Source organism: Flavobacterium sp. RHBU_24 (genome assembly GCF_046613695.1).
GTDB lineage: Bacteria > Bacteroidota > Bacteroidia > Flavobacteriales > Flavobacteriaceae > Flavobacterium.
In genome coordinates this window covers 1-57,671 of sequence record NZ_JBKJHD010000022.1, presented here as the reverse complement: position 1 = coordinate 57,671, position 57,671 = coordinate 1, and the positions used below count along the sequence as shown (strand labels likewise).

The 57,671-nt window shown below is 43.4% G+C and carries 47 protein-coding genes (1 of these 47 running past the window's edge); 26 read left to right on the top strand and 21 right to left on the bottom strand.

The genetic code is table 11. From position 1 onward, the window contains the following. The 3 genes from ACLI09_RS16390 to ACLI09_RS16380 form a co-directional block, all read right to left on the bottom strand. A protein-coding gene (locus ACLI09_RS16390; RefSeq protein WP_411420726.1) for an HAD family hydrolase crosses the window boundary here: on the bottom strand, positions 1-398 show its 5' portion. The gene continues 295 nt to the left of window position 1, outside the view; the window shows 398 of its 693 coding nt (coding positions 1-398); it begins with the start codon at positions 396-398; its stop codon lies beyond the left edge, outside the window. 86 nt (positions 399-484) lie between these two features. Beyond that, positions 485-1,141 carry an HAD family hydrolase gene (locus ACLI09_RS16385; protein WP_411420725.1) on the bottom strand — a complete coding sequence of 219 codons (657 nt, stop codon included), beginning with the start codon at positions 1,139-1,141 and terminating at the stop codon, positions 485-487. A gap of 57 nt (positions 1,142-1,198) precedes the next feature. Continuing rightward, positions 1,199-1,855, bottom strand: coding sequence for an HAD family hydrolase (locus ACLI09_RS16380; RefSeq protein WP_411420724.1), 657 nt, complete (start codon positions 1,853-1,855; stop codon positions 1,199-1,201). Positions 1,856-2,008: 153 nt separating this feature from the next. Here ACLI09_RS16380 and ACLI09_RS16375 point away from each other — a divergent pair, with 153 nt between their 5' ends. From ACLI09_RS16375 to ACLI09_RS16365, 3 genes are read left to right on the top strand one after another with little or no spacing between them, the layout of a single operon-like run. Continuing rightward, positions 2,009-2,551, top strand: coding sequence for an RNA polymerase sigma factor (locus tag ACLI09_RS16375; protein ID WP_411420723.1), 543 nt, complete (start codon positions 2,009-2,011; stop codon positions 2,549-2,551). Between the two features lie 30 nt (positions 2,552-2,581). After that, positions 2,582-2,995 carry a hypothetical protein gene (locus ACLI09_RS16370; protein ID WP_411420722.1) on the top strand — a complete coding sequence of 138 codons (414 nt, stop codon included), beginning with the start codon at positions 2,582-2,584 and terminating at the stop codon, positions 2,993-2,995. Positions 2,996-2,998: 3 nt separating this feature from the next. Next, on the top strand, positions 2,999-3,442 hold the full coding sequence (locus ACLI09_RS16365) for a sensor of ECF-type sigma factor (protein ID WP_411420721.1): 444 nt from the start codon (positions 2,999-3,001) through the stop codon (positions 3,440-3,442). Between the two features lie 84 nt (positions 3,443-3,526). Here the strand turns inward: ACLI09_RS16365 and ACLI09_RS16360 are convergent, their stop codons facing one another. Continuing rightward, complete coding sequence (locus ACLI09_RS16360; RefSeq protein WP_411420720.1) at positions 3,527-3,880, bottom strand: hypothetical protein; 354 nt, start codon at positions 3,878-3,880, stop codon at positions 3,527-3,529. Positions 3,881-4,031: 151 nt separating this feature from the next. Beyond that, positions 4,032-5,042, bottom strand: coding sequence for a hypothetical protein (locus tag ACLI09_RS16355; RefSeq protein WP_411420719.1), 1,011 nt, complete (start codon positions 5,040-5,042; stop codon positions 4,032-4,034). A gap of 151 nt (positions 5,043-5,193) precedes the next feature. Between ACLI09_RS16355 and ACLI09_RS16350 the strand changes: the two genes are divergently transcribed. Then, on the top strand, positions 5,194-6,414 hold the full coding sequence (locus tag ACLI09_RS16350) for a DUF763 domain-containing protein (RefSeq protein ID WP_411420718.1): 1,221 nt from the start codon (positions 5,194-5,196) through the stop codon (positions 6,412-6,414). 25 nt (positions 6,415-6,439) lie between these two features. Here ACLI09_RS16350 and ACLI09_RS16345 read toward each other — a convergent pair whose 3' ends face one another. The 3 genes from ACLI09_RS16345 to ACLI09_RS16335 form a co-directional block, all read right to left on the bottom strand. Further along, a complete protein-coding gene (locus ACLI09_RS16345; protein ID WP_411420730.1) occupies positions 6,440-7,996 on the bottom strand; it encodes a DEAD/DEAH box helicase in 1,557 nt (518 codons plus the stop codon). Positions 7,997-8,169: 173 nt separating this feature from the next. Next, positions 8,170-9,063 (bottom strand): aldo/keto reductase, encoded by an 894-nt coding sequence (locus tag ACLI09_RS16340; RefSeq protein ID WP_411420717.1) that lies wholly within the window; start codon positions 9,061-9,063, stop codon positions 8,170-8,172. An 8-nt stretch (positions 9,064-9,071) separates the two neighbouring features. After that, complete coding sequence (locus ACLI09_RS16335; protein ID WP_411420716.1) at positions 9,072-11,240, bottom strand: M1 family metallopeptidase; 2,169 nt, start codon at positions 11,238-11,240, stop codon at positions 9,072-9,074. Between the two features lie 149 nt (positions 11,241-11,389). On the opposite strand from ACLI09_RS16335, the gene ACLI09_RS16330 reads away from it, so the two are divergent. Continuing rightward, a complete protein-coding gene (locus ACLI09_RS16330; RefSeq protein ID WP_411420715.1) occupies positions 11,390-13,189 on the top strand; it encodes a mechanosensitive ion channel family protein in 1,800 nt (599 codons plus the stop codon). 227 nt (positions 13,190-13,416) lie between these two features. After that, positions 13,417-14,292, top strand: coding sequence for a family 16 glycosylhydrolase (locus tag ACLI09_RS16325; protein WP_411420714.1), 876 nt, complete (start codon positions 13,417-13,419; stop codon positions 14,290-14,292). A gap of 925 nt (positions 14,293-15,217) precedes the next feature. Here the strand turns inward: ACLI09_RS16325 and ACLI09_RS16320 are convergent. Together ACLI09_RS16320 and ACLI09_RS16315 are read right to left on the bottom strand one after the other, a co-directional pair. Continuing rightward, positions 15,218-17,509: a T9SS type B sorting domain-containing protein gene (locus ACLI09_RS16320; RefSeq protein ID WP_411420713.1), complete on the bottom strand. Its 2,292-nt coding sequence runs from the start codon at positions 17,507-17,509 to the stop codon at positions 15,218-15,220. A 62-nt stretch (positions 17,510-17,571) separates the two neighbouring features. Beyond that, on the bottom strand, positions 17,572-18,420 hold the full coding sequence (locus tag ACLI09_RS16315; protein WP_411420712.1) for a helix-turn-helix domain-containing protein: 849 nt from the start codon (positions 18,418-18,420) through the stop codon (positions 17,572-17,574). 196 nt (positions 18,421-18,616) lie between these two features. On the opposite strand from ACLI09_RS16315, the gene ACLI09_RS16310 reads away from it, so the two are divergent. Continuing rightward, on the top strand, positions 18,617-18,787 hold the full coding sequence (locus ACLI09_RS16310; RefSeq protein WP_411420711.1) for a hypothetical protein: 171 nt from the start codon (positions 18,617-18,619) through the stop codon (positions 18,785-18,787). 402 nt (positions 18,788-19,189) lie between these two features. On the opposite strand, the gene ACLI09_RS16305 is transcribed toward ACLI09_RS16310, so the two are convergent. Further along, the gene (locus ACLI09_RS16305) at positions 19,190-21,679 is read right to left on the bottom strand and encodes a glycoside hydrolase family 9 protein (protein WP_411420710.1); all 2,490 of its coding nucleotides are present in this window, start codon (positions 21,677-21,679) and stop codon (positions 19,190-19,192) included. A 264-nt stretch (positions 21,680-21,943) separates the two neighbouring features. Here ACLI09_RS16305 and ACLI09_RS16300 point away from each other — a divergent pair, with 264 nt between their 5' ends. After that, positions 21,944-22,891, top strand: a complete 948-nt coding sequence (locus ACLI09_RS16300) for a phosphoribosylaminoimidazolesuccinocarboxamide synthase (protein ID WP_411420709.1) — start codon at positions 21,944-21,946, stop codon at positions 22,889-22,891. 116 nt (positions 22,892-23,007) lie between these two features. On the opposite strand, the gene mazG is transcribed toward ACLI09_RS16300, so the two are convergent. Beyond that, positions 23,008-23,781, bottom strand: coding sequence for a nucleoside triphosphate pyrophosphohydrolase (mazG, locus tag ACLI09_RS16295; protein WP_411420708.1), 774 nt, complete (start codon positions 23,779-23,781; stop codon positions 23,008-23,010). 137 nt (positions 23,782-23,918) lie between these two features. Between mazG and ACLI09_RS16290 the strand changes: the two genes are divergently transcribed. Next, a complete protein-coding gene (locus tag ACLI09_RS16290; RefSeq protein ID WP_411420707.1) occupies positions 23,919-25,265 on the top strand; it encodes a T9SS type B sorting domain-containing protein in 1,347 nt (448 codons plus the stop codon). Between the two features lie 78 nt (positions 25,266-25,343). Here the strand turns inward: ACLI09_RS16290 and ACLI09_RS16285 are convergent, their stop codons facing one another. Together ACLI09_RS16285 and def are read right to left on the bottom strand one after the other, a co-directional pair. Beyond that, on the bottom strand, positions 25,344-25,784 hold the full coding sequence (locus ACLI09_RS16285) for a DUF5606 domain-containing protein (RefSeq protein WP_411420706.1): 441 nt from the start codon (positions 25,782-25,784) through the stop codon (positions 25,344-25,346). Positions 25,785-25,851: 67 nt separating this feature from the next. Then, entirely contained in the window at positions 25,852-26,439 is a 588-nt protein-coding gene (gene def, locus ACLI09_RS16280; RefSeq protein ID WP_411420705.1) for a peptide deformylase, read from the bottom strand. A gap of 291 nt (positions 26,440-26,730) precedes the next feature. On the opposite strand from def, the gene ACLI09_RS16275 reads away from it, so the two are divergent. Beyond that, positions 26,731-28,953, top strand: coding sequence for an FUSC family membrane protein (locus tag ACLI09_RS16275; protein ID WP_411420704.1), 2,223 nt, complete (start codon positions 26,731-26,733; stop codon positions 28,951-28,953). Between the two features lie 235 nt (positions 28,954-29,188). Here the strand turns inward: ACLI09_RS16275 and ACLI09_RS16270 are convergent, their stop codons facing one another. Continuing rightward, positions 29,189-31,828, bottom strand: a complete 2,640-nt coding sequence (locus ACLI09_RS16270; protein WP_411420703.1) for a DNA gyrase/topoisomerase IV subunit A — start codon at positions 31,826-31,828, stop codon at positions 29,189-29,191. Between the two features lie 411 nt (positions 31,829-32,239). Next, the gene (gene sucC / locus ACLI09_RS16265; RefSeq protein WP_411420702.1) at positions 32,240-33,433 is read right to left on the bottom strand and encodes an ADP-forming succinate--CoA ligase subunit beta; all 1,194 of its coding nucleotides are present in this window, start codon (positions 33,431-33,433) and stop codon (positions 32,240-32,242) included. Between the two features lie 177 nt (positions 33,434-33,610). Between sucC and ACLI09_RS16260 the strand changes: the two genes are divergently transcribed. The 5 genes from ACLI09_RS16260 (at position 33,611) to ACLI09_RS16240 (ending at position 38,583) form a co-directional block, all read left to right on the top strand. Continuing rightward, positions 33,611-34,021 carry a hypothetical protein gene (locus tag ACLI09_RS16260; RefSeq protein ID WP_411420701.1) on the top strand — a complete coding sequence of 137 codons (411 nt, stop codon included), beginning with the start codon at positions 33,611-33,613 and terminating at the stop codon, positions 34,019-34,021. Between the two features lie 417 nt (positions 34,022-34,438). Further along, positions 34,439-34,957 carry a porin family protein gene (locus ACLI09_RS16255; protein ID WP_411420700.1) on the top strand — a complete coding sequence of 173 codons (519 nt, stop codon included), beginning with the start codon at positions 34,439-34,441 and terminating at the stop codon, positions 34,955-34,957. 33 nt (positions 34,958-34,990) lie between these two features. After that, complete coding sequence (locus tag ACLI09_RS16250) at positions 34,991-35,548, top strand: porin family protein (protein WP_411420699.1); 558 nt, start codon at positions 34,991-34,993, stop codon at positions 35,546-35,548. Between the two features lie 141 nt (positions 35,549-35,689). Next, positions 35,690-36,112, top strand: coding sequence for a type II 3-dehydroquinate dehydratase (gene aroQ / locus ACLI09_RS16245; RefSeq protein WP_411420698.1), 423 nt, complete (start codon positions 35,690-35,692; stop codon positions 36,110-36,112). Further along, a complete protein-coding gene (locus ACLI09_RS16240; protein WP_411420697.1) occupies positions 36,109-38,583 on the top strand; it encodes a DUF5686 and carboxypeptidase regulatory-like domain-containing protein in 2,475 nt (824 codons plus the stop codon). Before aroQ ends, ACLI09_RS16240 begins: the two co-directional genes overlap by 4 nt. A gap of 35 nt (positions 38,584-38,618) precedes the next feature. On the opposite strand, the gene ACLI09_RS16235 is transcribed toward ACLI09_RS16240, so the two are convergent. Beyond that, positions 38,619-39,086, bottom strand: a complete 468-nt coding sequence (locus tag ACLI09_RS16235) for an SRPBCC domain-containing protein (protein ID WP_411420696.1) — start codon at positions 39,084-39,086, stop codon at positions 38,619-38,621. A gap of 70 nt (positions 39,087-39,156) precedes the next feature. Here ACLI09_RS16235 and ACLI09_RS16230 point away from each other — a divergent pair, with 70 nt between their 5' ends. From ACLI09_RS16230 to ACLI09_RS16205, 6 genes are all read left to right on the top strand, one after another. Next, positions 39,157-39,729 (top strand): pseudouridine synthase, encoded by a 573-nt coding sequence (locus ACLI09_RS16230; RefSeq protein ID WP_411420695.1) that lies wholly within the window; start codon positions 39,157-39,159, stop codon positions 39,727-39,729. A gap of 122 nt (positions 39,730-39,851) precedes the next feature. After that, entirely contained in the window at positions 39,852-40,595 is a 744-nt protein-coding gene (locus tag ACLI09_RS16225) for a transporter (RefSeq protein WP_411420694.1), read from the top strand. Positions 40,596-40,661: 66 nt separating this feature from the next. Then, positions 40,662-45,818, top strand: coding sequence for a translocation/assembly module TamB domain-containing protein (locus tag ACLI09_RS16220; protein WP_411420693.1), 5,157 nt, complete (start codon positions 40,662-40,664; stop codon positions 45,816-45,818). Then, the gene (locus ACLI09_RS16215; protein ID WP_411420692.1) at positions 45,799-48,132 is read left to right on the top strand and encodes a BamA/TamA family outer membrane protein; all 2,334 of its coding nucleotides are present in this window, start codon (positions 45,799-45,801) and stop codon (positions 48,130-48,132) included. The genes ACLI09_RS16220 and ACLI09_RS16215 overlap by 20 nt, the downstream gene beginning before the upstream one ends. Positions 48,133-48,272: 140 nt before the next feature. Continuing rightward, positions 48,273-48,965, top strand: a complete 693-nt coding sequence (locus ACLI09_RS16210) for an acyloxyacyl hydrolase (protein ID WP_411420691.1) — start codon at positions 48,273-48,275, stop codon at positions 48,963-48,965. A gap of 318 nt (positions 48,966-49,283) precedes the next feature. Beyond that, positions 49,284-50,111, top strand: coding sequence for a hypothetical protein (locus tag ACLI09_RS16205; protein WP_411420690.1), 828 nt, complete (start codon positions 49,284-49,286; stop codon positions 50,109-50,111). A 36-nt stretch (positions 50,112-50,147) separates the two neighbouring features. On the opposite strand, the gene ACLI09_RS16200 is transcribed toward ACLI09_RS16205, so the two are convergent. Further along, positions 50,148-51,446, bottom strand: a complete 1,299-nt coding sequence (locus ACLI09_RS16200) for an NAD(P)/FAD-dependent oxidoreductase (protein ID WP_411420689.1) — start codon at positions 51,444-51,446, stop codon at positions 50,148-50,150. A gap of 250 nt (positions 51,447-51,696) precedes the next feature. Here ACLI09_RS16200 and ACLI09_RS16195 point away from each other — a divergent pair, with 250 nt between their 5' ends. Beyond that, on the top strand, positions 51,697-52,683 hold the full coding sequence (locus ACLI09_RS16195) for a YihY/virulence factor BrkB family protein (RefSeq protein WP_411420688.1): 987 nt from the start codon (positions 51,697-51,699) through the stop codon (positions 52,681-52,683). Between the two features lie 122 nt (positions 52,684-52,805). On the opposite strand, the gene ACLI09_RS16190 is transcribed toward ACLI09_RS16195, so the two are convergent. The 3 genes from ACLI09_RS16190 to ACLI09_RS16180 form a co-directional block, all read right to left on the bottom strand. Continuing rightward, positions 52,806-53,315, bottom strand: a complete 510-nt coding sequence (locus tag ACLI09_RS16190; RefSeq protein ID WP_411420687.1) for a pyridoxamine 5'-phosphate oxidase family protein — start codon at positions 53,313-53,315, stop codon at positions 52,806-52,808. Between the two features lie 18 nt (positions 53,316-53,333). Then, a complete protein-coding gene (locus ACLI09_RS16185; RefSeq protein ID WP_411420686.1) occupies positions 53,334-53,705 on the bottom strand; it encodes an STAS/SEC14 domain-containing protein in 372 nt (123 codons plus the stop codon). 135 nt (positions 53,706-53,840) lie between these two features. Next, complete coding sequence (locus ACLI09_RS16180; protein WP_411420685.1) at positions 53,841-54,053, bottom strand: hypothetical protein; 213 nt, start codon at positions 54,051-54,053, stop codon at positions 53,841-53,843. 134 nt (positions 54,054-54,187) lie between these two features. Between ACLI09_RS16180 and ACLI09_RS16175 the strand changes: the two genes are divergently transcribed. From ACLI09_RS16175 to ACLI09_RS16160, 4 genes are all read left to right on the top strand, one after another. After that, entirely contained in the window at positions 54,188-54,802 is a 615-nt protein-coding gene (locus tag ACLI09_RS16175) for a hypothetical protein (RefSeq protein ID WP_411420684.1), read from the top strand. 443 nt (positions 54,803-55,245) lie between these two features. After that, positions 55,246-55,479, top strand: a complete 234-nt coding sequence (locus ACLI09_RS16170; RefSeq protein ID WP_411420683.1) for a hypothetical protein — start codon at positions 55,246-55,248, stop codon at positions 55,477-55,479. Between the two features lie 99 nt (positions 55,480-55,578). Then, complete coding sequence (locus ACLI09_RS16165; protein WP_411420682.1) at positions 55,579-56,004, top strand: VOC family protein; 426 nt, start codon at positions 55,579-55,581, stop codon at positions 56,002-56,004. A gap of 93 nt (positions 56,005-56,097) precedes the next feature. After that, positions 56,098-57,642, top strand: coding sequence for a glycine--tRNA ligase (locus ACLI09_RS16160; RefSeq protein WP_411420681.1), 1,545 nt, complete (start codon positions 56,098-56,100; stop codon positions 57,640-57,642). Positions 57,643-57,671: the final 29 nt, after the last annotated feature.

The following is a 57,671-nucleotide window of genomic DNA, read 5'->3' as shown; positions in this document are numbered from 1 at the left end:
AAGCATGATGCCAGCATAGGAAATTTATCAAACACCCGCTTTATTTTTTCCCTGAAGGATGATGTGGCCAATATGGTTACGATACCATTGTCTTTTAAATAGGTAATAAAATCAATAAAGCCGGGCATTAGTTGCAAATCCTCGGCTTTATCGAATAAATCGAAATAAATTTTAGAGCGGAATTTAATAAGTTCCGGGTACTCCAGGGGTATGGTATACAACTGCTTTAGCTTACGCAGGTTATCTGTGGGTGCAGATCCCACAAAGGTAGCATATACCGATTCCGGCACATCAAGCCCCAGTTGCTTAAACAGTTCGGTATTGGCCCTTAAGCCCAAAGGCTCAGAGTTAATAACCACACCATCCATGTCGAAGATTACAGCATGAATTTTAGTCATTTGTTTGTTTGAAGTTTTAAGTTTCAGGTTAGTTTTAAAGTTGTTTGTCAAGCGGCCTGAGTGAGCCAACTTGAAACTTGAAACAATTATATTAAACTTGTAATCTTCCCGTAACTCAGTTCGCTAAAGTCTTTTATAACCATATCAGCCTGCGAAGTGTCCTGCAGGCTGTGTTCGTCGCTCTTGTAGCCAATGCAAAATATACCTGCCGCCTTTGCGGCCTTTACCCCATTTGTACTGTCTTCAATAACAATACACTCGTCAGCAGTAAAGCCCGTTTGTACTACCGCTTCTAAAAAAATGGCCGGGTGCGGTTTGCTGAATTCAAAGTCCTGCCCGCTTATTTTTGATTTGAAGTACTGGTTTAACCCAAAACGGTTAAATACCCTTTCTATCTTAACTTTAGATGATGATGACGCAAGTACAAGTGTAACTCCGTTATCATATAAATCGATAACCAGGTCCTTTAAACCGGGCATGAGCTGTAAGGTTTCGTCAGCGTCAAATTCACGGCAATAATAATCAAGGCATTGGTCAACCAACTCATCCTCTCCAGCCTTAACGCCGTATATATTTTTTATCTTCTGGATTATATTTTTATCGCTGTTCCCAATGAAGGTAGCATACACATCATCGGTAACATCAATCCCCAGGGATTCATAAAATTTTTTGTTGGCCCTGTGGCTTAGCGGTTCTGTATCCACCACTACCCCATCCATATCAAATATTACTGCCTTTATCATTTTTTTGAGTTTCTTAGTTGTTGAGGCACTTAGCCCCTTAGTTTTAAAAATTAAACACTAAACCAGGTTGCGTACCGTCTCCGCATTCAGTTCATCAAAATGGCTTATAACCCTGTCTGCTTCATCAAGGTTTTGCGGTACGGTATTGGCGCTCCTGTAGCCCACACAAAATATCCCGGCGGCTTTAGATGCTTTTATGCCGTTTGTACTGTCTTCAATAACAATACATTCGGTTACCGGCGTGCCGGATAGTTCGGCGGCCCTTAAAAATATGGCCGGGTGCGGCTTAGATTGCGGGAAATCCTCTCCACTAACTGTATGTGTAAAATACTGATGAAGCCCAAAACGGTCAAAAACCCGTTTTATAGTCTCCTTACTTGCCGATGATGCCAGCACCAGTTGAATTCCGTTAGCATGCAAATCTTGTATCAGGCTAAAAACACCCGGCAAAAGGGAAAGTTCTTCATTAGTGTCAAAAACCTCATTGAAAAAGTCGCGCTTGCTACGCACCAAGTCCTGTACTTCGTGCTCAAGTGCAAAGGCATCGATAAGGCGCTGGTAGGTATTCTTGGTGCTCAGCCCGGTAAAGGTGGCATACAACTCCGGCGTTACATCTATATTAAGGTGCTTAAAGTGCTTGTGGTAGGCAAAGTGGTGCAGTGGCTCGGTGTCTACAATAACGCCGTCCATATCAAAAATTACTGTTTTGACCATAGTTGTAGTTAAAACCCAAAAATACAATATCCCTTACAAAGAGTAAAGGATATTGCATAAAGTTTTCGTTATATCGATTTAGTGTCAGGCTTAAATATATGCCGTTTAAACCTTTTGCAGTATCTTTAGTCTAAATAATAAAGGTTTTGCACTTTGAACGACGAAAAGGCTTTTATAGCACAATTGCTTAACGACAGTACCCGCGATGTGGCCTTTCGCCAACTCGTGGCGCAGTACAGCCGCCCGTTGTATAACCACATCCGTACTATAGTGCTTAGCCATGACGATACCGATGACGTGTTGCAAAATACGTTTATAAAAGTATTCCAGAACCTGAAGAATTTTAAAGGCGAAAGCAAACTCTTTAGCTGGATGTACCGCATAGCAACTAATGAAGCGCTTACCTTTATAAGCCAGCGGGCACGCAAGGGTGGCCTTACCAGCGGTGAATTTCAGGAAAAATCGCTAAAAAACCTGACTGCAGATGAATATTTTGAAGGCGACGCCATACAGCTCAAACTACAGCAGGCCGTGGCAGCGCTGCCGGAAAAGCAGCAGTTGGTGTTTAAGATGCACTATTTTCAGGAACTGAAATATGAGGAAATTTCGGAGATATTAAATACCAGCGTAGGCGCACTTAAAGCTTCCTACCACCATGCGGTAAAAAAAATAGAGGATTATGTTAACCGCCATTAAACCATTTGGTAATACTAAAGTCTAATAACCATGAAGGAGTTTAAATTACATGAAGGAGAAAAACTAAAACCGGGGTTCAGTACGCCTGATAACTATTTTGAGGGCTTTACAGAAAGGCTAATGGCACAACTACCATTGGCTGAAGCTAAAGCAGAACCTAAAGTGGTAGCGCTGCACAGGCGCATACCGGCATGGCTTAGTGCCGCGGCGGTATTTATAGTACTGATGGCAGCAGGATGGTTCTTTTTGCTTGACACACCGCAAACTGCAAATCAGCCCGATGATGCCGCTATTGAAACCTACCTGGTATACAATACAAATGCCAGTACCTATGACATTGCCCAGCAATTGAGCCAGCAGGATATTGACAACCTGGAGGCATCATTAGCAGTGAGTGATGAAGCTATTGAAGAATACCTGCTCTACAACAACTTATACGAATAACAGATGAAAATATTTAAGACGTTATTACCCATATTACTGCTTATGTGCTGCCTTACAGGATATGCGCAAAATAAGCATGAGCAAATAAAAGCGCTCAAAGTATCGTATTTTACTACGGAGCTGAACCTGACCACCGATGAGGCAGCTAAATTCTGGCCGGTGTATAATGCTTACGACGAAAAGCAGTTTAAACTGCGCCATGATGTAATGCGCGGCCTGATTAAAAAAATTGATGAGGTAGGCTTAGACAAAATGAGCGACAAAGAAGCCGAAGGCTACCTCAATAAGCTACAGGCAGCAGATAAAGAACTCTTTAACCTTAAGGCAAAACTGGTAGAAGACCTTAAGCCCATTATTGGGTCGGCTAAAATTATGAAACTAAAAAAAGCAGAGGAAGATTTTAAGCAGAAGCTACTGGAACAATACAAAGATAAAAAGAAAGACTAACTCCTTTCTTTATTTTTTAGGTAAGAAAACCACGGGCACTACCCGTGGTTTTCTGCTATATAAAAGTGTTGTAATGTAGGGTGATTATGCTTCGATAGTTACCAACTGGAAACTATCGGTAGTATCTATAATTGTTTCACTTTTTAGAGTAGCAAGCATGGCAGCCGCTTTGTTGTATAGTACCGACTCGCTAAAATCTGCCGGATTAAGCTGCATCTGTAATAAAAGAAAAGTGGTAAACCACTTAACTTCGTCGGCATATGCCCTTATCACTTCCGAAACACCGGTATCATTACGGTTACATATTATTTTGGCGGTGCCGGAATATATTGCATTTTTCGCTTTAGGCCAAAAATTTTTTGGACTGTCGCCGTTCTCCTTAAATCTCATTTCGTTTCCCCCCGGAAGCTCCAGGACTAAAAAGTAATTCTGTGTCATTTTTATCCATTTTTTGGACATTTACGAGATCGTGAGTGTAGTGGTTTTAATTTTAAAAAAAAATTAACAAGTGTTACACCTTAAATAGTATAAAGGGTTAAATTACAATATGTAACCATAGGATTTTAATTAAATAAGTCTTTGTTAAATCTTATCTGCGCGTCGTGTTAAATGGCGATTGCGGATGCCTTATAAATATACGCGTGGTTACATCACTTGCGCCATCATCAAGTGGTAGTAGTGGCACATCTTCACCGTCCTCATTATAGGTGGCACCCCCTGCTCTGTAATATATTGACGGGTTATCAATCCGCCTGAAGTATAGCGAATCATTAAGCACCGCACGCCTGAAATACTTCTTAATGTAAGCCATGTCTCCTATTTTTTCAAGTTCCGCGTAGGCAGCATCATTACCGTTAACGCCAATATCATTCCTGCCGTTAAATTCCACCGAATGGTCTGGGTACCACTTTATGAATCTAAAGGCTTTTAGCTGTGCTTCAAGCGCGGCATTATCAGCTACATCATCGGTGGTGCCATAATCAAAATTACCAAAAAGCCCCGGAAACATACTGGCCGATGGCGTAGGCGGAAACTGCCATTCCCAGATGGGCGTGGTATAGATCTTTTCCCATTGCCCATCCGCATAGGTGTAAAAATGCGCCGAGTTGCAATTTGAAAAATCACCCCACTGGTTTACCAGCATGAGTTCGTCCTTTCCATCATCATTTACATCGCCGCAGTTTTCAATATAATGAAAGCCTAAGTGACCGCCGGGAAGCCGTAATTGTTTTTGTTTCCAATTTATAAATGACTTGTATTCAAGGTAGGAATTAAGAAACAACACATCCGAATATTCAAATGTAGTATCGGCACTCGTATAATATTTCGGGGCTTCTTTTATGTATAGCGAATCGGTATACCGCTCAATAAGGGTATCAGTAATTTTATCGCCGTCAAAATCTCCGGTAATAACAAACCGGTAGCCCATTATCGGCGTTGATTTACCCAGCAGCGAATCAGCTTTTATCTGTAGCGAGTCTTTTCCGGTAAGTGCCATAGGCACCTGCACATCCAGATGTTTTCTTGAGCAGGAAGCAATACATAACATTACCAAAAGGCTGCCGCCCAAAAGCGAAATTATTAAAAACCGCGGTTTCATAAGTGGTTGATTAGTGCAATAAAATTATGGAATATTTTATATGCTGAGGGTGAATTTTACAACATTATTTTTTGATAAAATTCTATATTTAACACTATAAGAAAATTATCTTACATTAGGTTTCCGTATCTTTATTCCCTTTATAAATTATATGAAAAAATCGGGCTCGGCTGACTTACCACTGCATGGCGGGCATGTACCGTTATGGCTTTCTGAGCGCATGGCTAAGCTGGGGCTTGCCATAGTGGAAACCATTGCCATGGAATTCGGCACCGCTGAAGTTATAGCGAAGCTGGCTAACCCGTTCTGGTTCCAGAGTTTTGGGGCGGTTATGGGTATGGACTGGCATTCTTCAGGTATTACCACATCGGTACTGGGCGCCCTTAAAAAGTCGGTTAACCCACACAGCCGCGAACTGGGTATTTATATTTGCGGCGGCAAAGGCAGGCACTCTACAAAAACCCCGCAGGAGCTTATAGCCGTGGGCAACCGAACAGGCCTTAATGGTAACGACCTGGCCAACCTGAGCCGCCTTACCGCAAAGGTAGACAACACGGCCATACAAGATGGTTTTCAGCTGTACCAGCATAATTTTATTGTAAATACCGCGGGCGACTGGTGTGTAATTCAACAGGGAATGAACAATGTTACCGGCACGGCGCGCCGCTACCACTGGCACAGCCACGATTTAAAATCGTTTATAAATGAGCCGCACACCTTTATTTATGGCGAAAACCAGGGGCAGATACTTAACCTTACCGCCGCAAATGCTGCCGGTACGCGTGATAAATCGTTGCTTATCGTAAACGAGCATCCGGATAAAATAATTAAAGAAATACAGCAGCACCTGATACTGCCCAATCACCATGATGTGCGCATGAAGGATGTAAACATGAAGCGCCTGGGCGCCATGCTATGGATGGCTCATGAAAACAAGCCTGAAGATTTTGAAGGCCTGCTGATGCTGCAGGGCATGGGGCCAAGGACAATACAATCGTTGGCGCTGGTTAGCGAAGTAATTTACGGTACCCCTACCCGTTTTGACGACCCGGCGCGCTTCTCCTTTGCGCATGGCGGTAAAGATGGGCATCCGTTTCCTGTACCTATAAAAGTTTTTGACGAAACCATTACTACGCTGCAAACCGCAATAAGCAGGGCAAAAATAGGCAATAGCGATAAAATACACGCCATTAAAAAACTGTCGGAAATTTCAATGGAAGCAGAAAAGAGTTTTACGCCAAACGATAATTTTGACGCGCTTATCATAAAAGAGCGTAACGAATCGTACCTATACGGCGGGCGCACCGTTTTTGGCGAAGCAAAGCCCCCTAAAAGAAATGGAGATGACAGCCAGTTGAGTTTTTGGCCATAAAATGCGCGTAATACACCTGTATGTGTTAATTAAGCCGTTTTAATTCATGTATTTCTTCCTCTGTTTCCGCATCATGAAATTTATGGAATATCCGGCCTATAAAAACGCTAAGCCTGTTTTTATAATCTTCAATCAGCCACTCCCTATAATTTTTGGTGGTCTTGCTTAGCAGCTTGGCATACTGTTTTACCCGAAACTCAATGTCGCCGTCCAGTTCCCGTGCCAGCTTTCGTGCTTCAGATATGTTTTCAGAATTCTCTATACACATAAAGGCATGCTGGCGAATAGATTTATCAATAACCGTTTTCGGCTTTTCCTTATTTTCTATCGAATCTTTAAATGCTTCCTCCACATCAAACGTTACATCAAGCGTTTTGCCAAACCTGGCCCGAAGGTCGTCCGGCATGGTATAAAAGTGGTAACTCTCTATCTCCTCGTCGGTACGGATGTTATTAAGGAACTGCTCCGGGTTTTTAAAGATGTACTGCCAGTCAATAGGGTCGCTCCACAGGCCAAAGCGCTGGGCATTGTTACCCAGGTCGATAACCGTAAACGTTTCCTTTTGCGGCAGCCTGCGTGATCCACGCCCTATCATCTGGAAATACAGCGTTAACGAGCGTGTAGCCCTGTTTAGTATAATCGTCTCTACCGTAGGCTCATCAAAACCCGTGGTAAGAATTGATACAGACGTAAGTATCGCATCGGGTGTTTTATTGAACCAGCTAAGTATTTTTTTACGCTCTACATCGGGCGTGCGGTTATCAAGGTGCTTTATGGGCAGCCCGGCGGCCCTGAAGGTTTCATAAACGTAGAGCGATGTATTGATACCGTTATTAAATATAAGGGTTTTTTTGCCATGGGAGCGTGAAATATATGACTGCAAAAGCAAATCCTGCATGGCACCGCGGGAATACAGCTCATCAGATGAGGCTACGGTATAGTCGCCGTTAATGCCCAGCTTTAATGAGGTAAGTTCTACATCATAGCCGTACATAATTGCCCTGGCAAGATACCCACGGTCTATCAGCGCCTTAATAGGCTCGCCCATAATAAGTTCATCGTAGGTTTCATACATCGGCAGCTCAATGTTTGAACTCAACGGCGTGGCAGTTACCCCCAGAAACAATGAGTTTTTAAAATAGGTAAACAGCTTGCGGAAACTATTGTAATGCGCCTCATCCACAATTACCAGCCCCACGTAGTCCATGTGGAACTTCTTGTCTTTAAGGCGGTTGTTAAGCGTTTCAACCATTGCTACATAGCATGAAAACTCGTTGTCATCAGGCAGTTCTTTTACGGCGCTGTCTATAACGGTATTTTTTACGCCAAAGCCGGTAAGCATTTGCGATGTTTGTTTGCTAAGTTCTATGCGGTGGGTAAGCACAAGTACCTTGCGCTGGTATTTCTCTATAAACCGGCGTGCTATTTCAGAAAAGATAACCGTTTTTCCGCCTCCGGTGGGCAGCTGGTACAATAAATGATAGTTATCGGGTTTGCCTTCAAACTTCTCAAATATAGTATCTATATCTTTTTGCTGATAATTATAAAGTTCTTTCCTGTCCCCTTCTTCTTCGTTTTGCATGGTGGTGGTGATAAACGCCAAAAATATACATTTACTTACTTTTTTCTGTTTAGAAAATCATAATTTATTTAAACGGCGTGTAAAAAAATGGTTGCCAAAATTATTTTTGAGCGTGCTGCAAAAGTAATATATTGAATACCAATTATTGATGTTTTTTTTACTTAAATCCAGCTTTACCGGTGTTCTGCATAAGTGGTGCCCTCCCATAAGTTTTTAAGTAGGGCGAGTTCCTCATTGCTTAACGGCAGCGCACGGGCAGCAGTTAGTGCGTCTTCTAGCTGTTGCGCAGTACGTACCCCTATAACAGCCGATGTTACCGAAGGATTATCTGCCACATAGCGCAAAGCCGTTTGCTGCATGCTACGCCCATGCAAAAGGCTTTTTGCAAGGTCTTGCTGTATAGTATCTACCATTTCTTCATCAATGCCGATGTACGGTGCTGCAGGCTTACCCGCCAGTAACCCCGATGCCACGGTACCGCGCGCCAGTACCCCAATTGTATTGTCTTTAAGGAGCTGCAGTGTTTCTTCTTCAGGCCTGCGGTCCAGCACGCTGTACTGCGTCATAACCGCGGCTATGTTACTACGGCTTACATATTCGCGTATCACATTAGACCGTATTGATGACAATCCGTAGCTGCGTATTTTGCCCAGTTCCACAAGGCGTTCAAAGGCTTCAATGGTTTCGTCAATAGGGTCATCTATGGTGCCGCCGTGCAGCAGGTACATGTCGATATAATCAGTCTGTAAGCGGCGCAGGCTGTCGTCAACGGCGGTAAGTATATATTCTTTTCGCGGGCACCACTCCCACCCCGATCCGTCTGCCTTCCAGCGGTTGCCTACTTTGGTTGAGATATGTATTTCTTTTCGTCTGCCTTTAAGGGCTGCACCCAGCAGTTTCTCGTTGTCGCCTTTTTCATATAGGTCCGCCGTATCAAACAGGTTGATGCCGTTATCTACAGCGTGGCCTATAAGCGTGTCGTTATCATTATATGACGCCTTAAGCGACATACATCCAAAACTGATTTCGCTGATTTTTAATCCATTTTTTAGGGTATTATATTGCATAATTTCTTCTATTTCTCATCCAGCAACTGCTGTAGTTTTACCTTTTCCGCTTCGCTAATGTTGGGTAAGATACTGGTTATCAATTCGCGGTAGCCCGGCTTTTTGAGTAGCTTACGCAGGTTGTCTTTACCAAATTTTACAAACTGCCATTTGTGGTGCAGTGTGGCGTTAACCAGGTTTTGCCACACCAGCGGGTCGGCTTTGCCTATATACAGAAGGTTTTGCAGCGCATTCTGGCGGATGCTGCTCTCATAACTGCTTCCTGCGTAGTGAATGAGCTCTGCATAATAATCATCTTTATTATCCGGGTTGTATGTTTTAGAGGCATACGCTAAAGTAAGCCACAGTATGCGTAGGTTTTTATCGTTAAACCCAATCCAGTTTTTACTGATGTCCAACAATTCTGCCTGCCGCTCCGGGAAACGCTTATACAATACATTAAGCGCTATCTCCTTAGTGATGTACGAATCGTCAAACAGCAGCGTTTTGTATTCTTCTGCAAATGCCGCAGGCACATTTGCAATAGTGCGCGCCACAGCCTGCCTCAGCTTCAGCTTACCGCTTGCCATAGCCAGCCGTATAATCTCAGCTTTCTCCTCAAACGGCACTTTAGCAATCTGGAACAACACTTCTTCCTTTACAGGATAAAACACATCCGATTTCATAATCGCCAAGTAGGTTTCTTTCGCTTCCGCGAAAGGTTTGCCTTGCAATTCGCCCAGCGAAAAATATGCCTGCATGAACTTGTTTTTGCCTAACAGGGCCAGCGCTTCCTCTACTTCAAAGGTGCCGCTTTCCAGCCATCGCCTCTTAAAGGTTTCGGTATCATAACCGGGTGCAACAGCCTTTACTTCAGATAGGAACTGGTTTGTATTTACATTTTTAAAGGCATACTTTGTCAGGTAGTTTTTCACCGCCGTGCGAAATGCCTCATGCCCCACTCCCTCACGCAATATATGCAGCGCCCATGCCCCTTTCTGGTAAAAAGACAGCGTACTGGCCTTTTCATTCATAACGGGAATGGTATCTGTTTTACTGGCTTGCTCCAGGCGTTCTGCAAGCTGGTACAGTTCATAATTAAAATGGTCTTCGCCATACAATTCCTGCTCGGCAAGCAGGGCATAATAGGTAGCAAACCCCTCCTGCAGCCAGTGGTGGGTGCCGCTTTCGGCCGTTACAAGGTCGCCAAACCACTGGTGCGCCAGTTCATGCGCATTCACATTGATGTAGGTACGGTCATTAAATCCCGTTTCATCTACCACAAAATCCTGGCTGAAAATTGTGGACGAAGTATTTTCCATACCCGCATACAAAAAATCGAGTACCGGTACCTGCCTGTATATTCCCCATGCATACGGCACCCCTATTTCCCGCTCAAAAAAATCGAATATCCGTTTACTATCGCGGTAGGTAGGCGCGTATTTAAGGCTGTCTTCCGTGCGCAGGTAATACTCCATCAGAGTGCCTGAAGTGGCTTTTTCTTCCCATTTTTTAAAATTTCCCATCGCCAGCATTACCAGGTAGCTGCTCATGGTCTTATCCATTTTATACTCCCAGAACCGTTCAGAATGCTCTGTAAACATCCCTGACATTTTACCGTTAGCCAGTACTTCATAGTTTGTATTGGCATCGCCCACGGTCAGGTTAAAAATTACTTTCTCGTTTACATCATCAAAACTGGGCAGCCAGTGGCTGGTATATTTCCCCTGGCCCTGAGTCCATAGCTGCACATCGCCGTTGGTAAAGCTTTGCCTGAAGTGTGGTATGGTATCGCCGCCTGCTGTTGCTTTAGTAACCCAGCCTGTGGTAGATGCGCTAACATCACCCACAAAGTACAGGGTTTGCTTAGGATGCGCCGTGTAATTAAATGTAACAGTGTTCTTTCCTTTTTTATAGCCTTTAAAAAGCTTCAGTGCCTTTGTAGAGGCTATCCAGCCCGTTTTCTTTCTGCCGTTAACTTTTACATCCTCAAACTGCATATTCTGCGCATCGATGTAAATGGTATCGGTTTTTTTGCCCAAAACCTCAAACGTATAACTCACAAAACCATGGACCGATTTTTCAGGTATGTTAAATGAAATCCGGGCATCCAGCGTTTTAAAATCTACCAATTTATATTGCTGGGCACCACATACCAGTGTGGCAAAAAGTGAGAGGGTATAAAAAATGGTTTTCATGCAGAGTATAGCTTTTTACAAAACTACACAATTACGCCATAATAAATCTCTAAATTATAGTGACACATTTTCCAAAGCTAACGTTAAAATGGCATCCGAACCGTTTTATATTTAGTATTTTTAACACTATAAAACGCACATAGAATATCATGCTCCACGTAAATAATATACTTATAAAAATAACCGTTTCAGCAGCATTGCTACTAGCGCTTGCGCTGCCGCAACGTGCACAGGCACAGTTACTCTCTACCCTTACCGGAACCGAAGCCACCTCCCAGGATGGTACGGAAGCCACAGCCGATTCGCTGGGCAGGCGTACGCCCCGTGGTACGGTAGATGGCTTTATACAGGCCATGGCCGACCAAAATTACCAACGCGCCAGCCAATACCTGAACATGAAACGCGTATGGCGCAGCAAAAAGCAGCGTGAGCGGATAGTAATAACCTTTCAGAAGCTGCTGGACCAAAGCGGTGAAATGGTGCCAACCGCCTTGATAAGCAACAAACCCGAAGGCCGCACGGATGACGACCTTGCCGTAAATAAAGATTATGTGGGTACCGTGAAGGCGGATGATGAAGCACTGAGCCTGTATGTGGAGAACAGCGAAAAAGAAGGCAGTCCCGCGGTTTGGAAATTTTCGCAGGAAACTGTTGACGCCCTGGCATCGATTTCTACCGAAGATACTACATTGCTGGATATTTTACTGCCCCAGCCCCTGCTGGACCGTAAAATGGGCGGTGTGCCTGTAGGCCACTGGGTAGCGGTAGTTATACTGGTATTGTTTTCCTATCTTATAGCCTGGGGAGCCGTTTCGCTGCTGGGGCTTATAATCCACGGCGTGTCTAAAAAAGCGCGTGAAGAAAACACCTGGACGATAATCAAGGCTATGGGGCTGCCACTAAGGCTCTACCTTGCGGTACTGCTGTTTGTTGCCGTTAGCCAGGAAGCAGGGGTTTCTATTATCATACGCCAGCGGTTTAGCGCCATAACGGTAACTATAGGCATTGTTGCATTTTTAATTTTACTATGGAGGCTGTCTGATATTATCAGCGATTATACCAAGAACCGCATGACGCTGCGCAAGCGTATTTCGGCCATATCGGTAATACTGTTTTTACGGCGTATGGCTAAAGTTACTATTGTAATAATAGGTATCATAGCCATACTGGGCGCTATAGGTTTTGATGTTACCACCTGGTTTGCCGCGCTGGGTATAGGTGGTATTGCACTGGCGCTGGGCGCCCAAAAAACAATGGAAAACTTTGTGGGCAGCGTAACACTCATTGCTGACCAGCCCGTTCGCGTAGGCGATTACTGCAAAGTGGGCGATATAACCGGGACCGTAGAATCTATAGGGATGCGCAGTACCCGGTTGCGTACGAATAACCGTACCGTGGTAACCATACCTAACGGTAATTTTTCCAGTACCAGCATAGAAAATTATGCCCACCGCGATCGTTTCCTTTTTAACCCAAAACTTGAATTCAGGCTGGAAAGCACACCCAACCAACTCCGTTTCCTGCTGGTAGAGATACGCGCACTCCTTTACGCCCATGCCAGCGTAAACCCCGAACCTGCAAAAGTGCGCCTCACCGGTATTACTTCCAGCGCCTATCTTATTGAAGTATTTGCTTATATTGAAGCCGTAAATTTTGATAGCTTCCAGGAAGTGCAGGAAGACCTTTACCTGCACCTGCTTGACATTGTTTCCAGGAGCGGCACCGAGTTTGCTTACCCGAGCCAGACACTTTACATAACCCGTGATAAGGGCAATAATGCTGAAAAAACAGCCCAGACGGATGATATCGTGAAAAAATGGAAGGAAAACAAAGAGATACGCCTTCCCGCTTTTGAACCGGAACATATAGAGAAAATAAAAGGCACCATTAAATACCCGCCCGAAGATAGCGTGGTGAAACCTGCTGAAGATAGTGTTCATCCGCAGTAGGCATTAGCTACACCCGGCTATATAGTGTGGACGTTGCAAACGGGAGTTGATACATTGGCATAAGTAAATGCCACTAATCATCTATAAGAATACGTATCTATTTGCAAAGAAACTATTCGTGCCAATACTTTTATTCTTTTATCAGCCTCCAGACTGCATTATTGGTAATTCTTAATTTATTATTTCAGAATAATTGTTATCTTCACACTTCCAAAACATCTTAAAATATGAAATCCAATCTGTTAAAGGTTACGGCTGTTTCTGCCGTTGCCTTACTTACCCTGTGCGCGGGCATACCCCGCAATGAAACCGCAAAACCTGAAAAAGAAACTGTTGTGTTTTTCGACGATTTTTCCGGTAAGGAAATCAACCGTGATAACTGGAATGTATCCGTTAGCGGCCATATTACTAACAACGAGCTGCAGGCCTATGTAGATTCCAGCGCTACACTACAGTTATCTGATAATGTAAGCGGCGCTAAAAATGGCGCACTGGTCATAAAGGCGCATTATTCCCCCGGCTTTAAAACTAAAGACGGCCAAACACAAGACTTTATTTCGGGCAAGCTTGAGTCGCACGGCAAAAAAGAGTTTGTAACGGGTAAAATGTCGGCGCGTATGAAACTTCCTGCCGGCAGTGGCTACTGGCCCGCCTTCTGGGCGCTGGGTATTAATAAAAAATGGCCTGATTGCGGCGAAATTGACGTTATGGAGTATGTAGGCGAACCTGAATGGATAAGCGCGGCCCTGCATGGCCCCAACTATTTTGGCGAAACGCCGCTGGTAAATAAGCTCTTTCTTAAAAAAGAAAATGATGTTACCCATTGGCATGTATATGCTGTAGACTGGCAAAAGGATGCACTGCTGTTTTATGTAGACGATGTGCTGTACTACCGCGTAACCCGACCCATGGTAGAGCATTATGGTAAATGGGCTTATGATAATCCGCATTTTTTAATTGTGAATTTTGCTCTTGGGGGCGCTTATCCTGCCAAAACGACCGGCGTTAAACAACCTTATTTGGGGTTACCACAAAGCACGCTTGATGATATAAAGGCGGGTAATGCAAAGGTATATGTAGATTGGGTAAAAGTTACAAAATAGCATATGACAGACCAGAGTTTAGTAGGTTTCTTGGGGTTCTCCACTCCGGTGCGCTCCGGTAACTAACTATATTGTCATATCTCCTTCTTCGAAATGTAGTAGCTTTTACTATATATAAATACAGCCGTACTGAATAAGTGCGGCTGTATTTATATAATTTTCATTGTCCATATCACTAACTTTCTACTGCTTAGCGTACCAAGGTCGTTATATGAGGCTTCGGGGTATCGAATTATCCCTACGGCAATGTCTGTGTAACGGCATTTATGCGGACATCAGGACTTTAAGCAAGGATTAGATAAGGCTAAGTATGGTAATTCCAGTATATGGTATCTTTGTTGTAAATATAGTAAACTACGTTATCCATCAATTGGTAATAATGGTCTACATGTGAAAAATCTACAACGGCAACGAATTAAATAGTTTGAAAATCAAATCGAAGATGGCCAGACTAAAACTTTGGCTTATGAGAAACTTACTTACATAGCTTAAAAATGAGAAGGTATCCAGCATTTGACAGCCAGGCTAATTTCAGCAATTTCATTAAAAGTAATACCGGTATGACACCCTCTGAACTGCAGGAGAACATTTTGAGAATCTATAAGTAATTAGTATAAATTCATAACTAACCCGCTAATTTTTACAGTTACATTTGACATTATATATATTTATGGTTTTAGGTTGAGTTTTGTAAAAGCAGGGAGTTACAGGCCCTGCTTTTCTTAAAAAAATCCATTAGCCAAAAACCTTTTTAGAAACCACCACCGCATTTCATGAAGCTTTTAAAATGAATAAATAAAGGCACAATCGCAAGGTGTTCAATCATAATTCCCCCGTACTCCCGGAAATAAAAACAACGCCAGATGAAGACAGCGGCGTTGTTTTATTATCTTAGATATCTCTATATCCTATAAATTTTGTCCCGTTACCGAATCATTGAAAAATGGCCTCTATATTTTCGGCCGTCTTCTCTTTCTACCGTAAACCAGTAATCTGTAGCGGGCATTGCATTGCCGTTAAATTTTCCATCCCATCCCGGGCTGTTACCAAAAAAGGATGTAATATGTTTGCCGTATCTGTCAAAGATATGAACCGTTAAGGCAGGCTCATTCCAGGAATATTTAATACGCCACATATCATTAATACCGTCTCCGTTAGGGGTAAAAAATTTTGGAAACATCATGAGCACTACTTCTTCTGTAGCACTACCACAACCATTTTTATCGCGTACAAATACAGTATACATCCCACTCCCCAGCCCCGAAAATTGTGGGCTATCCTGGTAAATAAAACCATCTAACGAATATTCATAATCACCACTGCCTGAAACCGATATATTTATTACATTGAGGCTGTCTGTCCAGTCGGTACTATATACCTCTTTGATTATTGGGGTGTCCGAAATATAGACTGTTACGGTTTTAGAATTTTCGCACAGCCTGCCGTTATAATCCCTGGTTACCGTTAGTGTATAATTACCGGGCTGGTTTACAGTTATGTCCCGGCTCGTTTCGCCGGTAGACCACAAATAGCTTTCAAAACCTTCCGGGGCAGAAATAATGATGCTGTTATCCCTGCAAGTACGGTAGCTTTCCGGCACCATTATTTGAGGCTTTGGCTCAACAAAAAGTCCAAATGAAGTAATGGCATAACAACCAGAATTTATATCTTCTATTCTTGCATAAACCGTTTGGGGATTACTGATATTAGTATAGTTTTCGGGCAGGTTGTTTGTTGCTAGGCTTACATGTTCTAAACTGTGATGGTAAGTTATAAGAAAATTATCCGGATTTTGATTGCCAAGGATTAAGGTATTTTGCGCTGTAAGGATAAAAGTAGAGTTACCGGTGCCCTCATCACACATTCGCATATCATTAGGCTGGATTATTGACGGTGGAGGAGCAATATGAATTATCACCCTGCTACTCCTTGTTACACCGTTTTGCTCTGCCGTGAGCCGTACTTCAAAACTTCCTGCTTGCTGATACGTATGCAATGGTGTTGTTTCCTGAGACGTAGAGCCATCGCCAAAATCCCAGTGAATATTACTAAACAATCCCGGGCTACCTATTGAAAATAACGATTGCTCACCTATACATACGGTATTTTCATGGCCTATCCTCAATGGAGAAAGTATAGTGTTTGGCAACCCCACCGTGCTAAAAACACCCGGGACTCCTCCTAAACTTATTCCATCTTCTTCAAAGTCACAGCCGAGACCAATAACATCCGGTTGATGGATAACCGACAGGAATCTTCTGCTATTTATGGCTACATATATTTTGTCATCAGGCCCTCTTTGAAGTGCCCCAACAGATAGTCCCATAGCAGAAAGTGTATGAGTATAAATTTCAATGCCTGACGCGGCAATATTGTTTGCCTGCAAATTATACTGATATATCTTTCTGGTAAACAAATCAATTGCAGTGCTTATGTATAAAACATCTCCGGAGGCCGAAAATTCTACATTATAATCACTCGTGGTTGTAACCGTAACAGGATTGGATACTACTCCCGTTGATGCATTAAAATCAAACAATTCTGTGCCGTTTTGCATTCTAAACCTGCTTAAAGCAAGCTTAGATCCATTTGCTGATATCTTTAAACAAGCCTGGCCTGCCTGGTCTGTAATAAAACCAACATCACTAATAACAGGGCTCGAAGCAACACCGTTTGCAGTAACTAAATAAACAGTAAACAAACTGGTGCCATAATTGTGTGCCACAACCCATATATCTTCTCCGTTACTGTGCCATGTTGCGGTAAGTGCCTCGGTTATGGGGGTATTCAGTAAGGTGTTCTTTTCGGTTACTGCACCTAACCCGCCATCGTCCTCCATGTTAACCACAGAATATCTCAAGCCGTTCGCACCGTTATTTTGATCGGTTGTAAATATAAAATATATATTTTGGCTCTGAGGTTTCGGTATTATTAGTGATGATTGAACACTTGAACGGTGGCCTGTTAAGTCGTGCCCATTTACCATTGTTTCATGGTTCTTGTTCCATACCCGTTCTCCGTTTGTATAAAACATAAGTTCACCATCAGTGTTAGCGATAGATGCAGATCCTTCTGGTGAATATAATTCTCCATCGGTAAGGGCTACAGGTGCGCCTCCGTTAAAATCCAACCCCGCATTACCACCAAAATACCAGATATTATATTCCTGAGCCTGTACACAAATAGTAAGGAACAGAAATGTTATAATCGTTTTCATTGCAGCTTATTTTAACAGGGTAAAGCTACAATCCCTAAAAAATTATGAGTTATTAATATTACTTAATAACTTTTAAATTTTTCTATAATTGACACCTGCAGTTCTGACGGCGTCATTCCCGTTTTCTTTTTTATAAAAATGCTGAAATTAGCGGGGCTGTCAAAACCAAGTTCGAAAGCTATTTCTTTTAACGAGAGTTTACCCAGTAGTAAAAGTCGCCTTATTTCTAATAAAAGTTCCTCATGCAAAAGCTCAAGTGCGGGCTTGCCAAATGCATTTTTGCAGGCCATGTTCAGCTTATCCCGAGAACAGTTAAGCATTTCGCAATAATCTGCTACATTTTTGCGGGAGTGTATGCTTTGCGACAATACTGAAAGAAACCGCGATGCAAGGTGCCCATTATCGGCAATAATCAACCCTCCCTGCATTTCGGCAAGTGATATAAGTATAATTTCCAGGTAACTATATGCCTTATATATGGATAGCGGGGTAAGATATTCTTTTTTTATTAACCCGGCAATTTGCCCGGCCATACTGTAGAGGTTATTAAAAACCTCCGGTTCCGGGATAAAGGCCGGATTAGCAAAATATAAATGGTAATGCTGTAAAGGGCGGATAAATTCAAACAGTTCTTTCCTGAACTGTATAAGCAAACCCTTTGCTGAGTCGCGGTGCATCAGGTGTACTTGGCCGGGATAAATGTTAAAAATTTGTCCCCCTTGCATTTTAAATGGTGTAAAGTCAATGTACTGGTGGCCTTCCCCTTCTTTTATCAGTATAACCTCAAAGTAATCGTGCCGGTGAGGTTGCTTATAGTCATAAGGATTAAAGTAATCCAGCGGCTCTACTACAAGTAGCTCATTAGGATGGGGAAGTTTTACCAAACTACCCGCAGAAAATTCTTCTTTCATTTTTTTCATATAAGAACAAAAATCGGTAAAAAATTTATACATACTGTATCCAAATGTCCTGAATATGTGCCTCAAAAACCATAATTAAAAACTTGCTCGCTTATTAAAGCACATTATTCCTTTTGGGCTACAACATTGCGCCTTTTGGGCACATAGGTTTTTTTAAACTGGTTGCAACTTTGCTGCAATAAAAACCATGAATTATGAAGTTAGAAAAAATCTGAACAACATTGTAACCATTACAATAATTATGTTAATGGCGGGCATACATTCATTTGCCCAGGGAACAGGCAGTTTTAAAGGAAAAATCATAGAGCAGTCTACTAAACAGCCGGTTATTGGGGCGGGCAACGAGCTTTTAATCTAAGCCGGATGGGCAGCAAAGTGTGTAAACCCAACTTCGGTAAAATAAACCAGTACGGTCCCAATATCCGCAGAGTTCTTAAAGGTTGTATAGCTGTCAATAAGCCCCCCGTGATGCCAGCTGAATAGAGCTTACTTTCAGTATTATTTCTGACTGAAGCGAGTCTTCCTTTATACTGAAAGCCGATTACTAAAACCGTACTTGGAAAAACTTTATATTCACCTGCAATAGCATTTTCAGACACTACAAAATACTTAATGTAGCGCCTTAACGGTTCAGTTGGAAAATGTTTATCAAATTTCATTTCACAGGCTTGTGGAGCCAATTTAAAAACATCTTGCTACAGCTCTTATGTTTGCGGAATTAAACTAAATACTTCGCCCCGCCGCCGAGCTGCACTATGCCTTATTTTGCTTTATTCAACACCTTATCGGCAGCAAGTACTAAGAAAAGGTAATCGGTAGTACCGCCACCCAGCACATATTCTGTTTGTTGCCAAAGGAAAGGCCATTCTAAAAGTTCAGGAAAATCAGGCCTTATAAGCGCCGTTCCTGAGCCGATTCCACCCGGTATATATGAAGCATCGCCCCTATTCATTCCGTAAGCCTGGGTCAGAGAACGTGAGCCTACCCCTGAAGCAAACGAAGAGGTATTAACGCCGGGATGCGATCCTAACACAAAATTCAGGGCACTCAGCATATATTTAGCTGGAAAAATTTCCGGGAAACTGGTATGGAAATAATATTGTTTCATACCAAAATCCTGGATTCCCCATCCCGCGCCCCAAATATCAGGCTGGTAAGGCATGCCATACGGTGTCTTTTTTCCCTGTTCTACAACAGTTTTGTAATAGTTCTTTACCGATTTCTGTACATTTACTTTAAAAGCCTTATTACTTATTAACGGCAATACAGGGCCAACAATCCATCCGGTACCGTCAATATTAGAAACAATATCACTTTCGACAGAAGTTATATAACGCGAATACTCCTCTTTTTTGGTGGTTGATAATAACTCGGCAGCCAGTAATAATTTATCCAATGGCTTTGCTGCCTTCGTGCTTTTCCAGATGTCCTCCGAAATTTTAAGGCAATCGGCTGCCAACTCCGGATTAAATTTTGAAAGTGTCCTTGCAGCAGCTGCTAACGTCGCCGCTGTATTTAATTCCCTACCCGGATTTTCTTCAGTAAAAACCCAACGGTCATCGGGTGCACCGGGTTCGCCTACTGGTATAGCTTCATCTTCTTTATTGTTGGAGAAAACCTCACCATCCGTATGGTTTACAGCATCACCCAGCAATACATATTGGCGCTTGGTAGCCTCAATAATTCCCCTGTAAAAGCGCCCCATAGATTTGTAACCACCAACAATAGAAAGTGCACCATGTTCAATTTGTTGCAATACATCCGGTTTACCATCCGGTTGCATAATTTCAACAGTCCTTGAAGCCTGGTTAATGCTGGTATTATCATATTCAACCCCAAAAAGTTCATAAATATGTGAAAGCCCCCGAACTGTTTCTGCCTGCGACTCTACACGAAGGTCAAAATCGCCGGCATCGTGCCAGCCGCCAATATTTATACCGGGAACATGTTCGCCGCTCTTATATTTGGTAAGCGTAGAAGGGCCTTGTAGATAGCCATCAAAATGGTTCCAGTCCGTTGGTGCCATTCTTGCATCATCCATGTGGCACCGCCCATGCCATACTTTATATCTGTCGTTTATGCGCATATGGCACATTTGAACGGGCAGGAAATACTCTAAAGTGGGCTGCCAAACGTTACGCTTATAAACATTCTCGTCTATTTGAAAGGGCTCTGTGGTATAGTTGCCGTATTTAACTACGTACATCCCCGGCTGCTTTACCGACGAAAAATCCAGTTGATAATATCTGTACCTGAGGAAATCTCCCCAAAGTTTAGGTTTTGTAGAAATTACTTCGGCATAGCCCCCTTCATTTTTTATGCGATACAATTTTGCTTCCTGCAGGTTTTTGTCGTTTTTATCGGTTTCAATAACGGCAATCTTTTCCTGCGCAGGATGGTACCCTACCTGTGAAATTTGCACAACAGGGCTATATAAAAAGTCCTCCATTACATTTGGCGTTACAAGCCATTCAATGGCATTTTTTGTCGCGCCTGCAGCTACCAATGACCGTACTACAAACCAGCCATTATTATGTTGGGCGCGCCCGTCTAAAAGCTGAAGATTATCATTCCTGAGATTGGTAATCGTCAAAGTTTGTTCAGGTGTTTCCGGGGCAACCACAAGTACTTTGCCCGAAGCCATAGGTTCTATCTTGTATTCTCCCTCATTATTATTCACTCCCGGGCCATTAACCTGCCTGTTAAAAATACCGGAATGATTATCCACATAATATGATTTCCCGAAAAGGATGCCGGGGAAAAATTCAATATTCATTCCTATTTTCCCTACCCACTCCTGAGGTATTGGCTGATCAAGATCAACAACAATTTTAAAAGATTTTCCCTGGGGAATTACTTTTAATGTGTAAGAAATATTAAGGTCAGGATAAATTATGGGGTTAAAACCCTTCCTGTCTTTGGATGCGTCAGGATAGCTCATCTTAACGCTTATTTCGTTTTTTGTACGGTCTGCCACCCGCTGGCCAACCTTTGGAACAGGTTGCCATTGCCCAGGGGTAGGTTCCAGCCTTAAATCTCCATTAGTTGCCACCCGGATTCCGTTTTGGATAATACCCACCCCTCCCTGGTGGCTTTCGGGATAAAAGTCATGGGCAAGCATTACGTTAGCGCCACGCCGTTCCAGGTATTCAAGGCTGTTTATATGAAAATTATCGGTAGCATCATTCTTACTTTGGGCAAAAGATGATAACTTAAAAAAAACAAATAATACAATAAGTAAGCGTTTCATATATAGTATGTTTTTAGCAAAGTAACAAAAAAATCATAATAGTTTTTTTATTTTCTTAAAATATCAGGTAACACTCTTAGCGTTGGCGTTTATTTTTTTGCATATACAATATGGCATACAGCGGATGTTTTTAGGTTCCTCTCCATACTCAAGACATGGCTTATAAACAGCATCTTTTCTAAATCTGTGCATTCTGAAAGAAATAAACGGTACATTAAATAACTTTCTTATTTTTGCACTTTCAACATAAACAACAACACAACAATGAATACCATAACGGAAACTGACTTTAATTTCCCCGGACAAAAATCAGTATATCGCGGCAAGGTGCGCGAAGTATATAACATAAACGATAACCTGCTGGTTATGGTGGCTACCGACAGGCTGTCGGCATTTGATGTTGTGATGCCAAAGGGCATACCCTATAAAGGGCAGATATTAAACCAGATAGCAACAAAATTTATGCGGCTTACCGAAGATATAGTACCTAACTGGCTGATAGACACCCCAGACCCCAATGTTGCCGTAGGCCAGCTATGTGAGCCCTTTAAGGTTGAAATGGTTATACGCGGGTACCTTAGCGGACACTCCGCGCGTGAGTATGCCGCGGGCAAGCGGGTGCTGTGTGGTGTAGAACTTGCAGAAGGGCTAAAGGAGAACGATAAATTTCCGGCGCCGATTATTACCCCTACTACAAAGGCCGATAACGGCGAACATGATATGGACATAAGCCGTGAGGCGATACTTACCCAGGGCATTGTGAGCGAGGAAGATTACCTGGTACTTGAAAAATATACGCGTGCCCTGTACCAGCGTGGTACTGAGATAGCCGCATCGCGGGGGCTTATACTTGTGGATACCAAGTATGAATTTGGTAAAACCAAAGACGGCCAGATTGTGCTTATTGATGAAATACATACACCTGATTCTTCGCGCTACTTTTATGCCGAAGGCTACCAGGAACGCCAGAATAAAGGCGAAGAGCAAAAGCAGCTTAGTAAAGAGTTTGTGCGCCGCTGGCTGATAGAAAACGGTTTTCAGGGTAAAGAGGGGCAGCAGATACCTGAAATGACAGATGAATACATCCAGAGTGTTTCTGAGCGCTACATAGAGCTGTATGAAAACATCATAGGAGAAAAATTCAGCAAGGCAGATATATCAGATATTAATACCCGTATCGAAAAAAACGTAGTGGCCTTTTTAGGAAAATAGTGTTAAGCAGCTAATCAACAATATTATATACTTAGTATTTTCGGCAAACCCCGGATAATAGCAATCCGGCAGGAGTACCGTTGCATTCAGTTATAATCCCTGAATTGAGCAATTGGCTATAACTTTTTTGCTTCGTTCCAAAACACATCCATCTCGGCAAGGGTCATATCCGCAAGCGGTTTGCCCAGTTCGCCCGCCTTGCTTTCCAGGTAGGTAAAGCGTTTGATGAACTTTTTATTGGTGCGTTCCAGGGCATCTTCGGGGTTTATGTTTAGAAAGCGGGCGTAGTTAATCAGCGAAAACAGCACATCGCCAAATTCGCCTTCCATCTTTTCATGGTCGCCGGCCTGCACCTCGTCGTGAAACTCTGCTATCTCTTCCTGCACCTTTTCCCACACCTGCCCGGGCTCTTCCCAGTCGAAGCCTACGCCCCTCGCCTTTTCTTGTATGCGGCTGGCCTTAACCAGCGCGGGCAGGCTTTTAGGCACGCCCTCTAAAACCGATTTTTTGCCCTCTTTAAGTTTTAGTTTTTCCCAGTTTTGCTTTACCTGCTCTTCATCTTCTACAACCACATCGCCATAAATGTGCGGGTGGCGGTGTATGAGCTTTTCGCAAATGCCGTTAGCTACGTCGGCAATGTCAAAGTTGCCGGTTTCGCTGCCTATCTTGGCATAAAACACAATATGCAGCAGTATGTCGCCCAGCTCTTTTTTAACCTCCTGCAGGTCGTTATCCAGTATGGCATCGCCCAGTTCGTAGGTTTCCTCTATGGTAAGGTGGCGCAGGGTTTGCAGGGTTTGTTTTTTATCCCACGGGCACTTGGCACGGAGGTCGTCCATAATATCTAAAAGGCGGCCAAAGGCATCAAGCTGTTGCTGGCGTGTATTCATGATGGGGAAATTTTGTGTAAAAATAAAGATACTGCCGCACCAAACCACAGAAAATTAAGTATTTTTATCGGATTATCTAAACCGGTACCGTTTTTTTAAACTTTTAGCAGGCCGGCTATTAAAAGCGTAACTTTAAAATGAAAAAGTATTTTTTATTGTTTTGCCTCTGTTTGCAGGTACTTTATGTGTTTGGGCAGGGCATTAACTGCGCTTCTATGGAGCCTCTGTGCGCGGGGGGCAGCTCATTTACATTTCCCAGCGCTACTAACGCATCGGTAAGAGCTGCAGACGCAGCCGGCTTTGGGTGCCTGGAAACGCAGCCTAATCCATCGTGGTTTTATATTAAAATAGACCAGCCGGGCAGCCTTACAATCAACCTGAGCCAGGTAACCAACAACGGTACGCCAATAGACACCGACTTTATATGCTGGGGGCCTTTTACCGACCCGCCGCCAATCTGCGGGCCTGGCAATTTAAATTCAGGAACAGCAATAGATTGCAGCTATTCTGCCGATGCCTCAGAGCAAATTAACATTTTAAATACACAGTCAGGCGAATATTATGTACTGCTGATCACAAATTTTGAGGGCAGTGCCGGGCGTATTAGCCTTACCCAGACCAATACCAGCCAGGGCAATGCCGGTTCTACCGATTGTACTATAGCCTGCCCTCTTACGCTGGGTGATGATATAGCGCTGTGCAACGGCGGGGTAGCAACGCTTACTGCAAACTTTGCCCCATCAGGAAATTATAATACCAGCCTTACCACTATAGAATGGCTGCGTAATGGTGTTGTATTGCCACAAACAACAAAATCTATTACTATTAACGAAACGGGTAGCTATAGCGTTAACATATATAACCCCGCTTGCGGGGCTGATGTAATTACCGATGATGTGGAGGTAGTTGCAGGAACCGCGGTTTTTACTACAGCGGAACCCGAAACGTTAACTATTTTAGCACCGGCAACGGGAAATTATATATTTAACCTTACCGAAAATAATGCGGTAATACTTGATGGCGAAGACCCGGCAGGCTACAGCATTGCTTATTATGAATCGGAAATCGCCGCTGAAGAAGGCTCAAACCCGCTACCCTATGCTGTAGCGTATAATGGCTATAACGGTCAAACCATCTGGGCAAGGGTGGTAAACCTGCTTACCAGCTGCCCTATTGTATATTCTTTTACGCTTAATGTTATTTCGTATGCTACCTATATTACCCCAAATGGCGACGGCTACCACGACACCTGGGGAATAAGCGGGCTACGTGGATTTAAGGATGTTACCATTACTATTTTTGACCGCTACGGCAAACTTATCAAAAACATGAGCCCTAACAGCAACTCGTTACAAGGCAGAACCTGGGACGGCACTTTTAACGGGCGTATGCTACCTTCAGATGATTACTGGTTTACCCTTGTATATATCAATAAGCAGGGCCGTAAAATAGAACTTCGCTCGCACATTGCCATGAAACGGTAGAAAAAAGCCAATAAAAAAATCCTGCCGCATTTTACCGCAACAGGATTAATTATTATAAAACTAAGATCGTAATTATTCTTATTCTTCAGCCTTCACCTCTTCGGTCGTGGCTTCGGCAGTTGCTGTAGCTTCCGCTTCTTTACTTACAAGGCCTTTTGCCTGCAGCATGTTGTACCAGTTAAGTATCTTTTTAATGTCCGATGCATATACCCTGTCTTCATCAAACTCAGGCACGGCTTCCCTAAAGTAGCTTTCCAGCTTTGCATTATCTTCTTTGTGCGATAAGGCCGGGCCGTTGTCTTCTTTTTCCGCAATGGCGCGGAGCACTTCGCTCAGGCGGATTTCACCGTCATACGTATATACCGATATTTCAGACAGCAGGCTTACATTACTCCTAAGGCCTACGGTTATTTTTTTACCGTCAATAAGCGATTCCGCTACAAATCCGGTACGTGTTTGCAACTTTAACTCAAATAGCCCCGGCTTGCCCGATATGGCTAATATTTTTTCAATTCCCATTATGCAGTGTATTTAGTCTGGTTTTTAAGGATGGCAAATATGCAATGATTGTTTTTAAAATCAAAAATTATCTGCCTTTTTTGGCAACAAATTTCATTTTATAATCAGGCCTTGTCTTGCCCTCCATTATATTCTGGAGTTTCTTTGTTATTAAACGTTTTTTAAGCTGCGATAGTTTATCGGTAAATAAAATTCCCTCCAGGTGGTCATACTCATGCTGTATTACCCTGGCTATCAAACCATCATATTCCTCGGTATGTTTATTAAACTCCTGGTCGTAGTATTCTATCGTTATTTTTTCGTGGCGGTACACATCCTCGCGCACTTCGGGTATACTCAGGCAGCCCTCATTAAAGCACCATTCTTCACCCTCCTCTTTTATCATGGTAGGGTTAATAAATACCTTTTTAAAGGCAGATAGCTTCTCCTGCTCCTCTTTACTTAGGTCTTCGTCTTCGCTAAACGGGCGCGTATCAATAGTAAATATCCGTATCGCAAGCCCCACCTGCGGCGCCGCAAGGCCCACACCATAAGCGTTATACATGGTTTCAAACATGTCGGCTATTATCTGGTTCAGGTTAGGGTACTCCCGCGGAATCTCAACAGCTTTTTTTCTCAGTACCGGATCGCCGTATCCTACTATGGGTAAAATCATATTGCACTTTTTTTGCCTGGCATGCACCGCTGCCACATATTAAGCAGCAAAAATAATAAATAAAACGCGATAAATGGCTTTTTTAGTAACGCGCCACGAATTACACCAATTTCGCAAATTTTAAAATCATCGGTTTGCAACTTTAATAATATGTGCCGTTATGTGGCACAAGGTTAATTTGTACAATTAGTGGCTAACTTTCATCGGCCAAATGCTAATTTTTTGTGAGAATTAACGCCTGCCTGCCACAACAAATACCCAATGCGTATCTTTGCCAAATAAAGCCATGGCATGATACAACGCATACGGGAATTTACAGACAGCGCTAACTTTAGCCGTGCCGTTATATTAACCGTGGCCGCAGTATCGCCTGTATTGCTTTTTAATTATTTAGGTGCCTTTGAAACCGGGCTTGCCATAGCCCTGGGCGCGTTCCTTGCCTACCCCGCCGATATTCCGAGCAACTTACCGCACCGCGCTAAGGGCCTGCTGATAACGGTATTTATAATAAGCGGCACCACACTGTTTATAAACCTTACACACCCCATTGCCTGGCTGTTTTACCCTGCCACGCTGGCACTTTGTTTTTTCCTTTCCATGTTATCCGTTTACGGGCAGCGCGCTACTATGGTGGCTTTTTCAGGATTGCTGGCTGTAACGCTGGGTACGGGCCATATACATACCGGTACCGAAATTTTTATCTATACGGGTATGATGTTTGCAGGCGGCCTGTATTACACCCTGCTGTCGCTGATTTTTAACTACCTTAACCCGCACCGCTATACCGAGCTGCTGATGGCCGACTGCCTGAAGCTTACCGCTAAATACATGAAGCTGCGCGGTGACCTGTGGAATGCCGATGCCGACCGCAACGCCATTATAAGCCGCCAGCTGGAACTGCAGGTGCAGATTAACGAAACCCACGAAAGCCTCCGCGAAATACTCATCCGCAACCGCAGCAATGCCGGCAGCAGCAAGCGCAGCCGCAAAATGCTTATGGTATTTATAGCTCTTATGGAAATTTTAGAGTTGGCACTCGCCACTTCTTTTGACCATAGCACGCTTCACGAAAAGTTTGGGGCACATTCTAAACTACTTGCTACGTACCAAAACCTAGCGTATAACCTGGCTTCTGCCTTAAAGAAAATTGGTAAAAGCCTGAATAACCGCACGGAGTACCTGCCCAAACATAGCCTAAAGGCAGATGTAGCTGCGCTTGAAAAAGCAATAGCCGAATATGAGTCCCAACTGGGTAAGGATGTAACCAAGGATGGTGTTTGGCTGCTGATGAATATGCTTCACTACGGTGAAAAACAGGCTGAAAAAATATACCTCATAGAGCGTACATTTAGCCAGAAAGCACCTTTAAAGGAAATAGGAGGCAATCGTGACCGCGACCTCGAAAAGTTTTTAACCCCGGAGGATTACCCGCTTAGTACACTGCGTGAAAACCTCAGCTTAAGCAGCACCATCTTCAGGCACTCGTTGCGGCTTACCATTACCATAGCCTTAGGGTTTATAGTGGGCACTATATTCCCCTTCCAGAACGTATACTGGATATTGCTTACCATAGTGGTAATAATGCGTCCGGGCTATGGGCTTACCAAGCAGCGCAGCTACCAGCGTATTATAGGCACGGTGGCCGGGGGCGCTATTGCTTTTGCATTTTTAAGCGTTGTGCACCAGCCCGTAATAACAGGCACACTGGCCATAGTATGTATGCTGCTGGGTTTTGCTTTTACCGCTACAAACTACAGTATAGGCGCCACGTTTGTTACTATATATGTGTTGTTTTTATACTCAATGCTGGTGCCCGATGTAAACCAGGTAATACAATACCGGTTTATGGATACAGGGGTTGGCGCGCTTTTGGCATTCGCCGGAAATTACTTCTTCTGGCCGTCGTGGGAGTTTATGAACCTGCCACAGTACATTAAAAAATCTATTGAGGCAAACCGGGATTACCTTGCCGAAATAAGCCGTTTTTATAACCATAAGGGCGAAGTAACCACGGGATACCGCCTTTCTCGAAAAAATGCCTTTATCGCCATAGGCAACCTTATGTCGAGTTACCAGCGTATGGCACAGGAACCAAAAAGCAAGCAAAAGCAGCAACAGCAGGTATATAAGCTTGCTGTGCTTAACCATACGCTGCTTTCATCAGTGGCATCGCTGGGCACGTATATACAGGGGCATAAAACATATAAGGCTTCTGAGGCGTTTAATGTGGTGGTACATACGGTAATCAGGAACCTTGAAACGGCAATTTTATTGCTCAACTTTGATGTGCAGGCAGACGAAGCCCAGCACTCTAAAAATGAAGACATGGCGCTTCGGTTCAGCGAACTGAAAAACATACGTGCGCGTGAACTGCGGGAAATTCATTTAGATAACGAGGATGAATTCCGGCTGAAAATGGAAGAAGCGCACCTTGTAATAGAACAACTGATATGGATGCACAGCCTTTCTGAACGGATTATTAAGGCGGTAAAGAACTTAGACGCGGCCAAATAAGTGTGATGTTCCAGGACAGGTTTTTACCCTGAAAGCGACCCGGTTATACCCTCCGAATATTCGCGCCTAAGCGTACAAAACTTATGGATAACACTAAAATTTCACTATAAGATTATTTTCTAAAATTTACCTTATAAATTTACACACCAATTATTTAAGTAAAATTATATAAATAATTACTTCATGGTCTATCAATAAAAAAAAGCACCAGGTACGAGGTGCTTTTTGCTTTTAATTACTCGAGGCTTAGTGTTATCTGGCCGTCGTCATTAAGGGTAATGGTTGTGTTTTCATCCGTAAGGCGCACTTCATCTTTTACGTCCATTTCCTCCGGAATTTCTTCCACAGGTTCTTCATACGGCAGCGGGTCGAGCAGGTTTACCTGCCTCACCTTGTCAGCGGTAAGCTGGTTGCCTAACGCCTTAATGCCTTTCACGGCAATAAAGCTCTCCATATCTACGGTAATGGTTTCCTTTTGTACCCCTTTTATCTTAGGGAAAATTATCTCTGCCACCGGCCTGTAATCAGTACTCACTATTTCAAGCTGCGACTTTTCGTGTTCGGTAATAAACAATTCTTCCTTATTTTCATTTTCAACCAGGAAACGTTTTATATAATAACGCTCTTTTTCGCCATCATAATAAATGGCCGAAATAGGCTTGTTAGGCTTCCATTTCTCCAACACTATCATGCCCTCGTCAAAATGCGTGGTAAGTTCCGGCACTATGGTTTTTAGCTTACCGTTCTGGTTAATGATGAGCAGCCTGTCGTTCGGGCGGAATTCACCCAGCAGCTCACCCCTGCCGTCAACATTAAGCCTGTGCACGGTATCGTCAAACCAAATCCTGCGTGGCTTAAGCGTAGAAATACCTTTCTCTTTAAGCTCGATTTTCTTGATAGGGTATTTAGTAACCGTATTACCACGTGATGCCCTGCCTTTAATGGCTATGGTTGCAAAATCAAGGTCGAATTTCAGCTTCTTAACGCTGCCTACCTGGCGCAGCAATACGCTTATTACTTCAGCCTCGCCATTAGGGTTGTCTGAAAAATACAGCACCATAGAATCTTTGGTCCCGGCAGTAAGGTCATACGGTTTATCGCGCGTAACACCCGATACATTAAAACGCTTGATGTATGATGGGCCGGACTTGCCGTCGCGGTAAATCATGTTATATATGGTGCGCTTGTCGTTCTTGTCAAATACGGCAACATGGATGATATCTTTACCCACAAAGGTTTTTACATCAACCTTAGTTATTACCATACTTCCGTTACGCAAAAATACGATTACATCGTCTATATCGCTGCAATCTGCTACATACTCATCTTTTTTAAGGCCCGTACCCACAAAGCCCTCTTCACGGTTTACGTAAAGCTTGGTATTGCGCAGCACCACTTTAGTCGCCTCTATGTTATCAAAGTTGCGAATCTCTGTCTTGCGTTCGCGGCCCTTGCCGTAGCGCTCCTTAAGGCTTGTAAAATAGTTTACGGCAAACTCTACAATATTGGCCAGGTTGTATTTTACCTGTTCTATCTCCCCTTCCAGGGCTTCTATTTTTTCCTGTGCTTTGTCAATATCAAATTTAGAAATGCGCTTGATGCGGATTTCCGTCAGGCGCACAATATCCTCCTCGGTAACGGCGCGGCGCAGGTGGGTGGTAAACGGCTTAAGGCCTTCGTCTATAGCCTTTATAACGCCCTCCCAGGTTTCTTCTTCCTCAATGGCGCGGTACACCCTGTTTTCGATGAAGATACGCTCCAGTGACTGGAAGTGCCAGCTTTCCTCAAGTTCGCTAAGCTGTATTTCGAGTTCGCGCTTCAGCAAATCTACCGTGCGGTGCGTACTGATGCGCAGCATTTCGCTTACGCCCACAAAGTACGGCTTGTGGGCCTCGATAACGCAGCCCAGCGGTGCCACCGAAGTTTCGCAGGCGGTAAAGGCAAACAGCGCATCAATAGTTTTATCGGGCGATACACCCGGCGGCAAGTGGATGAGTATCTCTACATCCGCAGCCGTGTTATCTTCTATCTTCTTAATTTTTATCTTACCCTTTTCATTCGCCTTAAGTATACTGTCTATCAGCGTAGAGGTATTGGTACTGAACGGTATTTGGGTAATAACCAGCGTGCTCTTGTCGAGTTGGCCTATACGCGCACGTACCCGAACGCGGCCGCCCCGCATGCCGTCGTTATAATTAGACATATCGGCAATACCGGCGGTAGGGAAATCGGGGTATAATGTAAACGGCTTATTTTTAAGCACTTTTATGGAGGCATCGATAAGCTCGATAAAGTTATGCGGCAGCACTTTTGTAGACAGGCCCACCGCAATTCCCTCGGCCCCTTGTGCTAAAAGTAACGGAAACTTAACCGGAAGGTTTACCGGTTCGTTTCGCCTGCCGTCGTAAGACGATTGCCACGGGGTAATCTTAGGGCTGTACAGTACCTCAAGCGCAAACTTGCTCAGGCGTGCCTCTATATAACGTGAAGCCGCCGCGCCATCGCCGGTAAGGATGTTACCCCAGTTACCCTGGGTGTCAATCAACAGTTCTTTCTGGCCTATCTGCACCATGGCATCGCCTATACTGGCGTCGCCGTGCGGGTGGTACTGCATGGTATGCCCCACCACGTTTGCCACTTTGTTGTAACGGCCGTCGTCAAGCTCCTTAAGCGAGTGCATAATACGGCGCTGCACGGGCTTAAAGCCGTCTTCAATAGCAGGTACGGCACGCTCCAGGATAACGTAAGACGCGTAATCCAGGAACCAGTCCTTATACATACCGGTAACCTTGGTTATGGTATCCAGCGGATCGGCATTACCATTCCTTTCGTAAAAATGTTCTCCTTTTAAAGGCTCTAAATTTTCTTCGTCCATGTATGGCCTCCAATTTATTTTGGGTAGTTAAAGTGCTATTTTACGCCTAAAATACGCATTTCTACAAATCTATTAAAAAAAGCTTAAAAAAGTAAATGCAAGTGTTGACAAGCGCGGTTTAGTTGTTAACATAAATCCTCTCCCCAGCCCTCTCCAAAGGAGAGGAAGCAGCTACACTCAGATGTTTTGAGTACAGGTTAACCTCAATATTATAGGATTTTTTTACCAAACTGTACCCGTTCGTTGGCTCCCCTCTCCTTCGGAGAGGGGCTGGGGGGTGAGGACAAAAAAATCCCGAACATTACTGTCCGGGATTTGATATTTAGGTTTTCCATGTCGACGAAGGAGACACCTCAGAGATTCCTCCACTACGCTGCGCTCGGTCAGAATGGAAAAGCAGTATTATATTAACTAACTAAGCGCTTTCTGAACCTGGTCAGCCGCTTCCTGGAACAATGTAGCAGAAAGGATAGGCATACCTGAGTTATCGATAAGTTCTTTAGCAATCTCAGCATTAGTACCTTGTAAACGTACAATGATAGGCACTTTTATTGAGTCGCCCATGTTTTTATAAGCGTCTACAACACCCTGTGCTACGCGGTCGCAACGCACGATACCACCAAAGATATTGATAAGGATAGCCTTAACGTTAGGGTCTTTAAGGATGATACGGAACGCGGTCTCAACACGCTTAGCATCGGCAGTACCGCCCACGTCAAGGAAGTTAGCCGGCTCAAAGCCTGCATATTTTATAAGGTCCATGGTTGCCATAGCAAGGCCTGCGCCGTTTACCATGCAGCCTACAGTACCGTCAAGGTCTACATAGTTAAGGCCTACTTCTTTAGCTTCAACTTCAATAGGGTTCTCTTCCAGTACGTCGCGCATTTCTGCATATTTCTTCTGGCGGTAAAGTGCGTTGTCATCAAGAACAACCTTAGCATCTACTGCAAGTATTTTATTATCCGATGTTTTAAGCACCGGGTTAATCTCAAACATAGAGGCATCGCTGTCTATATATGCTTTGTAAAGCGACGCGATAAACACGGTCATTTCTTTAAAGGCGTTGCCGCTAAGGCCTAAGTTAAACGCTATCCTGCGCGCCTGGAATCCCTGAAGGCCTACAGCCGGGTCTATTTCTTCTGTAAAGATGCGCTCCGGCGTGTGCTCAGCAACTTCTTCGATATCCATACCGCCTTCGGTAGAATACATAATCATGTTACGGCCTTTGCCCCTGTTTAACAGTACAGACACATAAAATTCTGAAGTTTCACTTTCTCCCGGGTAGTATACATCCTCGGCAATAAGTACTTTGTGTACCCTTTTACCTGTAGGAGGTGTTTGCGGTGTAATAAGGTCCATACCGATAATCTGGCCGGCAAGTTCCTCTACCTGCTGAAGGTTTTTAGCAAGTTTTACGCCTCCGCCTTTACCGCGGCCACCGGCATGCACCTGTGCCTTAACAACATACCAACCTGTACCTGTTTCGGCAGTAAGCTCTTTAGCGGCAGCAACAGCTTCCGTAGGGCTGTTAGCTACTATACCGCGTTGTACACGTACGCCGTGGCTTGCCAGTATTTCTTTTCCCTGATATTCGTGTAAATTCATATAAAATGCGTTTATCTTATTTAAAGTGCAACAAAAATAGTAAATAACATTAAACCGCCGAAAGGTTTTTAAACTTTTTCCTGCTAAAAAAGCATACTTACTATTACACTTTAACATTTGGTTACGCAACCCTTGCACCAACTTTGCCTCTTATAATAAACCACATAAAACAATACCATGAAAAAAGCAACAACAATATTCTTAGCCCTTATCGTTTTACTTGTGGGCTGCAACAATGACGACGACACTTCACCCGCCTTGAGCATTGAAGGCAACTGGAAACTGGTGCAGATATCGGGAGGCTTTAGCGGAACTATATATAATTTTACTCCGGGTACTGTAGTATGGGACTTTAATGAAAGCGACACTAATATTACTGTTACCAGTACCGTTGAGACCGATACATATTACGGGCTTTCTGCAGGCTCACATGAATATGAATTGTCATCCAATGATAATTGCAATAACAGCATAAATATACTGCTGGATGATTATTACGCAAACTTTGGCTGCAGTACAATAGAGGGCAATACCCTAACACTTAATAATGGCTATGCCGATGGCGAGATATATACATTTGTACGCTAAAGCATCTCTTATTGTAGCTGTTAAAAATAACAGCATTATTTAAACAATATTTATAAAACCCTTAACGTTTAAAACAATTATATTAATTAATTTAATATCCGCTTATATCTACAATCTAACCCGAATAAAACCAATTTGTTATGAAAAACATTACCCGACTTTGTTGTGCCATTCTCGCTGTGCTTATAGTGGGATGCGGTGATGGAGATGAATGACATCCCTGCAATAGGTGGTCATAAAAATGTTTTTGCACGTTTACTTACTGTATAAAGATACCCCCCTGATTTTTGCGGGGGATTTTTTTGCCTTAAACTGCCGTCGTCATAATTGTAAAGATAAAAGGTTAAAAGCATTTTAAAATTCATTTTTTTAACACACCTTTTCTTTATTTTTGTTTTACGAAACCAATAGTAAAACATGAAAAAAATAGTAACCATAGCCGCATTGGCTTTTGTGTGCGGCATGCAGGCGCAATTTGGGGTAAAAGCCGGTTTTAACTTCGCTAATTTCAGGGGCGATGCCGCTGATGATTTTAATGTACTGACCACCTGGCACGCCGGGGTTGTTTATGAAAATGAAATTACAAGCCATTTTAGCTTCCAACCGGAATTGCTGTATTCGGTATCTGGGGCAAAGAAGGACGATACAGAGTATAAGCTGGGTTATTTCAGCGTACCGCTCATGCTAAAGGTATACCCTACCGGTGGGTTTAATATACAGGCCGGGCCGCAGCTGGGCATGCTTATTAACGAGAGTGATAATTTTGACGGCCTTGATAGCGAAACGTTTGATTTTGGGCTTGCGGCGGGACTGGAGTTTTTCCTTACCAATAACCTCTTTATACAGGCGAGGTATTACAGTGGTACCAAAAAAGTTTCAGCGGATGCCGACCTTAAAAACACGGTAGTTTCCGCATCGCTCGGGCTAATGTTTTAAAAATGAACTATTAATCTAAAACTAATATAATTTATGAAAAAGATTCTTTTAGTAGCAGCAATGCTGTTAGGCGCCGTAACCGTGCAGGCACAGGGCGTTGATTTTGGTATTAAAGCAGGTGCAAACTTTGCTAAGTTTAACGGCGACCTTGATAGCGACGGTATTACGAGCTTTCACGCTGGTGCCGTATTAGAACTTAACATTGTACCTACCTTTTCGGTTCAGGCAGAAGGGCTTTTCTCTTCTGTAGGTGGTAAGGCAACGTACGATGCCGGCGGATTAGGCGCCGTATCCCAGGATTTTAACCTTGATTATATCTCGGTTCCTGTATTAGCCAAATTTTATGTGCTACCCGAAAAAGTAAGCCTTGTTGCCGGGCCGCAGTTTTCATTTCTTATAAACGATGCCGACGATATTGACGCTAAAAGCACCGATATAGGTGTGGCAGGTGGCCTTGAAGCCAAAATAATAGCAGGCCTTTTTGCCCAGGCGCGCTATGTAATTGGCGTAACAAACGTAACTGACGATTCGGCTACTGCAGATTTTAAAAATGCTGTATTCCAGTTATCTGTTGGCTACAACTTTTTATAAAATTTTTAAATAATATTTAAAAACCGGTAGGCCATTTACGGTACAACCGGTTTTTTTATTTTTATACCTGTTAAATTTTTCATTATATAACATACAGGCATAACTGCTAATACTTACATTTACTCCCTATTACAGCACACAATGGACATTATTATAATTAACGGGCCTAACCTGAACCTTTTAGGCAAACGCGAACCCGAAATATACGGCGGGCGCACCTTTGAAGACTATTTTGCCGAATTGCAGCAAAAATTCCCCGGCGTAACGCTATCGTATTACCAAAGCAATATTGAGGGGGAAATTATTACTAAAATACAGGATAAAGGCTTTACCTGCGACGGCATTATACTTAATGCCGGGGCATACACACACACCTCTGTGGGCATAGCCGATGCTGTAAAGGCCATAACTGCCCCCGTTGTAGAGGTACACATATCAAACACTTTTTCGCGCGAAAGCTTTCGCCACCAGTCTTACCTCTCACCCGTGGCGGCGGGAGTTATCATTGGCTTTGGCCTTAAAAGCTACGAGCTGGCTTTACACTCATTTATATACCAGTCATGAAAAAAATAGCCGTTATACTGTTGCTGGCCTTTGGCCTTACCGCAATGGCACAGGTACAGGGAACCATAACCGGTAAAAATGGTACAGCAATACCATTTACATCTGTAGCGGTGCAGGGCACGTATAATGGCACTTCGGCAAATGAAAGTGGTTATTACTCACTGGCTGTGAGCCAGAAAGGCAGCTACACCTTTGTGTTCCGCAGCATCGGTTACAAAACTAAGGAAGTAACCCAAACCATAAACCGGTTTCCGCATGTGCTTAATGTAACGCTTGAGGAAGAAACCTACCAGCTTAACGAAGTGGTGGTGGCCAGCAAGCAAAAAATGGCCGATAGTATTATAGCCTTTGCCATTGCAAACCGCACCAGGAATGCCGCCCGTACAGCGCAGTTTGAAGCCGACTTTTACAGCCGTGGCACGGTGCGCCTTACCGATGTACCTAAAAAAATACTGGGACAGGGGCTGGGCGATCTGGGTGGCTCGCTTGATACTACAGGAAGCGGTATAATATACCTGAGCGAAACAGTAAGTAAAATAAAATTCAGTGCACCTGATAAGCTGAACGAAAGGGTAATAGCAAGCAGGGTGAGCGGCGAAGACAGCGGCTTTAGCTTTAACAATGCCGATGCGGCGCAATTTGATTTTTACCAAAATACCCTGCCTTTTGAGGTTAGTGTGGTATCGCCCATTGCAGACCGGGCTTTTAGTTATTATTCCTATGAACTGGAAAGCGCTTTTTATGCAGAGAACGGGCAGCTGATTAACAAAATAAAAGTTACGCCTAAAACCGATACCGAAGCTACCATGGCCGGCTATATTTACCTGGCCGAGACAACAGGCGAAATTTATGCTACCGACCTCTCCGTAAAAGGCAGCGCCATAAGGCAGCCACTACTAAACATTCTTACCATAACGCAAAACTTCGGCTATAATAATAAAGAAAACGTGTGGAGCAAAAACGTGCAGCTTGTTACCTTTGATATGAGCCTGCTTAACGTGCACGCCGCCGGGGTGTTTAGTTATGTATACAGCAATTATAACTTTAACCCCGCATTTACAGATAAAAGCTTTACGCCGGAGATACAATATTTTGAACCCGGTAGCAACGGGCAAACGGTAAAGTACTGGAACGGCATTCGCCCCATACCGCTTACCGCCGCCGAACGTAATGATTATATAAAAAAAAGCCGGCTTGAAGACCTGCGGCAAACGAAAGCCTACCAGGACAGTACGGATAGCGAAATGAACCGCTTTAAATGGACATCAATCCCATTAGGCTACACCTACCATAATACCCCGGAGAACTATGAGATACGGTATACAGGTATTGCCACACGGCTGGCGTTTAATACCGTGCAGGCCTACTGGCTGGGGCCGGGATTTGAGTTTACCAAGTACCATGACAACAACACCTATACTAAAATAGGAACCGACCTTAACTACGGTTTCGCCGAACAGCGTTTCAGGGCTACGGGACATGTGGAACACATGTTTAACAATTTCAGCAAGCGGAAAATTACCTTTAGCGGGGGCAGCAGCATAGAACAATACAACCCCGAAAAGCCCATTAATAAAATAGTAAACAGTGTCAGTACCCTGTTTTTCAGGGATAACTATATGAAGCTGTATGATAATGCATTTGCAAGGCTAAAGTATGAGGAAGAAGTACTTAACGGGCTCTACCTGTATGGCAGTGTAGAATATACCCGCCGCCATGCTTTGCGCAACAATACCAATTTCAGCACGCTTAAAGACATTTATCACCCGTACACCTCAAACAACCCACGGCTGCCGTGGGATTTTGACACCCCTGCGTTTGAAAGGCACAACATGGTCAAGGCATCGCTCATGGCAAAGGTTAGCTTTGGGCAAACCTACCGCACCCGTCCCGACGGGCGCGAAACCATAACGAATGACAAATATCCGCTGCTGTTCTTAAAATATGAAAAAGGATTTGCCAGCAGCATTAAAGACTACGAGTTTAATCATGTTTCGGCTAAGGTGCTGTATGACCTGTCGTTTGGCAGCGGGGGCACGCTTGGCACGGCCTTTAGGGCAGGTAGTTTTTTTAATAGTGGTACTGTAGCTTTTCCTGACTGGAGGCATTTTAACGGTAACGAAACCCACGTGGGACGCTCTGAGCGTTACCTTAATGTGTTTAACCTGCTTCCCTACTATACACACAGCACCAACGACCGGTATTTTGAAGCCCACCTGGAGCATCATTTTAATGGGTATATTACAAATTCGGTTCCGTTATTTAATAAGCTGGAGTATTACCTGGTTGCCGGTGCGCACTACCTTGCCACGCCGGAAAACAAGCCTTATGCGGAGTTTACAATCGGCCTTGATAATGTAGGCTGGGGTAAATTCAGGTTATTGCGTTTTGACTATATATGCTCCTACCAGGGCGGCTTCCGTGGCGACGGCGTGGTGTTTGGGTTGACCTTTATCGACTTTTTAGAGTAATCGCTTAGCCCCAAAATTTCGCTAATTTCTGATAATTAAATTTTAGCACCGGCATCAAAGCGCCAGTCGTAACTGCCGGTACGCAATCTCACACCGTATTCTAACCAGGCTTTCATGCACAGCAAAAAGCTGCTCCAGCCTTCGGTGTTCCCTACTACCCAGTCAATTCCCGCGTCGGTTATGGGTTCGCCGCTTTCGGTAATTTTTACCACAGTAGTATCTTTATAATGCTTAAAAACGATACGCACTTCATGCTCCTTACCCTGTACTTCCCAGTAAAAGACCACGAGCGCATCCTTTAACACCTCCCCTATCCTCACAGGAAATTTCCCTTCAAATTCCGGGAAACTCCATTGCACGGTTGTACCTTCTTCCATCCTGCCATTGCTTTGTGAGATAAAATAATTACTCATTATGTGGTGGTCTACCACGGCTTCAAAAACTTCGCTAACCGGTTTGCTTAACTGCAAGGCGGCTTTGGCTATCAAAATTTTGGTATCCATACACTGAATTTTTTATAAAGTTATAAAAAATTTTAAATCGCTATCTTGCACTGCTTTTACAAAAACATCCATGAGCCTGCACCACCATTACCTCATCTATAAACCCTGGGGCTACCTGAGCCAGTTTACCTACAACCTCAAGCGTAACAAGAAACTACTGGGCGAACTCCATGATTTTGCCGAAGGCACAATGGCTATAGGCCGCCTCGACGAGGACAGCGAAGGCCTGCTCCTCCTCACTACCGATGGCATGATGAGTGAAGTGGTGCGTAGTAAAAAGGTAGAGAAAGAATACTATGCCCAGGTAGACGGGCATATAACCGCGGCAGCCATAGCGCAACTGCAAACAGGTGTAGAAATAGGCTTTAAAGGCACGAAATATACCACCCTGCCCTGCACCGCATTCAAACTCGAAACCCCTCCTGCCCTGCCTGAACGCTCCCGTAAAATTCGCGATGAGCGCCACGGGCCTACAAGTTGGGTGAGCATTACGGTAACAGAGGGTAAATTCCGGCAGGTGCGTAAGATGACCAGCGCGGTAGGCTTTCCTACACTGCGGTTGGTGCGTGTGCGTGTGGGTAACATTTATTTGGGAGATTTACAGCCGGGGGAAGTGAGGGAAGTTGACGGGTTTGATGTGTAAACAGTGGTCAGTTGATTTGTCAGGCGGCAACTGTCTACTGATCACTGAACACCGGAACTTTCACATAACTTTAAATAAAAACTGTTTTGATAATGGTAGCTTTAACTTCTTAACCATGAGCTATGAAACACTATCTCTATCTATTACTTGCCGTAAGCCTCCCCGCGTTTGCCCAGGATAATGAAATTAAAACCGACCGGCCGGACCAGACCGAGTGTGCTGATATTGTACCTGCCGGGCGCTTCCAGATGGAGAACGGCTTTATGCACACCAAAACAGAAAAAGGTGCATACGAAATGATGTTGCCCACGGCACTGTCTAAATTTGGCATTAATGAAAAACTTGAGGTGCGCCTGACAACCAACCTGGTGTATACCAAAACTCCGGACAGCACCGCTACAGGGTTTGAACCTGTGGGAGTAGGCTGTAAAGTAAGCCTTTGGGAAGAAAAAGGCATCCTGCCCAAAGCTTCTGTTATAGGGGAGATGACATTGCCTGATGTAGCCTCAAAACAATATAAGCAAAAGTACCTTGCGCCGCAGATACAGCTGCTCTTTCAGAATACGGTTTCGGATGCTTTTGGCATAGGGTATAACTTTGATATGCAATGGGATGGCGAGCATACTGAACCGGGTTATGAATATACCATTTCGCCCGAATATAGCCTAACTGAAAAATTAAGCACATTTATAGAATTGTATGGCTTTATGGCCGGACACGCCCGCACCGACAACTGGGCAGACGGCGGATTTAAAATACTCATCGGTAAAGACATGCAGCTTGACCTGGCGGGCGGCTACGAATTAACCGCACACAGCCGTTACCATCGTTTTTTTGAAACCGTTGGCTTTTCGTTCAGGATTTAAAACGCTGAAATAACTTACAATATTATAAGTTTTTTTAGCAAAACTTTAAAACTCTTCCGCCTTTAAATGGTTATTTTTAGGCAGATGAATGAGAAGAATACCAAAGTAAAAAAATACCTGAAAAAAGGCCTCAAAATACTGCTGTGGACGGTAGGCAGCATCATTGCCCTTTTATTGATAATTGTAGGGCTGCTACAAGTGCCTTACGTACAAAATATTGTAAAGGACAAGGCTGTAACCTACCTCGAAAATAAAATAGGCACCGAAGTACGTATAGGCCGTATTGAGATAGGCCTGCCCAAAAAAGTACTGCTTAAAGATGTGTATTTTGAAGACCAGAGCGGCGACACGCTGCTATCCGGCAGGCGCCTGGCGGTAGACATCAGCCTTTTTAAGCTGATGGATAATGAACTTGAAATAAACAGCGTAGACCTTGAAGGCATTACCGGCAAAATACAGCGTAATAAAGATGGTGTTTTTAACTTTGACTACATCATAAAAGCTTTTGACAGCGGTAAGCCAAAAGATACCACCGCAAGCACTCCGATGGTGATATCGGTAAACAAAATAAACCTTGACCGGGTTCGGGTTAAATATGACGACGATATAACGGGCAATTACCTTACTGCAAACATCAGGCATTTCGACACTCAATTTAAAGAATTTGACCTTGACAAGCTCAATTTTGATATTCCGAAAATTAACTTAGACGGTGTTACCGTGCGCTTTAAGCAAAGCATGGTAGATGAGATTGCACAAACCACACAAAAAGCCGCCGAAGAAGCCAGTAAGAAACCCAATCTTAGATTGAAACTTGGGGAAATAAACCTGGCCGATATTGACGTAGGCTATGATAATGAAGGCAGTAACCTTGATACCGGCCTTACCCTTAAAAAATTATATGCCAGGGTAAATGAGGTAAACCTAAAAACACAATTGATAGACCTGAAAAATCTTGAGATTGACAACCTTAAAGGCCAGCTGGCTTTTAGCAAAGCCGAAAAACAGGCACAGGAAAAACTACCGGAGCAGAGCGCCGCAGTACAAAAAGCACAGTGGAAATTTAAGTTGGCCAACACCGATATTAAAGATGTCGCCTTTAAATTTGACGACCAGAACAGCGCCCCTGTGGCTAAAGGCATAGACTACAGGCACCTTGATATTACTAATCTTAACCTTGAGGCTAAAGATTTTTCTTACGGGCAGGACACTATTTCGGGCAGCATCGATAAATTTACCGTTAAGGATAATAGCGGCGTTGATATACAGGAGTTGCGCACCACCTTCTTTTACGGGAACAAAGGCGCAAAGCTGGAAAACCTATACCTTGAAACACCTCAAACCCTGCTTAGGGATAAAATTATAGTAAGCTACCCTTCACTTGCGGCCGTTCAAAAGGATATTGCCAGCCTTACTTTGGATGCCAACCTTGATAACAGCCAGGTGGGCTTTAAAGACGTATTGCTGTTTGCACCGCAACTGGCCAATACCACCCCTTTTAAAGGCAATCCTGACGGAAGTATATTTATTGACAGTGAAGTACAGGGTACTGTGGATGACCTGCGTATTACCAACCTCGAACTGCGTGGTATAGGGCGGACGGTAATCGCCGCCAGCGGACGGATTAAGGGCCTCCCTGATGCAAAGAATGCTTACTTTGACCTCAATATACGGGAGTTTCGCTCTACGGCTAAGGACATTAACAGCCTGCTCCCACCGGGTACGCTCCCTGCGAATATACAGATACCGAATACCATAGCATTAAAAGGCAGTTTTACGGGCAGCATCAATAAGTTCCGTACTAACATGAACCTGGGCAGCAGTTATGGCAATGCCAGGATAAAAGCAACGTTTGACCAAACCCATAAAGGGCGCGAAACCTATGATGCCGATGTTGACGTGGCCAACTTTGACCTTGGCAGCCTGATAAAAAACGACTCTATAGGGCACATAACGCTAAACGCCAGGGTTAAAGGCGCCGGGCTTAACCCGCAAACCGCTACAGCTTCGCTAAAAGGTACTGTAGCTAAGGCGGAGTACAACCGTTATACCTACCGCAATTTACAAATAGACGGTAACATTAATAAGGGCGCATTTAAGGCCGTGGCCAATATGAACGACCCTAACCTTGATTTTGACCTTACTGCCGAGGGAGGCTTTAAAGGGAAACTTCCGAAAGGGAAAATCCACTTGAATATAGACATAGCCGACCTTGATAAACTGAACCTTCACGCGGGGCCGTTAAAAATGCGTGGCAATATTGACGGCGATATTGACGATGCCAACCCCGACAACCTTAACGGGAAGATTGCCATACACCACTTTATGTTTGCTAACGAAGGAGGGGAATATGCGCTGGATTCCATTAAAATAGCGGCGGTTACCACGGCAGATACCACAAACATTGGCATCAGGTCACAGTTTATAAACGGGCGCGCCAAGGGGCATTACAAAATATCGCAGCTTCCTGCAGCATTGAAATATACTATTTCCAAATACTACAACACCGGCGTACAGCCGCTTGAAAAACCGGAAGACCCGCAGCAGATAGCCTTTTACCTTAATGTAGATAATGACCCTATAATAAGCCAGATTATTTCCGAAATTACAAGGCTGGAACCTATAAGGATACTGGGCAATTACAACAGCGCTAACGACAGCCTGAAGGTAAACGCAACCATTCCGCGGGTGGTGTACGGCGCTAACACGCTATCGGGTGCAGCGGTAAACATTACCACTACAGATACTGCATTGGTTTACAATGTACGGGTAGACGGCATAGAAAGCGGGCAGTTTAAGCTGGGGGAAACAACAATCGGGGGCGATGTAAAAAACAATGTTGTGAATTACAGGCTGGAAATAGACGACCAGAAGAAAAAACAGCAATACCTGCTTGCCGGTAAGCTTCAGCAAAAAGACGGCAATACAGAGCTGGTGCTCAACCCTGACGGGCTGATGCTTAATTATGACAATTGGCAGGTGGTTGAAGATAACCTAATACGTTTTGGCAAAGGCGGCATTTATGCCAATAACTTTGAGCTGAGCAACGACGGTGGTTCGGTTAAAATACAGTCCGAATCAGAAAGCCCTAACGCACCGCTGGATGTTAGTCTGGATAATTTCCGGATAGAAACCCTTACCAATGCCATACAGAAAGAAGAAACCAAATTTAAAGGCACCATAAATGGTACGGCTAAAGTAAAAAACCTGACTACTACCCCGGTATTTGAATCGCAGTTGGACATTACCGATTTTGCCGTGGCAAAAGACACCGTGGGCAACATCAAAATAAATGTAAACAATGCCATAGCCAATACCTTTACTGCCGATGTAGCCATAACCGGGCAGGTTAATGATGTAAAGCTTAGTGGTAATTATAATACAGCAAGCAGCAGCTTTGACATGGACCTTGACATGCAAAAGCTAAACATGGCCAGCCTGCAGGCGCTTACCTTTGGCGCGCTTAAAGATGCCGACGGATTCCTGTCGGGCGATTTTAAAGTAACGGGAACGGCTACCGACCCTAATGTTAACGGCGACCTTAAATTTAATGATGTAAGCTTCCGCGTTACCCAGCTTAATGCACTTTATAAAGGTATTAACGATAACATCCGATTTACGGATGCCGGTATTGAAATGGACAACTTTAAGATTGAAGACGACAAGAACAACGTACTTACCATAAACGGCGCTATTGCTACTACCGATTATAAGGAGTTTGGGTTTAACATGACGGTTAATGCCGAAAACTTCAGGGCGGTAAACAGTAAGGCAAAAGATAATGATTTTTATTACGGAGACCTGTATTTAGATGCCGCCCTTAATATAAAAGGCACGCTGGCGGCCCCGGTGGTAGACGGCGACCTGCGTATAAACGAAGATACAAACTTTACCGTAGTACTGCCGCAGCAGGACCCCTCGATTGCAGACCGTGAAGGTGTGGTAGAGTTTGTAGATGAAGATAATATTGAGGCCATGCAGCGCCTTAAGATTGAAGAAACCGTTAATAAAACGGCAATGGCCGGTATAAATGTAGCGGTAAATATAGAAATTGTAAAGGAGGCAACACTTAATGTTATTGTAGATAAAGGTAACGGCGATTTCCTTGAGCTTAAGGGCGAAGCCCAGCTAAGTGGCGGTATAGACCCGTCTGGCAAAACAACCCTTACAGGGCGTTATGAGTTTACCGAAGGTTCGTACCAAATGAGCTTTAACTTTATTAAACGCAAATTTGACATCGAACCGGGCAGTTATATTTTATGGACGGGCGAACCTACCCAGGCCACTGTAGGCATCACTGCCATTTACAAAACCGAGACATCGCCTATAGACCTGGTTATGGACCAGCTGGGCGGCTCATCTCCATTAAAATTAAATACATATAAGCAAAAGATACCTGTAAATACGCTCCTTAAAATGAATGGCGAACTACTAAGGCCCGAAATAACATTTGACATACAAATCCCTGAAGGGAATTATAGTGTAGACCCGGCCATAATAAGTACTACAAATGCAAAGCTCGACCAGATACGCCAGCAGCCCAGCGAGCTTAACAAGCAGGTGTTGGCGCTCTTGTTACTAAACAGGTTTATCGGCGAAAACCCGTTTGCAAGCGAAGCAGGGGGCACAAGTACAGAATCGATTGCTCGGCAGAGTGTAAGCAAGATCCTTTCGCAGCAGCTTAATAACCTGGCTTCTGACCTGATTAAGGGTGTTGAGCTTAATTTTGACCTTGAAAGCACCGACGACTATACCACAGGGGTTCAGCAAAACCGTACTGACCTTAATGTGGGGGTATCTAAACAGTTGTTTGACGAACGGCTTAAAGTTACCGTGGGCAGCAGCTTTGGGCTTGAGGGCCCGCAGCAGGCTAATGCGCAAAGCACTAACATAGCAGGAGATGTATCGTTAGACTACCAGCTTACCGCCGATGGCCGTTATCTGGTGCGTGCCTACCGTAAAAACGAATACCAGGTAGCATTGCAAGGCCAGGTTATAGAAACCGGCGTGGCGTTTATTATTACAATGGACTATAACAAGTTCCGTGAGCTGTTTCACCGTAGTGAGGAAGAGAAAAAGATGAAGCAGCGCGAGCGCGCACGTAAACAGCGGGAAAGAGAAGAACGTAAAAAAGAAAAAACCGAAGAGGAACAAAAAAAAGCTGCCAAAGAAGCTTTACCGCCTAACAGCACTAACGATGAAGATGAGAAAGAAAATAAATAATTATATACTATTACTTACTGCGGCATTAGTGGCCATGGCATGCAGTAATACTAAATACCTGCCCGAGGGCGACCTGCTCTATACAGGGGGTGAGGTAACCGTTAAAGACACGCTTATGGACAAAAAAGACCGTAAGGCGCTGGAAAAGGAACTTAAGCCTTTATTACGGCCAAAGCCAAACAGCAACCTTTTTGGCCTCCGTTTTAAGCTATATATTTATAACATAGCGGGCGAGCCTAAAAAAGACCGTGGCTTTAAGCACTGGCTGCGTACCAAGGTGGGCGAACCGCCAGTGTTGTTTAGCCAGGTAGACCTTGACTATAATGCCGACATACTGCAAAACTATAGCGAGAACAAAGGCTTTTTTAAAACCAGGACTTCAGCTGACTCCACGTCGCGTAACCGTAGGGCAAAGGCATTATATACAGTCACTACCGGCAAGCAGTTTAAAATCAGGAATGTGATATTTCCTGACAGTACCGGCAGCCCGCTTGAAAAAGCCATTGGCCGGACGAAAAGGCGTACGCTGCTGAAGCCAGGTGAGCCGTATGACCTCGCTACCATAAAAGCCGAGCGCGAGCGTATAGACGACCGTATAAAAAACCGTGGCTTTTATTACTTTAAACCTGACTATATACTGGCGCGTACAGATAGTACCGTGGGTAACTACCAGGCAGACATTAAGCTTATTGTAAAAGAGGATACTCCGGAAGAAGCCAGGAATATTTATAAGATAGACACTATTATTATTTACCCTAACTATTCGCTTGCCAATAACCAGGACAGCATACGCGTTGCACCGGATGCCGTTGTAAAGTATAAGGATTTTACAATTATAGATTCAGCACACACGTTTCGCCCTATCATTTACGACCGCACGCTGTTTTTCCACAAAGGGGATATTTACAGCAGGCGCGACCATAACCTGTCGCTTAACCGGCTTATTAACCTCGGCACTTTTAAATTTGTAAAAAACGAGTTCCACGCTTCTGATTCCCTTAAAAATACGCTGGATGCTTATTATTACTTTACACCGCTCCCAAAAAAATCAATCCGGATAGAAACTTTGGGTAAAACCAACTCCGCTAACTACAACGGCTCTGAAGTGAGCGTTAACTGGCGCAACCGCAATACCTTCCGTGCCGCGGAACTTTTAACAGCAAAGGTATTTGGCGGGCTTGAGGTACAGGTGTCGGGCCAGAACAAAGGGTATAATGTGTACCGTGTGGGCGGTGAAACCAGCCTTATATGGCCGCGTTTCATTACACCTTTTAAAGTTAAGGACAGCAGCGCTTATGTGCCGCGTACCAAGGCGTTGCTAAGCTACGAATACCAAAAACGCATTAAGCTGTATGCGCTTAATTCATTCCGGGCGCAGTATGGCTACCTTTGGAAACATACGGTATATTCTGAGCACGAGCTGTATGTATCTGACATCAATTACATAAGCCCTGCCAGCGTTACCGACGAATATTACAGGCAGATAAGTGGTTACGACGGCGTGCCCCCTAACCCTGCCCTGCAAAAAGTGATCGACAAGCAGCTTATTTTTGGCCCCACCTACAGCTATACCTATACTAACACGATGCGCAGGCAGCGTAAGCATACATTTTATTACAAAGGCTCACTGGAACTTGCAGGAACGCTAACCGGCCTGGTTATGGGTGCCGATGTAAAAGGTGGAAACGAAAAAAGCATCCTTAATGTGCCGTTTAGCCAGTTTGCAAAAACCGAACAGGACTTTAGGTATTACCTTAAGCTTAACGAAAATTCGCAGATAGCGAGCCGTATCAATATAGGCATAGGGGTACCTTATGGCAATTCTGCCTCGCTGCCCTATGTGCGGCAGTTTTTTATAGGCGGGGTTAACAGTATACGGGCGTTCCGGGCACGGTCTATAGGGCCGGGCAGCTATGATTACCGTACCGAAAATAATACGACTACCGGCTTTTTGCCAGACGAGAGTGGCGACCTTAAGCTGGAGCTGAATACCGAATACCGCACGCAACTGTACCGTTTTTTAAAAGGGGCCGTGTTTGTAGATGTAGGTAACATCTGGCTGTATAATAAGGATGAAGACAGGCCGGGTGCTCAATTTAGCAGTAAATTTATGAACGATCTGGCGGTAGGTACAGGCGCCGGTTTACGCTTTGATTTCAATTTCCTGATATTACGCACAGACCTTGCGTTCCCGCTGCGCAAACCCTGGCTGCCCGACGGCGAAAAATGGGTAATGGATGACATCAACTTTGGCAGTTCAGGCTGGCGCAGAGAGAATTTGGTATTTAACCTGGCTATAGGCTATCCTTTTTAAATTTATTGGCATTGCAGCCATAAATTTAATCCGCCGGTTATATAGTTGTACTATTCAAAGGCTTAATTGTCCGTTTGACACTCTTTATGTTCATCTATTAATGTGCCTGAATGCATGTTGCATAATTTTGCAGAAAAATTATGAAACATAAATTATCAATAAACGGTGTGCTACTGCTGCTTTTAGTTTGTATTAACGCACAGGCCCAATATGCCGTTGAAGACACATGGTATAACAACCCTTTAGGTTTTGAGCCTGTAAAACTGCACACCTCTATGGGCTTCCTGCTACCTGCTGTAGCAGTGGGAACCTGCCTGCTACTTACTAAGAAAGACACTACCCTTGCCAGAAGAATTTCCTTTTATAATGAAACCGGTATGTCCTGGGGTTATAAATATCCGGGCACATTTTTGCCTCAAAATAACACAGGTATTAATTTTGAACTTCGCAAGTGGATGTCTGTGGGTATTGAATTTGATATAGTTGTTCCCCGCGACAACTACAATAACACAACGGGGTTTGCCCTGAGGCCATTTGCCCGTTTTTACATGATAAACAGGCAAAAGGCAAGACTATATTTTGAATCGGGCGGCGGATTTATATGGCTTGCAGAGGAGTTTCCACAGCCAACTGAAAATGATGCGAGGCTGGGTACAAAATTTAACGGCATAACAAAGTATGGGATTGGTTCTGAAATTAATGTTACAAAATCTACAGCCCTACTGTTTGGCATCCGGCATATCCATATATCAAATGGCAATTCAAAAGGTGTGGAGAGAAACCCGTCGCACGACAGTAATGGCTTTTTTATAGGCATCTCGCACAAGCTATGATAAATGGCAAAAATTATGGTGCGGCAAATTATAAAAATCCCCAGTGATGGGGATTTTTTGCTTTATAAATGTGATGTAGATTTGTTAAAACAAACAACATCATGGAAACTACAGAAACACTCTCGCTTTTACTTTATGGAGGCATCAGTTTATTAGGCATAGCCGCGTTTATGCTACTTATCAGAAATTACAGAAAAGCTGATTAAAACAAAAATTCATGTAAGGCTTTGACAGCTAAAACAATAGCATAAAAATCCCCATTGTTGGGGATTTTTTTTTAACATACTGTAGAGTAGCTTTACTAAAAATAAAAAATAAATGGAAAATACAGCCTCACTCTCGCTATTGTTTTACGGAATTATAATTTTAGTAGCAATGATTGCCTTTGTAGTTATAATAAGGAAGATAGGTGAAATAGATACTACACAACCTAACGCTGAAAACGAAATGAAAAAAATTGATAAAATAACTGACATATCTAAGTATGTAATAGTTAGTGTTATCTTATCAACAGTAACTGTTGCAATTAGCGACCAGTTTAAGGAAAGGGATTATGATAAAAATGAAATGGCAGCATTTGATAAGTATATTCCGTATGTGGTTGATACCACCACCATTGACAATAAAATAAACTTATGCGAATTTTTTTGTTACGTAACTCCCGAAGGAGATTTAAAAAAAGGGTGGATGTCGTACAAGAACCATCTGGTAAATAAAAAAGATGCTTTACAACTAATTGACAAAACCAGCAAAGGTATTGACACTAAAACTGCGCCGCTTAACCAAATGGAAATTAAAAAAGCACAGCAGAAACTGTTTGAAAAAGAACAAATACTTGTAAACAATAATATTACGGATAACGGAAGTTATCTTGTAATAATTAGTGCGGATGATAAAAAGTCTGAAGCCGATCATGAAGCACATATATGGAAAGATAAATACAAGTATAATATTAAAACATATAAAAAAGGCAAGTGGTACCGAACGGTAATACCGGTAGATACAGGTTTACAAGACGCAAACAATTTAATTAAGGAAATAAAATTAAAATCTGGGGGAAAGAAGAATCCGTATGCCGTTTCATTTAAAACGTGGTGTATTAATGGAAATTATTCCCAAGCAGAAGGATGTGTAATTTGTAACTAAACAACACAATTAAAATAAAAGCAGCTATCTCTGCTTTTATTTTAATTGTGTTACCTTAATTGCCTCCGGCACCTGCCTGTTCCGCTTTTCGGGACGGATTATCATGCGCAGCGGCTGGTCCATAGAAAAGTAAGACACCATCCAGTTCCAGAATGTGGTAAGGCGGTTGCGGTAGGTTATTAGCGATATAAGGTGGATAAACAGCCACGCCAGCCAGGCAATAAACCCCTTAAAATGCAGCTTGGGCTTGGGTAAGTCTACCACGGCCTTATTTTTGCCAATAATGGCCATAGAGCCTTTATCTTTATATTTAAAGTTAACTAATGGTTGGCCCTCTATAATATTTTTAAAGTTCTTTGCCAGGTGCCTGCCCTGCTGTATGGCCACCTGCGCCACCTGCGGATGCCCCTGCGGAAAATCAGTATCGGCTTCCATATAACAGGTATCCCCTATCGAATAAATATTAGCAGTATTTATAACCTTATTGGTGCCGTCTACTATCATGCGTTTTCCCCTTCCATAGCTTTCGGGCGGCAAACCCGCAAAAATATGGCAGGAAACCCCCGCCGCCCATATCAGGTTCTTAGATTGTATGGTTTCACCATTGCTCAGGTATACGGTATCGTCAACAAAATCTGTTACACGGGCATTCAGCTTTATTACTACGCCAAGTTTTGTAAGGGCTTCATAGGTATCTTTCTGGCTTTGTTCACTCATCGGCGCCAGCAGCGCGTCACCCCCATCTACAAGGTATACATTGCTTGCGCTTGTGGCCAGCTCAGGATATTCTTTGCGCAGCACGCCCCGGCGCATTTCGGCAAACATACCCGAAACCTCTACCCCGGTAGGGCCGCCTCCTGCCACCACGATATTCATATATTTGCGCCGCTCACGGCTGTTTTTATGAAGCGTAGCTTTTTCAAGGCGCTGCAGCAGCTTATTGCGCATTTCTATAGCGTCGTTAAGCGTTTTCATGGGTATGGCGTTCTTTTTTACATTTTCCATACCAAAGTAATTGGTTTCGGCACCGGTGGCAAACACCAGCACATCATACGGCAACTCGCCATTATGGAGTACCGCTATGTTCTCATCCGGCTTTACCATCATAAACTCGCCCATGCGGAAATGGATATTTTCCTTTCCACGGAAATATTTCCTGAACGGGTAGCTAATGGCCGATGGCTCAAGGTAAGCGGTAGCCACCTGGTAAATAAGCGGCGGGAAAAAATTATAGTTATTTTTGTCTACAAGCGTAATATCAAAATCTTTATTGTCCGCCAGCTCGTTTGCCAGGTTAACCCCGGCAAATCCGCCGCCTATTATTACTATCTTCATACAATTATGGTGTTTAAGTAACGCGTTTTAATACTTAAGAAAAGCCCTATAAAGTTAGCACATTACCGGTAAAACACAAAGGCATTGGCACGGCTTTAAGATATTTTATGAATATTTTAATTTAATGAAAATACCCTAAAAATAAGGGTTTAAAAACGGCAGGGCATTATATAGAATTGTTAATATTGTAGCGATTAACTGATGTGTTCTTTAACTTTATCCGATTAAAATTCCTCCCAATACTATTGTTATGAAGAAAGTTTTCAGGAAAGCCACTGTAAAAAGCAGTTTTACCGTTTTAAAAGACACCTTTAACGGTTTTATGGCCGATAAGGGCCTTAAGCTAAGTGCCTCACTGTCGTACTATACGCTTTTTTCACTAGCGCCTATGCTGCTGCTGATTATATCACTCGCCAGTGCGTTTTTTGGCCGTGACGCCATTGAAGGGCGTGTGTTTTTTGAGATACGGGATTTGATAGGCAATGATGCAGCTGCCCAGATACAGCAGGTTATAAAAAACCTGGAACTTTCGGGTAAAACAACATTATCCCTTATTATAGGCGTGCTTACGCTTATTATCGGCGCTACTACTGTTTTTGGCGAAATACAGGACTCCATCAACATAATATGGAAGGTAAAGGCCAAGCCGAAGAAAGGCTGGCTGAAGCTTATTAAAGACCGCCTAAGGAGCGGTTCGATAATAATAGGCCTGGGGTTTTTACTTATTGTTTCGCTGATTGTAAACGGTGCCGTTGTTACCCTTAGCGACCTGCTTAAGCAATGGTTTCCCGATTTTACAATTATTGTATTTAATATTATTAATATTGCAATCAGCTTCCTGGTGGTAACACTACTATTTGGCGTAATATTTAAGGTACTTCCTGATGCCAAGATACGCTGGCGCGATGTTAAGGCAGGCGCCTTTTTTACGGCCTGCCTTTTCTTACTGGGCCGTTACCTTATAGGTATTTATATTACCTCTACCGGAGCAGGGTCTCCATACGGCGCGGCGGGATCTATAATAGTAATATTATTATGGATATACTATACGGCTGCCATACTGTACTTTGGAGCCGAATTTACCCGTGCATTTGCTATTTTTAAGGGACGAAAAATAGAGCCTTCGGAGTTTGCCGTATATGTAGAAATGCGCGAGATAGAAAAAAATGCAGGCTCTGTTACCAATGCTAAGCGAATTGTGCACGATGACGAAGGGCACACGGAGGTTAAACAATAACTTTGCTGTTAACAAAGCAATTCAGAATGATTTATGGAAATCATATAATATGATATTTTAATATAAACAAGAAAAACTCCCGAAATAGGGAGTTTTTTCATAAAATATAATGTAGAATAGTATTATGGCTGAAGCCTGCCTTCAAGGCTGTTGTCATCAACACTGCTGCCTACAATGGCGCCCAGCGCCCATTTTATCATAGATATCATCTTACCGCTTTTAGTATCCCAGTAGTATGCATCTAATGGCTCCACTTTTATCACCGTAGCATCCGGGTCATTTTTGCCTTCTTCAAACCACGTTTTTGCTATGGGTGTCCACACATCTTCTACATGGCCCCTGTCAGTATAAATTATGGCCTTGCCAAAAACAGAGAGGAAGTGCGCATCGGCATTTTTCGCAAAAATAAGCTGTACCTCATCGTCATGTTGAATCTCAAAGTTCTTGTTGCTTTGTTTAGAACTCAGGAACCACAGGTTGCCCTTATCATCCACTTCCAGTACGCTCATAGGCCTTGTGGGCACCGGCCTTACCGAAAGTTCTGTGCAAAACATACACATTTTTATATCCTCGGCCATTTCCTTTAATTTATCAATGGCATCTTTACTAAACAGGTCTTTATGATTTCCCATCTCAATAATTTTTAGTGGTTAAACATCAGTACGTTCGCTTACCCAGTCTACCGCATGGGCATAATCTGCTTTAGGGAAGCCCCTAAACTCGCCTGGCATTATTTTGCTAAAGCCATCGGTAAAAGCCTGCACACCCTCTATATCGGTTATAATAGCCGCACGGTTCCACTTGGTTATGTTTTCCAGGCCCAGCAGCGCGTCCTGAAGCCAGGCGCCAATGGTAAAGTCTTTAGGCGAAGTTTCAAGATACAGCAGGTAATTTAGTTTGCCTGTACGGTCTACAAGGCTGTCTACCTCTTTCCTTACAATAACAAAATCGTCTTTAGTTACTTCTCCGTCTGCACGAAAAGCAACTATGTTATCAGGTACATCATTTATTTGCGTAATCATAGCTACAGGTGTTTTTAATTGTTTGCAATCAAAGTTAGCCCGTAAATATTTAAACGTATGTTAGCAACTTGCTAATAGATAGCTAATGAAATGGTAAAGTTAGCTGGCTTTACATCGCCCTCTCCTACCTAAGGTTTAATCTTCATACCCACAAAGTGTCTTACCGCTACTTTTGGCATCCTCCAGGGTTACTTTTTTTATCTCAGCTTTACACTGAGATAAACCTGTGCATGCTTTATCAAGGTGGTAACGTTTGGCCCCTTTGCTGTCGCAAATGTAAACTTCATCATTCGCTGTATAAGAGGTTAATGTAAAAGTTACCAGCCCAAGTAATAAATATTTTTTCATAGATTATGCAGATTTTCAATTCAAATCAAATATAACAAGTTTATTTATAAAATGTTAGTAGCAGTATTGCGTAATAAAATTAATGCGGTGGAGTTTATCATATTAAATCTTATTTTTGTAAAAAACAGTTTGCCATGAAAACACTATATACATTATTACTTGCCCTGCTTATAACCACCTGCGGATCTAAACAAACCGCACCTGCACCCGTAACGCTTGCCCCATCGCAGGAAAAAGGCCTTGCTATAGGTACTATTACTTTTGAGGGCGATATACCGCTAAATGATATTTACCGCTTTTTTTATGAGGCCACATCAGGCGATAAAAAATTTAAGAAAGCTAATGCCGGCAAAATTATAATTAGTGGGAGAACGGATGGGAAAAGCATGTTTAACGGCGATTTTAATAACAAAAAAAGTTACCTTTTTATAATAGAGCGCGAACCTGGCAATTATGCCTTTAACCAATATGCCTACCTGGACCACCTGGGGCCAAGCGGTACGGTAAGCAGCAGTAAGGAGTTTGCCATACCGTTTGAAATTAAAAAAAGCGAAATTACCTATATGGGTGAACTGGATTATGTAGACCTGATAAAGAAAGGCGATATAAGGATATTTGTGGCCGACTATTATAACAGGGATCTGCCTGAATTTAAGAAAAAATATCCGGAAACAGACTGGGATAAGGCTGTAAACCGTACCCCCACTACCGGAAATACAGCAGACGGCCTTATCGATTTCAGGAATTAAACCAAAACTTTTTTATCAGTTCCGGGTGTTTTTTTAAGGGGGATGCCTCCTGGCCGGCGCTACACATCTTACCACTTTTAAAAATTTGTAAGAAATAAGCTTCAAAAAGTTTATACTACACATTGAAGCAACTAATTATTAGGGGCTTATAGCATGAGAAATCACATTCTTAGACCCAAATGTCATTTTATAAAAAAATGATGTAATGCTAATTAATTTTATAAATATTCTATAATCAAAATATAGATTAATAACAGTCTTCTGCCAAAACCGCATTTTTTTAAGAAATACCTACTTTTAAATTTGTTAGATTTTAACAAGATTATTTGTGTTTTAATTGTTAAAACACAAATGAGTTGTTAATTTAATAAAATTTAACATTTTTAACAGTAATTTATTCAGCCAAATCTTTATTTTTACTTAACCTAAAATCTAAAGTACATATGGAGAAAATTACTTATGACGCAATGCGTAATTACATTATTGATAATGAACTTACCGACAGTGTAGCTATTTCGCTGCATCCAGACAGTTTTGACACACTGGTTATGGATTATCTTGACGCTAACGGCCTGTTGTTGCAACGCCCTTTTGAAATATTGGGCATTGAAATACTGCAGGACAATTCTGGCACTGTTGCTAAAGACACAGTACACATACTGGATACTGTAGAATAATTTTAGTTCATTTTACTTAAAAGTATAACCCGCCCCTCATATAAGGCGGGTTTTTTATTTATATTTTGTAGTTTTATGCAAACACTTTATAAATCTACAATGGCACATTTAAATCCTTACATCCACTTTAACGGCAATGCCGAAGAAGCATTTATGTTTTATAAATCGGTATTTGGCGGTGAGTTTGCTGCGCTAAGCCGCTTTAAAGACCTGTCAAGCCCGGACTATACCGCGCCGGAAAAAGAAGAAAACAAGATTTTGCATGTTTCCCTGCCCGTAGGCGGCGAAAGCTTCTTAATGGGGAGCGATGTGCCCGAAATTTTAGGGCGGGTTAACGAAAACGAAAACCGCAGTAAAATTTCGATAACCGCAGCCAGTAAAGCGGAAGCCGATACACTTTTTAACGGCCTTTCTGCGGGCGGTGCTGTAGAGATGCCTATTGCCGACAGCCCCTGGGGTTCGTACTTCGGCATGTTCAGGGATAAGTTTGGCATTGAATGGATGGTTAGTTTTGAGGGGAAATAGTTTTACCTGAGCCTTAAATTTCGAAATAGTCAAATTGTTACATTTTAAAATTTTCAAATTCCTACATTAACATTCTTTTCCTATTTTTGCACCATGGCAAAACAAGACGATCAATTTAAGAATGTTATTTCGCACGCTAAGGAATATGGCTTTATATTCCAGTCAAGCGAAATTTATGATGGGTTAAGCGCTGTATATGACTACGGGCAAAACGGTGCTGAGTTAAAAAAGAACATCCGCGAATACTGGTGGAAAAGCATGGTGCAGATGCATGAAAACATTGTGGGCATAGACGCCGCTATTTTTATGCACCCTACCACCTGGAAAGCATCCGGACACGTAGATGCCTTTAACGACCCGCTTATAGACAACAAAGACAGCAAAAAACGCTTTAGGGCCGACGTACTGATTGAAGACCACGCCGAGAAAATATACCAGAAAGCGCAAAAAGAAATAGAAAAGGCCCGCGTTAAATATGGCGATGCCTTTAACGAAGAGGAGTTTAAGGCGACTAACGGCCGCGTAAAGGAATACCTTGCCAAAAACAGGGAGATACTGGAGCGCATGGCCCGTAGCCTGGAAACTGAAAACCTGGCCGATGTAAAAGCCCTTATTGAGGAATTGGAGATAGCCGATCCGGATACCGGCTCTAAAAACTGGACCGAAGTGCGCCAGTTTAACCTGATGTTTGGCACCAAGTTGGGTGCGGAGGCGGCTAACGCCATGGACCTGTACCTGCGCCCGGAAACGGCACAGGGTATTTTTGTGAACTTCCTGAACGTGCAGAAAAGTGGCAGGATGAAAGTGCCGTTTGGTATTGCGCAAACGGGTAAGGCGTTCCGTAACGAGATTGTGGCGCGCCAGTTCATCTTCCGTATGCGGGAGTTTGAACAAATGGAGATGCAGTTTTTTGTACGCCCCGGCGAAGAGATGAAATACTATGACTACTGGAAAGAAACGAGGCTAAAATGGCACCTGTCGCTTGGCCTTGGTGAAAAGAACTACCGCTTCCACGACCATGAAAAGCTGGCGCATTATGCTAATGCCGCTGCCGATATTGAGTTTAACTTCCCGTTTGGCTTTAAGGAGCTGGAGGGTATCCATAGCCGTACTGATTTTGACCTTAAGGCGCACGAGCAGTATAGCGGCAAGAAACTACAGTATTTTGACCCTGAGCTTAACGAGAACTATACCCCTTATGTGGTAGAAACGTCGGTAGGATTAGACCGTATGTTCCTTGCGGTATTCTCAACTGCGCTTAAGGAAGAAACCCTTGAAGATGGTTCGGTACGTACCGTGCTTAGCCTGCCGAGTGTGCTGGCGCCCACCAAGGCTGCCGTGCTGCCGCTGGTTAAAAAGGACGGCCTGCCGGATGTTGCCCGCGAAATTATTGAAGACCTCAAGTGGGACTTTAATGTGGCGTATGACGAGAAGGATGCCGTAGGCCGCCGTTACCGCCGCCAGGATGCGCTGGGTACGCCGTTCTGCATTACCGTAGACCACCAGACGCTGGAAGACCAGACGGTAACCATTCGCCACCGCGATACCATGGCGCAGGACAGGGTGAAGATAGCTGACCTTCGCGGTATTATTAACGAGGAGGTTTCGGTTAGGAACTGGCTGTTGAAAACGAAGTAAGAATTTTTGATTATATGAACGCCTCCGGA

Coding starts and splice junctions, on each gene's coding strand:
- ACLI09_RS16385 (WP_411420725.1), bottom strand. CDS start 1,141: ATGATAAAGGCAGTAATATTTGATATGGATGGGGTAGTGGTGGATACA.
- ACLI09_RS16380 (WP_411420724.1), bottom strand. CDS start 1,855: ATGGTCAAAACAGTAATTTTTGATATGGACGGCGTTATTGTAGACACC.
- ACLI09_RS16370 (WP_411420722.1), top strand. CDS start 2,582: ATGAAGGAGTTTAAATTACATGAAGGAGAAAAACTAAAACCGGGGTTC.
- ACLI09_RS16365 (WP_411420721.1), top strand. CDS start 2,999: ATGAAAATATTTAAGACGTTATTACCCATATTACTGCTTATGTGCTGC.
- ACLI09_RS16360 (WP_411420720.1), bottom strand. CDS start 3,880: ATGACACAGAATTACTTTTTAGTCCTGGAGCTTCCGGGGGGAAACGAA.
- ACLI09_RS16355 (WP_411420719.1), bottom strand. CDS start 5,042: ATGAAACCGCGGTTTTTAATAATTTCGCTTTTGGGCGGCAGCCTTTTG.
- ACLI09_RS16350 (WP_411420718.1), top strand. CDS start 5,194: ATGAAAAAATCGGGCTCGGCTGACTTACCACTGCATGGCGGGCATGTA.
- ACLI09_RS16345 (WP_411420730.1), bottom strand. CDS start 7,996: ATGCAAAACGAAGAAGAAGGGGACAGGAAAGAACTTTATAATTATCAG.
- ACLI09_RS16340 (WP_411420717.1), bottom strand. CDS start 9,063: ATGCAATATAATACCCTAAAAAATGGATTAAAAATCAGCGAAATCAGT.
- ACLI09_RS16335 (WP_411420716.1), bottom strand. CDS start 11,240: ATGAAAACCATTTTTTATACCCTCTCACTTTTTGCCACACTGGTATGT.
- ACLI09_RS16330 (WP_411420715.1), top strand. CDS start 11,390: ATGCTCCACGTAAATAATATACTTATAAAAATAACCGTTTCAGCAGCA.
- ACLI09_RS16325 (WP_411420714.1), top strand. CDS start 13,417: ATGAAATCCAATCTGTTAAAGGTTACGGCTGTTTCTGCCGTTGCCTTA.
- ACLI09_RS16320 (WP_411420713.1), bottom strand. CDS start 17,509: ATGAAAACGATTATAACATTTCTGTTCCTTACTATTTGTGTACAGGCT.
- ACLI09_RS16315 (WP_411420712.1), bottom strand. CDS start 18,420: ATGAAAGAAGAATTTTCTGCGGGTAGTTTGGTAAAACTTCCCCATCCT.
- ACLI09_RS16310 (WP_411420711.1), top strand. CDS start 18,617: ATGAATTATGAAGTTAGAAAAAATCTGAACAACATTGTAACCATTACA.
- ACLI09_RS16305 (WP_411420710.1), bottom strand. CDS start 21,679: ATGAAACGCTTACTTATTGTATTATTTGTTTTTTTTAAGTTATCATCT.
- ACLI09_RS16300 (WP_411420709.1), top strand. CDS start 21,944: ATGAATACCATAACGGAAACTGACTTTAATTTCCCCGGACAAAAATCA.
- mazG (WP_411420708.1), bottom strand. CDS start 23,781: ATGAATACACGCCAGCAACAGCTTGATGCCTTTGGCCGCCTTTTAGAT.
- ACLI09_RS16290 (WP_411420707.1), top strand. CDS start 23,919: ATGAAAAAGTATTTTTTATTGTTTTGCCTCTGTTTGCAGGTACTTTAT.
- ACLI09_RS16285 (WP_411420706.1), bottom strand. CDS start 25,784: ATGGGAATTGAAAAAATATTAGCCATATCGGGCAAGCCGGGGCTATTT.
- def (WP_411420705.1), bottom strand. CDS start 26,439: ATGATTTTACCCATAGTAGGATACGGCGATCCGGTACTGAGAAAAAAA.
- ACLI09_RS16275 (WP_411420704.1), top strand. CDS start 26,731: ATGATACAACGCATACGGGAATTTACAGACAGCGCTAACTTTAGCCGT.
- ACLI09_RS16270 (WP_411420703.1), bottom strand. CDS start 31,828: ATGGACGAAGAAAATTTAGAGCCTTTAAAAGGAGAACATTTTTACGAA.
- sucC (WP_411420702.1), bottom strand. CDS start 33,433: ATGAATTTACACGAATATCAGGGAAAAGAAATACTGGCAAGCCACGGC.
- ACLI09_RS16260 (WP_411420701.1), top strand. CDS start 33,611: ATGAAAAAAGCAACAACAATATTCTTAGCCCTTATCGTTTTACTTGTG.
- ACLI09_RS16255 (WP_411420700.1), top strand. CDS start 34,439: ATGAAAAAAATAGTAACCATAGCCGCATTGGCTTTTGTGTGCGGCATG.
- ACLI09_RS16250 (WP_411420699.1), top strand. CDS start 34,991: ATGAAAAAGATTCTTTTAGTAGCAGCAATGCTGTTAGGCGCCGTAACC.
- aroQ (WP_411420698.1), top strand. CDS start 35,690: ATGGACATTATTATAATTAACGGGCCTAACCTGAACCTTTTAGGCAAA.
- ACLI09_RS16240 (WP_411420697.1), top strand. CDS start 36,109: ATGAAAAAAATAGCCGTTATACTGTTGCTGGCCTTTGGCCTTACCGCA.
- ACLI09_RS16235 (WP_411420696.1), bottom strand. CDS start 39,086: ATGGATACCAAAATTTTGATAGCCAAAGCCGCCTTGCAGTTAAGCAAA.
- ACLI09_RS16230 (WP_411420695.1), top strand. CDS start 39,157: ATGAGCCTGCACCACCATTACCTCATCTATAAACCCTGGGGCTACCTG.
- ACLI09_RS16225 (WP_411420694.1), top strand. CDS start 39,852: ATGAAACACTATCTCTATCTATTACTTGCCGTAAGCCTCCCCGCGTTT.
- ACLI09_RS16220 (WP_411420693.1), top strand. CDS start 40,662: ATGGTTATTTTTAGGCAGATGAATGAGAAGAATACCAAAGTAAAAAAA.
- ACLI09_RS16215 (WP_411420692.1), top strand. CDS start 45,799: ATGAGAAAGAAAATAAATAATTATATACTATTACTTACTGCGGCATTA.
- ACLI09_RS16210 (WP_411420691.1), top strand. CDS start 48,273: ATGAAACATAAATTATCAATAAACGGTGTGCTACTGCTGCTTTTAGTT.
- ACLI09_RS16205 (WP_411420690.1), top strand. CDS start 49,284: ATGGAAAATACAGCCTCACTCTCGCTATTGTTTTACGGAATTATAATT.
- ACLI09_RS16200 (WP_411420689.1), bottom strand. CDS start 51,446: ATGAAGATAGTAATAATAGGCGGCGGATTTGCCGGGGTTAACCTGGCA.
- ACLI09_RS16195 (WP_411420688.1), top strand. CDS start 51,697: ATGAAGAAAGTTTTCAGGAAAGCCACTGTAAAAAGCAGTTTTACCGTT.
- ACLI09_RS16190 (WP_411420687.1), bottom strand. CDS start 53,315: ATGGGAAATCATAAAGACCTGTTTAGTAAAGATGCCATTGATAAATTA.
- ACLI09_RS16185 (WP_411420686.1), bottom strand. CDS start 53,705: ATGATTACGCAAATAAATGATGTACCTGATAACATAGTTGCTTTTCGT.
- ACLI09_RS16180 (WP_411420685.1), bottom strand. CDS start 54,053: ATGAAAAAATATTTATTACTTGGGCTGGTAACTTTTACATTAACCTCT.
- ACLI09_RS16175 (WP_411420684.1), top strand. CDS start 54,188: ATGAAAACACTATATACATTATTACTTGCCCTGCTTATAACCACCTGC.
- ACLI09_RS16170 (WP_411420683.1), top strand. CDS start 55,246: ATGGAGAAAATTACTTATGACGCAATGCGTAATTACATTATTGATAAT.
- ACLI09_RS16165 (WP_411420682.1), top strand. CDS start 55,579: ATGGCACATTTAAATCCTTACATCCACTTTAACGGCAATGCCGAAGAA.
- ACLI09_RS16160 (WP_411420681.1), top strand. CDS start 56,098: ATGGCAAAACAAGACGATCAATTTAAGAATGTTATTTCGCACGCTAAG.